Genomic DNA, 57,671 nt, shown 5'->3' with positions numbered 1-57,671 from the left:
GGCATCTACAGTGGAAGCCAGCGCAATCGGCCGCGGCGCAATGGCGGTCTGCAACAGAAACTGCAAATCCTGCCCCGACACCTCAGCCGGGTAGATAGTCTTCGTCATGGCTCAGGCTTTTGCCGGTAAAACTTTTCCGGTTACTTCCCCGAAGCCGACGCGCACGCCATCTTTCTCCGCATAGCCGCGCATAATCACCGTGTCCATATCATGGATGAATTTTCGCTCGCTGCCATCTTCCAGTTTCAGCGGGTCGGTGCCGCGCCAGGTGAGCTCCAGCATGGAACCAAAAGATTCTTTGTCCGGACCGGAAATAGTTCCGGAGGCGTACAGATCGCCTACTTCCACATTGCAGCCGTTCACTGTATGGTGCGCCAGCTGCTGCGCCATGTTCCAGTACATGTACTTATAATTGCTTTCGCAAATAAGGGTTTCCCGGCCGCCTTCCGGCTGCAGGAGCACCTGCAAATTAATATCGATGTTGCGCTTGCCATCGGTTTTTAAATAATCCAATACCTCAGGTTCCTGCCTTGGAGTTTCTGTGCGGAAAGGCGCCAGCGCTTCCAGCGTGACAATCCATGGTGAAATGGAGGAACAGAAGTTTTTCCCTAAGAAGGGTCCAAGCGGAACATATTCCCAACTCTGGATATCACGCGCTGACCAGTCATTAAATAAAACCAGACCGAAGATCGCACCCTCTGCCTCTTTCGCGCTGATGGAATCGCCCATTTCTGTATTCTGGTTTACTACAAATGCCATCTCCAGTTCGAAATCCAATTGTTTACACGGCCCGAACACCGGTTTATCAGCGTCGGCAGGTTTCATCTGTCCTTTCGGGCGGTGGAATTCCATCCCGGAAACCACGATAGAGGAAGCACGGCCGTGATAGCCCACCGGTAAATGTTTCCAATTTGGCAGGAGCGCGTTTTCTTCGCCACGAAACATTTTGCCGACGTTCGTGGCATGCTCGATGCTGCTGTAAAAGTCGGTGTAGTTCGGCACGTGGAGCGGCATAATCATCTGAACGCTGTCGGCCGGATGCAGGCATTCCTGCAAATGTTCTTCATTTTTCGCTAAGTCGGATCCCGCGGCGAAGAGCTGCTGCAGACGTTCGCGTACAGGAACGGTTACCCCTTTTCCTAAGCCGATAAATTCATTGAGCGTATAGGCTTCAAAGATATTTTCCTCCAGACCTGTGATTCCGTCGAGGTATCCCAGTTCATATACCGCTGCCAAATCAGCAACCTGGTCACCGATGCGCGTGCAGCAGGCAATATATTCATTATTAAAAACACCCACACCAAACGGGATATTGTGGATGGAAAAATCAGAGTTTTCAGAATAGTCAATAAATGATTTCATAATAGTATTTAAAAGAAAGTACCGCCCGCACCGGGCGATACTTTGTAGTGCCATTAATTTAATTTAGCTTTTGCTCAGCGCTTTCTCGTCAATCCAGCGCTCGCGGGTATTAACATCGATGAGATATAAAATTTTCTTTTGTTTGTTTAGAAGCAGTGTACGCGTGATGGGCATGGCAATCTTCCGGCCTTCCAGTTTGTCCGCTCTCAGGGAAATTATCTGCTGCGGTGTGCGCACATAATCGCCGCTGAAAACATTGGAGGTGCTTTGTCCGGTTGCCTTGTCATCAAATACTTCCACGTAGGTAGCAGCATTTCCTTTTAATACGATGAAGTGCCGTTCCGTGTGGTCATCAAATTCTTTAATTAAGACAAATCTGCGGTCATCTAAATTCTCACCGGCGAGATTCTTCGCAAAGCCGCGCCTTTCTTCCAGTTTAGTGAGGATATCATTGATCGCGCCGTATTGCGCCTGCGCCATAAATCCTGCCAGAAGCAGCAGGGTCGCCAGCAATTGTTTTTTCATCATTGTTTATAAATTTCCGCGGCGGGCCTGTTCTCTTTCCAGTGCTTCAAAAAGTGCCTTAAAGTTTCCGGCGCCAAAACTCTGGGCTCCGTGGCGTTCAATGATTTCATAAAACAGGGTAGGGCGGTCTTCCACCGGTTTGGTAAAGATTTGCAGCAGGTATCCTTCTTCATCATGGTCAATCAAAATGCCAAGTTCCTGCAGTTTTTTAATGTCTTCATCAATATTGCCAACGCGCTCAGGAACCATTTCATAATACGCTTCGGGTGGTGGCGACAGGAATTCCACGCCGCGCGCTTTCAGTTCAGTCACCGTACGGATGATATCTTTGGTGGCCACCGCGATGTGCTGTACGCCTTCGCCTTCATAAAAGTCCAGGTATTCTTCCACCTGAGATTTTTTCTTTCCTTCGGCGGGTTCATTAATAGGAAATTTGGCGTATCCGTTTCCATTGCTCATTACCTTCGACATCAGGGCCGAATATTCGGTGTTAATCTGTTTGTCATCAAAGCTCAGAATATTCACAAAGCCCATCACTTCCTCGTACCAGCGCACGACCGGAATCATGCGGTCCCAGCCTACATTCCCCACACAGTGATCCACGTAAAGCAAACCTACATCCGATGGATTGTAATCACTTTCCCATTTCTCATAGCCCGGCATAAAGGCGCCGGAGTAGTTTTTTCTTTCGATAAACATATGAACCGTTTCACCATAGGTATAGATGCCCGACATGCGTACTTCGCCGTGCTCATCTGTCAAAGTCATCGGTTCCAGATACGGTTTACCGCCTCTTTTGGTTGTTTCCTCAAATGCAGCATACGCATCTTCCACCCATAATGCCAGAACTTTCACACCATCGCCGTGGGTTCTTTGATGTTCACAAATCGGTGAATCTGATTTCAAGCCAGACGTTAAAACCAGTCTGATTTTTCCCTGTTGCAGAACGTAGGAAGCGCGATCGCGCACGCCCGTTTCCGGTCCTGCATACGCCACGGACTGGAAGCCGAAGGCTGTTTTATAATAGTGTGCTGCCTGCTTGGCATTGCCCACATAGAACTCGATGTAATCTGTTCCGTTGATTGGCAGAAAATTTTCGGCCTGCGCAATCTTTTCAGCAAATGTGAGTGTTGACATGTGTTTTTCTTTTTATATCCTGCAAATTACAAAAATTTGAATTTGTGAAAAGTCACCATTAAAAACGAAAAAAGCCTGCACAAAAGAGGCAGGCTTTAGCAACTTGAAACATCATCATTACCGAACGGCCGTCTGGAATCGGTTGAACGCTGCTTCTTCCAGCATTTCACGGTCATCCGGGTGCGAGATTTCAATCAATGCTTTCGCGCGCTGGCGAAGATTTTTGCCATAGAGATAGGCAACACCATATTCCGTTACAACATAATGCATGTGGCCGCGTGTGGTCACCACGCCGGCGCCCTGTTTCAGGAAAGGCGTAATGCGCGGCACTCCTTTCTTCGTGCGTGAGGAAATGGCAATAATGGGTTTTCCGCCCTCGGATAAAGCAGCTCCACGCATAAAGTCCATCTGACCTCCGATACCGCTGAACTGATACGTGCCGATAGAATCCGCGCAAACCTGTCCCGTAAGGTCGATTTCAATTGCGGAGTTAATGGCGACCATCTTCTTATTTTTCATAATATTAATCGGATAGTTCACATGCTCCACATCCATAAATGCGAAAGACGGATTGTCATCAATGTAATCATACAAACGGCGGGTCCCAAAGGCAAAACTGGTAATGGTGCGGTTGGAGTGGGTGCCTTTGAATTTATTGGTAATCACATCATTGGCTACCAGATCCACAATGCCATCGCTGATCATTTCGGTATGAATACCGAGATCTTTGTGGTTGTTAAGGCATTTCAGCACAGCATCCGGAATGGTCCCGATACCCATTTGCAGCGTTGAGCGGTCGTCAATCAGCTCGGCAACATTCTTCCCGATAAGCATTTCTTCTTCACCGACTTTCGCGCCATAATCAATGGTGAGCAATTCTTCTTCGTGCCAGACCATTTTACTGATGCGGCTGTAGTGAATCATACCGTCGCCATGCGTTCTGGGCATGCGCGGATTAACCTGTGCAATAATGATTTTTGCATTGTCCACTGCGCTTCGGGAGATATCAACCGAAGTTCCCAGGGTACAATATCCATGGGCATCCGGCGGAGAAACTGTGACCATTGCCACATCGATCGGCATTACATTATTTTTAAAAAGCGTTGGAATTTCACTTAAAAATACGGGCACGAAATCACCGCGCTCGGAGTTCACGGCTTCACGCACCGGTGTAGAGACAAAAAGAGAGTTGATATAAAAACTGTTCTGATATTCCGGTTTTGCAATTTCCACCCGCCCCTGCTGGGTAATGGAAACAAATTCCACATCGCGCAGCCGGTCGGCTTGCTTTGCCAGCGCATCGATCAGCAGATTGGGAGTACAGGCACTGCCATGGGAAAAAATTCGGTCGCCACTTTTCACTACGCTTACAGCTTCGTCAGCACTGACAAATGAAATCATATCGGTTGTTATTTACGTGTTTTTATTGTTAATCAAAAATAAGGTTAATGCTGCTCAGTACAGGTGAGCAAAGTCAGGTTTCGGGCAAATAAAAAGATGATATTTATTACTCCTGCAGCCGGTCTTTTTGGCCATGATTATTTTCTTCCAGCCACGAAGTGAGATAAGAAGGATCTTCTATCTTCATGGCTTCCTCCGTAATCTGAAACGGACGGAAGGGATCTACCATGACGGCGTATTCCTCGGTGAATTTTTTACCAATACTGCGTTCCATGGCACCGGGATGTGGACCATGCACGACACCACCGGGATGAAGCGTAAAATCCATTAAGTCAATATGATTGCGACTCATGAAATCTCCTTCGGTATAAAAAAGCACTTCATCTGAATCGATATTGGAATGATTGTACGGCGCGGGAATCGCCTGCGGATGGTAATCATACATACGCGCCACAAAAGAGCAGACTACAAAATTGTGCGCTTCGAAATTCTGGTGAATCGGTGGCGGCAGGTGGATCCGGCCGGTAATCGGCTCAAAATTTTTAATGCTGAATTTGTATGGATAGAAATAACCGTCCCAGCCCACAACATCAAACGGATGCGTGGCATAAATAAAATCCCAGATTTGATTTTGTTTTTTGACCCGGATCAGGAAATCGCCTTTTTCATCAACCGGTTCCTGAAATACAGGTGCTACCATGTCGCGTTCACAGAAAGGCGAATGTTCCAGAAGTTGCCCGAATTCGTTGCGGTAGCGCTTCGGTGTGTAAATAGGCGAATGACTTTCAATAAACATGAGCACATTCTCTTCGCCTTTAAGCTCAATAGTATATATGGTGCCGCGCGGAATGATTAAATAATCACCCGGCACAAACGGTAAATCGCCCAGAAAGGTGTGCAGAATGCCTTTGCCCTGATGAACGAACAAAAGCTCATCACACTCCGCATTTTTATAGAAATAATCAGTGGAGCGGCGTGGTTTGGCAAGGCCCAGTTTCAGGTCATTATTAATCAGCAACACCTTGCGGCTGTCCAGGAAATCGTCTTCCGCGGAAACATTCATTCCCTTGAACATGCGCGGTGTCACATTGCGGCTGACGGCGATCCGGGGCGTCACATCCTTTGGTTCACCAATGCTGCGAATCTGCGTGGGACGATGGATATGGTATAACAAGGACGAAATACCGTGAAATCCTTCGGTCCCGAAAAGCTGTTCATAATAAAAGCGATCGTCGGGTGATTTAAAAACGGTGTGTCTTTTTGGTGGAATAGTGCCGACCTGCTGATATCTCATGGGTTACAATTTAAGCGTAGTAAATTTAACCATTTTAGAAATAACAGAAGAAAGGCTGCCGGAATCTTACGAACAGGATGACTGAATGCTTACTGAATTTCTGTCAGTGATTCGTAAAACGGTTCTTCCATAATGCCGAACTGCTGCGCCAGCAATTGCAGTCCTATTATATTTTCTAGTGCGGCGGTGGGAAACGAGACCGGCACGGGACCAATCGGGCTTTCCATCATATCTGATGAGATTAAAATGCGCGCCTCATAAGTTAGTTTGCGAAAAAAAGTGGAGGTTTCCCAGTTGCAATCAGCGAAGGGCGTCGGGAATATCAGTACGCCACCATCCGAAATAAAAGGTACAGCCGCGGAAAGCATATCATCCGTACAGCTGCTGCCTGCAAACAGGATATTAGGTTTTGCAGTTGAAACTGCCTCAGCATTTGCGGTATATTGAACCAGAAAGTCACCAGTTTCTGCCGCCTTCGCAGAAGTTGCAGTCTGGATGCCATGAAAATCCAAAATCCGCAAAAGTAAGTCTGCTGATTCACTGTTGGTATCCAGCAGCAGAACACGGGTTTTCTTTTTTTTCATCTGAATTACCGGGCAGGTGCGGGCTGCACTTTTTCTTCGATTATTTTCTGAAAGACAGCGGCTACGTTATTCCAGCGTTCACGGTCCGGATCCATAATATCGGACGCATTGCTTTTGCTACCGGAGTTCGGCCCTTTCTTCACGTTGATGGCTATGGCAATATTGTCGTACTGCTTTTTGTAATCCTCCTGAATAGTTCGGAAATTATTGGTAGTTAAAACGGTTTCAATGACCTTCAGATCGTGTGTGCTTAGCCTGAAATTCTTTTTGATCTTCTGCATGCGTCCCTCAAAGGAATAATGCGCCTGGTGGCCTTTGATCCATAAGTTTTCATAAATCGGATCAAAACCGCCGCTGCGGGCATAGCTGTAATCAAAATTGGTATAGGGCTTCTTGGTGGCACAAGAGGCCAGCAGTATAACAGAAAATAAAAAAATAAGTTTCTTCATGCGATCAGTTGCTTTTTGGGTTGGCAGCTTTCTGAGCTTTCAGTTCTTCATCATATTCGTGGAGCACATTGAAATCCTCGGTCTGTTCGATAGCGACCATAATTTTATTCAGAATTGTTTGTGCATTATCTTCATCATAATCAATGTCGATGGGTGGTTTAAATTCCATCGTCGGTTTCACACCGGTCACCTTAACTTTTAATCCTTTTTTATCGAAAGCGCGACGGAAACCGTTAATTTTAATCGGAACTACAATCGGTTTCTGGTTCTTCACCAGTTTTGCGGTTCCCTTTCGGCCCTGCGCAAAAGCGGAAGTAGTGCCTTGCGGAAAGGTAATTACCCAGCCGTTATCCAGCGCTTTCATAATGTTTTCAACCTCGGTTAAATCCACCATTCGGTTCACATTCTGACCTTCGGCACGCCAGGTTCGCTTCACCGTAACAGCGCCGGCCAGCTTAAATATTTTAGTCATTAAACCCTTATTCATGGTTTCTTCTGCCGCGACATAATAGAAATCCACTTTGGGATTAAGAAGGTATACCGGATTTTTAATGGAGTTTAAGTACCCATTGTTCACCGCACAAAAGGCGTGATACATGGCGGCCACATCCGCGAAATAGGTCTGGTGATTGGAGACGAACAGTACATTGGAATCCGGCAGGTCCACCAGATGTTCCGTGCCGCTGATTTTCAGTTTATTAAAGCCATTAAAGCGGCGGTAGGAAACGATTCCCAGTACGAAAATAATCAGTCGTTTCAGAAAATAAAGGTTTCCGAAAGCATCGGTAAATATGTTTTTTTTCGCCATTAGGGTAACTGCATAACAGGTGGCAAATTTACAAATTTTTAAGCAAGTGGCTGAATTCGCTCAGGATCATGGAAGTGGCACCCCAGATGATGTACCCGTTGAAATCTATAACCGGAACAGCAGCGCCGCGCGAGGACGGCAGCACGCGCATTTCCGGTTCCTGCGGCAGATCCAGCACGGCTGATACAGGAAATTCAATCAGTTCCGCGGCTTCGGTTTCCTGCAAAGCAAAAAGCGGGTTTTTACCGGTATAAGATACAAAAGCATTTACATAAAAGTTACTGGGTGGAATGTAAATCGGCGACAACTGGCGGATCATGCGTATGTAATACGGATCAATTCCCACTTCCTCGGACGTTTCTCTTTTCGCTGTTGCAGCAAAGTCGATATCGTAGGTTTCTTTTTTTCCGCCGGGTAGGGAGATTTGCCCGCTGTGCCGGTCGCGTTCATTTTTGCTGCGCACAATCAGTGGCAGGAACCATTCATCATTTTTCCAATACAGTAAAATATTTACTGCCGCAAATTTAGGATTGCGCTGCAGGATTTCCTCATACGTAAACAAAGGGCGGTAGGGCGGTGAATATATTTTATGCGCATTTTCACCCTGCAGGTCCGCTTCCCGGATTTTCGCCAACAAATTTCTGCCAAAATTTTTCATCTCTCAAATATACATAATTGCGCAGGCCAGGGCAGGTTAACAATTGTTAAAATAAAACAACCATTTAATTTTTCGTCGTGCGAATGAGAAGTTTATGTTACTGATAAACTTTAGAAAACAAAAATGAACCTGCGCGTGATTGTCCGGCTACTTGCGAATTCCTTTTAAATTTAGTTACTTTTGCAGTGTTTAAAGAGAAAAGGTGCCAACGAAAGAAATGATTTTTAATCCCGCTGATATTGCTGAAAGACTGAGTGAGCTTCCGGCAGATGAGCGGCTGATTGCATTTCTGAAAGTTCCCAAGCAGTACAAGGCTGATGTGTTTTCGCACCTGGATCCTGATTTCCAGGAAGATACCATTCGGGGTATTGGCAGTGAGCAGGTTTCGGAGATTCTGAATGCCATGTCGCCGGATGACCGTACCGCGCTTTTCGAAGATTTTCCGGATGAGCTGATCAAGTATTCCATTAATCACCTGAATCCGCAGGAAAGAAGGGTGGCGCTGAAACTGCTCGGTTATGATTCCGATTCTATTGCACGTCTGATGACGCCGTATTACATCCAGATCCGCAAGGAATGGACGGTGAAAAGATGTTTTGAACAGATAAAAAAAGTCGGCCGCAAGGTGGAAACCATGAACCACCTGTACGTGGTGGATGAAGCGAACCGGCTGATTGATGATATTGCCATCGGGTCTTTACTGCTGGCAGAAGAAGATACGTTGATTTCGGATATTACCGATAATCATTTCGTGGCTATTACCACGACCACATCCAAAGAAGATGCGGTTCCTTATTTTGAAAAATATGACCGTTCGGCTTTGCCTATTGTAACAGAGAATGGTGTGTTGGTGGGAATCGTAACCATCGACGATATCCTGGACCAGATTGCCCAGCAGAATACCGAAGATATTCAGAAATTCGGGGGTCTGGAAGCGCTGGATTTGCCCTATACCCAAACCAGCTGGACAGAAATGATTAAGAAGCGCGCCACCTGGCTCGTAATTCTTTTCTTTTCAGAAATGCTGACAGCCTCGGCGATGGGTTATTTTGAGCATGAAATTGAAAAGGCCGTGGTGCTGGCTTTATTTGTTCCGCTAATCATTTCCAGTGGCGGAAACTCCGGCTCGCAGGCGGCTACGCTGATAATCCGGGCGATGGCACTGCAGGAAATCACGCTTCGGGACTGGTGGTATGTGATGCGCAAGGAAATTATCTCGGGTTTATGTTTAGGCGGAATTCTGGGCTTCATCGGTTTCATCCGGATTATGATGTGGCAGAAAGCCGGCCTGTTTGACTACGGTGAATATTGGGTTTTTATTGCTTTGAGTATCTCTGTTTCGCTGGTTTTGATTGTTCTTTGGGGCACGCTTTCCGGCTCGATGATTCCGTTCGTGCTCAAAAAACTGAAGCTGGATCCTGCCACTTCTTCTGCGCCGTTCGTAGCTACCCTTGTAGACGTAACGGGACTGATTATCTATTTCAGTGTTGCCGGAATGTTCCTGGCAGGCAAACTTCTTTAAAAGAAATATCTGATGCGTATTGTTTCCCTGGTTCCCAGCATTACGGAAACCCTGTTTGATTTTGGACTGACGTCTGCTGAAGTCGTGGGACGCACTAAGTTCTGTATTCATCCGGCTGGGGAAGTGCAGCAGGTTGCCATAGTTGGTGGTACGAAAAACATTCATATTGATAAAATTGCAGCCTTACAACCGGACCTTATTATGGCCAATAAAGAGGAAAATGAACGCAGCCAGATAGAGGAACTTATGAAAACACACCGCGTGTGGGTAACAGATGTTTCGACCATTGCAGAAAATAAAATCTTTCTTTCTGACTTGGGAACGCTGCTGAATCAGCCGGATAAAGCGAAAGAATTTAGTAACAGCATTAATACAGCGCTGAGCGGTTATGCCTTAAAAAAACCGAAGACCGCCTATCTGATCTGGCAAAACCCAATGATGACCGTTGGGAATGACACTTTTATCCACGATATTTTGCGCACGCTCGGCTTCGAAAATATCTTCAGAAACCGCACGCGCTATCCGCAGATTGAAGAGGAAGACCTGACCGAAGCAGAACTTATTTTGCTGTCATCAGAACCGTATCCTTTCAAAGAAAAACATATCGGGGAAATGAAACAAAAATTTCCGCATGCACAGATTGAGCTGGTGGATGGCGAAGCTTTTTCCTGGTTTGGGAGCCATTTGGCAAGTGCCGGTCAGTACTTTGAGGAATTGCGCAGCAGACTTTTGAAATAGTTTAAAAACAAAAAAAGAGACTCAACGAATCTCTTTTTTTTAGTTTATGCTGGCCTTACGTGCAGCATTTCCTGTTTTATTCTTTTCTGCAATGATTCGCTGGCCTGAACCAACGGCAGGCGCACATAATTTTGAATAATGCCCATTTCAGCGAGCACAGTTTTAATGCCGGCCGGGTTTCCTTCGGCAAAAATCAGGCGTGTGATCTCAACCAGACGGTTATGAATTTTGTATGCTTCTGCAATATTTCCTTCAAATGCATGTTTCAGCATGTTTGTAAATTCCCGCGGATACGCCTGACCAATCACCGAGATGACGCCGTTTCCGCCTGCCAGCGTTACCGGCAAAGTAAACTCATCATCACCAGAAACCAAATTGAAAGATGAGGGTTTCAGGCGCAGGATATCAAAATATTGAAGAATATTGGGGGCAGCTTCTTTGATCATCACAAGATTCGGGAACTCTTCAGCCAACCGCAATGTGGTGGAAGCCTCGATGTTTTGACCGGTGCGGGAAGGGACATTATAGATGATAATGTTTTTCCCTGTTTGCGCCAGCATTTTATAGTGCTGATACAAACCTTCCTGATTTGGCCTGTTATAATAAGGTGAAACTGACAGAACTGCTGTGAAATCTGAAAGGTCCGTTTCTTCAATCTGCTTTTTAACTTCGAGCGTATTATTTCCCCCGATGCCGAGGACAAGCGGCAGCCGTTTATTATTCACTTTAATAATATGATCGATCACCTGTTGCTTCTCCTCTGCGGAGAGGGTTGCAGCTTCTGCCGTGGTTCCCAGCACCACCAGATAGTTCGTGCCGTTGCTGATGTTGTACTCGATTAACCGGGTGAGCGCATCGAAATCGATGGACCAATCCTGCTGAAAGGGCGTTACCAATGCCACGCCGAGGCCTTTGAGTTGATTCATTCCAAAGGTTTTTAAAGTCGTAAATGTACAAAATTTAAGCGGCGATTTTCCGTTGCTTTATTTTAGTTTATATTCATATCTTTATATTTGCAGGATGAGGAAAATATATTTAAAACACTCACTTTATGCGGCAGCAGCGCTGATGCTTGCAACTTCCTGCAAGGCACCGCTGGCGGTATCGGGGGTGCAGCCGGAACAAAATATATCCATTGCGGATGGCTTGCCGGAAGACCCGGAATTCAATAAAACCATTGCGCCATACAAAGCCGAGCTGGAAGGCATTATGAATACGGTGATTTCCTATACACCGGTAGACCTTACCAAAGCAGGAGATAACAGCAATCTCGGGAATCTGCTGGCAGATTACACTTTGGAAGGTGCAGAAACCTGGGCAAAAGCCAACGGTATTGCGCATATTGATGCGGCGGTGATTAACATCGGCGGAATCCGGACCACAATTGCGGCCGGCGATATTCACACCCGTCAGATTTATGAAGTAATGCCTTTTGAAAACGAGGTGATGATTATGAAGATGAAAGGTTCCGATCTGCAGGGACTTTTTGATTATTATCTTAAAACACAAGTAAATAATCCGGTCGCCCGCCTGCAGATCGAAACAGACGGAGACCAGATAACAAAGCAACTGATCGACGGCAAACCGCTGGACCCGCAGAAGACTTATTACATCGCGACTTCAGATTATCTGGCATACGGCGGCGACTACATGGACTTTTTTAAAAAAGGAGAAATGATCGGTACCGGCCTGAAACTCCGTGACCTCTTTCTGGAAAAATTTCAGGCAAATCCAAAAGTAACAGTGCCGGATGATGTGCGCCTGCTCTTTAAAAATAAAATTAAAAAATGAACAGAAAACAATTTCTGAAAACCATAGGCGGCGGAACATTGGCTGCCACGCTTGCACCCAATCTGATGTTTGGCGAAACCAGTTCTTTGCTGGAGGCTCCATCCTCGCGCAAGCTCACCGTACTTCATACAAATGATCAGCACAGCCGCATTGAACCCTTTGATGCCAGTTATACCAAAAATCCAAATCAGGGCGGATTTGCCCGGCGGGCTGCACTGGTGCAAAAGATTCGCAAAGAAGAAAAGAATGTACTGTTGCTGGATTCAGGAGATACCTTTCAGGGAACGCCTTATTTTAATTTCTTTGGTGGTGAACTGGAATTCAAACTGATGTCCATGATGGGATATGACGCTTCCACCATGGGGAATCACGATTTTGATAATGGCCTGGAAGGATTCAAAAAAGTATTGCCTAATGCAAAGTTTCCCTTCCTGTGCGCCAATTACGATTTTAAAAACACCATGCTGGAAGGACTCACGCAACCGTATAAAGTGTTCGATAAAAACGGGATCCGCGTCGGCATTTTTGGTGTCGGGATTCAACTGGCGGGCCTGGTAGGCAAAAAGCAATACGGCGAAACTGAATATCTCGATCCGGTGGAAATTTCCCAGCATTATGCAGATTTGCTTCGTAAAGAAAAGAAGTGTGATCTGGTGATCTGCCTGTCGCACCTTGGCTACGATTATGATAAGGAACCGAATAAAATTTCGGATAAACATCTGGCCGCGCAAACCGAGGGAATTGATGTCATCTTAGGCGGTCACACCCACACGTTCCTGCCCGAACCGCAAGTATTTCAAAACAAAGCTGGGAAAAATATGCTGGTGAATCAGGTGGGCTGGGCCGGGCTGCTGCTGGGTAAAATTGATTTTTATTTTGATAAGCACCGCCAGGTTCACAATATTTCCTGGCACAATCAGGTTATAGATGATCGCATCCTTGCTTAAATTATGAAAAAACTCTTCCCGGTTCTGTTTCTGTTATTTTGCCTGCATTCCGCAGCGCAGCAAATATCTTCCAAGCGCTGGACAGATTTGTTTTCGTACAATAACGTGCTCGCGATCCGCGATGACGGTAACAGGCTGGTAGCTGCAACAGAAAACGGATTGTTTTTTTATACGCCGCAAACAGGGGAGATCTCTAAGCTTTCTAAAACCAATGGTTTACATGAGGTTAAAATCTCTGCTTTTGATTTCAACGGCGAAATCGGGTATGGATTGATTGGCTATAAGTCCGGGGCCTTGGATGTCATTACGCCGGAAGGAATTACGTATGTGGTTGATATTCCGCTGGCCACCGGTTATATGGGCGATAAAAAGATCAATCATATATTCATCAGCGGCAAAACTGCGGTAATCTCCTCAGGATATGGCGTTTCTTTATTTAATCTTGAAAATAAGGAATTTGGTGAGTCCACTTTTTTCACTAATGGAGCCGGCTTTGATGAGGCTAAGAAAGCAGTGATTTTTAATGAAAATATATACGTCATCACTACCGGTGGTATCAAATCGAAAAGTCTGGCTGCAAATGATTTCCCTGTCTACAGCACCTGGAATCCTTTTAAAAGTGGTGTTTATACAAATATAACGGCAACGAACGTAAGTTTATACTATACTACCGGGAATGCCGTATATACGGAAGCCGGAACTACAGTAGGCGCCGGATTTGGTGAGATACAAGATCTGTCGGTTTCGGGTGCGAATGTTATTGTCGCAGATGCAAATCAAATATCTGTTTTCAATGAAAGCGGGCAGCAATTAGAATCTTTATCAGGTCAAAGTTTTACCACCGGATTTTATTTTAACAATCAACTGTACGGCGGTACTAAAACTTCCGGGATTACCGATCAGGCTAATGAGATGATTAAACCGGATGGGCCGTATAGCAATGTTTCGTATAAAATTACGATGTTGGGAGACAAATTTTTTGTTTCTACCGGTAAACGGAAAGACCGTCTGAATAATGCGAATGCGGATCCGAACAATCTGGGATTTTATTATTTTAATGGCACAAAATGGTATTATTCTTCATTCTTTCTGAACAATCCGCCTCGTTTAAATGTACTCGATGTAGCAGCCAATCCATCTGATCCCGCAGAAGTTTTTTTTGCAAACTATAGTCAGACCACCGGGCAGGGGATTTATAAATTTAGATTTAATGAGACGATTGAAGATTTCGAACCTCAGAAATACTATAACTTCAATCAGACCGTAGGAGCAAGTTATAACCGACCGGCCGGGCTGGTGTTTGATGAAAACAGTTTGCTTTTAGGAACCCTGGCTTTTTATAATGGAACTACTGAATCCGCTTATTTTACCTATGACCGTGCTGCCGATACTTTTAAATTTAAAAGCATCAATGTAAGCGAAGGTGCGCAAAAACCTTTAATCGCTGAGGGATATATCTGGTACCCGGTGCCGCGCTCTACACACTTATCCGTTATTGATTATAAAAAAACAGCGACTTTTTCCGATGATCAGTTTTTTGCAGTGGTAAAAAATAATGGCTTGCCCTCCAATGCAGAAGGAGTTATTTCCGTGGTGCTGGATAAAACGGACGACGCCTGGATAGGAACAGATCGTGGATTGCGCATTTTGCGATCAGCGCCTTCTGCTGTAAAGAACAATCCGCAGGCAGAACCCATCATCATCGAAGAAAACGGCGTCGGGGAAGAACTTTTTCGCGATACCGAAATTTTGCAAATCGCCGTGGATAACGGAAATCAAAAGTGGGTATCTACCGAAGGCGGTGGTGTCTTCTATCTGAGCGCGGACGGAACTCAAACCAAACTGCATTTCACCAAAGAAAACTCACCGCTGCCGACCAACAGTGCAACTGATATTAAAATAGATCCAAAAACCGGCAAAGTATATTTCGCTACCCTCGACGGCATTGTCGTTTACCAGGGTGATGTGCTGGAAGTAACCGAAAATTTTGGTGATGTCCTGGTATATCCAAATCCTGTGGTGCATGCTCAGTTTAAAGGCAATGTGAAAATCCGGGGGCTGGCCGCCAAAACCAATATCCGGATTACAGACGCCGCCGGAAATCTGGTCCATCAGGCGATAGCCCGCGGCGGCTCTTATGAATGGAACTTACTGAATGGTCGCGGGACTCGCGTTGCCAGCGGCGTGTATTTTGTTCTGATGACCAACGAAGACGGAACCGATACAGCTACAGCCAAAATTGCCGTCGTGAACTGATGGAAACCTACAACTCTTATTTACTTTCTTATTTAAAATACGGCGATCACGATGCCATCCTGCATTGTTTCACAGAAGATCACGGTTACCTGAGTTTTTTTGCCAGAGGAATCTACGCGGCGAAGAATAAAAAGAAACCTTATCTCTTTCCCTTAAATCAGCTATTCATTACCGTGTCGCGCCGTGGTTCCCAAGATACCATGTTGCGGATGAGCAAAATAGAAAGTACCGGCAGTTTTTACGGTGACCAAAATATTGCGGTAAGCACGGTGCTCTTCTTCGTTGCAGACTTTCTCAATCAGGTGCTGCGCGATGAAGGTGCCAATGGCCGTTTATTTCTTGAAATAGAAGCCGTACGTGAAGCTATTTCTTCCAAGAAGTCTGATGCTTATCTGGCCTTTATTATCCGGTATTTGCAAATCTCAGGTGTTGCGCCGCTTTCTGGTTCCAAACCTTTTCTTAATCCGGAAAGTGGCGTTTTTGAAGATGAAATTTCCCACACTTTTTTTGATGAACAGATCTCAGCCATCTGGCAGCAGTTTTTAAAAGCCGACCCTATTTATAATGTCACATTAAAACGCCGGCAACGCAGCGCTTTCCTGGATTCGCTGATGTTGTACTGTCAATACCACATTACCGGTTTTCATATCCCGCAGTCGCTGGCTGTGGTTCGTGAAATCTTTGATTAAAAAAACGCTCCTGCGGTCAGCAGAAGCGTCTAGATTTTTATAAAAGATTCCTTACGGTCTTGTCATTGATTTATATACCTGGAAATTAAAAACAAAACTTCGGTTGCGCAGGGAAATATTATTGTAATTAAAATGAGCATCGCGCGCAAAAGCAGCCCGGGAAGGCACTATGATCACGCCCTGCAAATTATAATCAGCATCTTCCGGCAGATCGAACGCTTTAAACTTCTGTAAAGCTTCGCGGAACCCCTCGATTTCGTAATAGCTGCGCTCCTTGGCAACACCGGCAGAGGCGGCGTCCAGCACACTTTGTTTTACGTAATAATAAGCAGGGTCTTCCTGTGGAACGCCCGTTTGCGTCAAGGTATTAATAAAAGGGTAGGGGGAATTAAATCCTACTTTACCTTCCGTTTCGGTAGCGACATAGGTCATGATGCTACCCATTAAATGAATGATATCCGTGCTGCCAATTGGAGTTCCCGGCTCAGGCTGTGCGCCAGGACGCACGATATATACCACACCTGAAGGCAAAGTTACCGGTTCCATATCGATCAGCTTCACATTTACCGTGTCTCCTTCCGCAAAATCTTTCACATTGCCTTTGCTGTCCAGATAATGCGTCTGCAGGTATTTCTGGACCGCCTGGTCATCATAGGAATTCTGTGTTGTCATTTCCACCTCAGGAACAATGGTATCTTCATCTTTACGGCAGGAAACCGTAGCCAGGGCAAACATCACGAGGCAGAGGATTGCTTTTTTCATAAGTATATTATCAGTAAATTGCTGCAATTAAAAGTCCAGCAAAAGTATAAATAAAATATGAGAATCGATAAGTTTTTATGGTGTGTGCGTTTTTATAAAACAAGAAGCCTGGCTGCTGATGAAATCAAGAAAAACCGTGTGTCGATCGGCGGGCAAACCGTAAAATCATCCCGGGAGGTGAAAGAGGGCGACCTGATCACCATCCGAAAGAACCAGATCGATTACCAGCTGAAAGTCCTGCAGTTCCCGAAAAGCCGCGTAGGCGCGAAACTGGTCGCAGATTATATTGCCGACCGCACCGCACCGGATCAGTACGAACTGCTGCAGATGCGCCGCCTCAGCCAGGAGCACTACCGCAATAAGGGCGAGGGCCGGCCTACCAAAAAGGACCGTCGTGACATTGATGATTTTGTGGAAACCAGTCCCGGTGAAGTGGAAGACTGGGATGCCTTCTTTCGCGACGATGAGGACTAAACCAGTGCTGCAATCTCCGCTGCGATTTCTTCAGGCGTTTTATTGTCCGTAATAACGGTGTATTCCGCCTGGGTATAGAATGTCTGCCGCTCGAAAAGGTGCTTGGCAATATACTCGGGCAGTTCCTCATCCGACAGGCGCGCGATCATGGGGCGTCGTTCTTTATGTTTCGATAATCTGCTCACTAAGGTAGCAATGGATGCCCGCAGGTACACCGTCGTTGTCTTGTCCTTTAATAAAGCCATATTGTCATAATAGGCCGGTGTACCGCCACCCAGGCTCATGATACAGTTTTCACGCGTCTCAAGAATCTCTTCCAGCATCAGTCTTTCCTGTCGCCGGAAGAACAATTCACCGCGCTGGGCAAAAATTTCGGCTATCGAAAGTTTGTGACGCTGAGAAATTTCTTTATCCAGATCAATGCAGGAATAATTGGTTTTTTGACTCAATATTTTGGAAATGTGGGACTTGCCGCTCCCCATATATCCCAGCAGGGAAATGATCATATTTTTATTTTGTACAAATTACCAAAAAAATTTTGAGAGTTTAAAAAAAGAAGTATCTTTGCACCACTTTAAAACAGGGAAGAAATTCCGGTTTATGAGGTGGCCGACCTGGTAGCTCAGCTGGTAGAGCAATACACTTTTAATGTATGGGTCCTGGGTTCGAATCCCAGCCAGGTCACTCAAAGGAAAGCTTCCTTATTATTGGCAGCGGACTTTTTTGCCTGCGTGGTGAAATTGGTAGACACGCCATCTTGAGGGGGTGGTTTCCTACGGATGTGCTGGTTCGAGTCCAGTCGCAGGCACAACTAAAAATATTTTTTGTTAAGGAATTTCAAATCAGTTCCGAGGCAGAAAGACCTGGTAGCTCAGCTGGTAGAGCAATACACTTTTAATGTATGGGTCCTGGGTTCGAATCCCAGCCAGGTCACAAGTTTACTTTATCAAAGTGAATTTTTTTCATATTAATATTTTGTGATTTGGTGTTCAAAAGTCTTCCTTCCGGAAGACTTTTGATTTTTCGGTCCGTTCCTAATCCAGGTGCATATTGTCAATCAGGCGCACATCATTCACAAAAACTACAATGAAAGCACGATAGGAGTGGTCTTTATAGAAAAAATCCGTCTGCTTTAAAGTGTTTTCGTCGGCAATTTCAAAATATTCCAGTTGCATGCCGCGCTGATCATCAAAGATGTCTTTCACTCTTTTGTTGATTTCTTCAACGCTGATCACACGGAACCAATCGTTTACTTTTTGCAGTGTTTCATAAATAACCGCCGCAGCCGCGCGCTGGGTTTCGGAGAGGCGCATATTGCGTGAGCTCATCGCCAGGCCCGACTTTTCGCGAAAGGTAGCCACACCATGAATTTTCACAGGAAGTTCCAGTTGTTTCACTAGCTCCCGGATGATGGCCAGTTGCTGAAAGTCTTTCTCACCGAAATAAGCATGATCCGGCTGCACTTGTCGCAGCAATTCTTCCACCACGGTACCTACACCATCAAAATGTCCCGGCCGGAATTTTCCTTCCATTTCGTTTTCCATACCACCGAAGTTATAGTTCTTGCTTTTGAGTCCGTCCGGATACAGATCGGTTTCAGAAGGTACATACACAGCATCCACCTGACCGGTTTCCCGAAGGAGTTTAAGGTCTCGTTCCACATCGCGCGGATATTTTTCCAGGTCGGCCGCGTTGTTAAACTGTGTCGGATTCACAAATATGGAAGAAATAACCAGATCATTTTCACGGGCTGCTTTGTCATATAATGATAAATGGCCTTCATGCAGTGCGCCCATAGTTGGTGCAAAACCAATGCGCAATCCCATTTCTTTGTGTCTTTCAATGTACGCTCTGAACGTATTTCGATCCCTGAAAACTTCCATATAAAAATTCTTTTCCGGCGTAAATGTAAGATAAAATCCACATCGTTTCCTACTGCCAATGCTGATATTTTAGGTACCTGATTTCCATTAATTATAATATTGATTAATAATATCTATCGTAAAATTTATTAGTTTAAAATTTCGTATTTTTGCGCCGTAGAATATTCTGCCTTAACACTAAGAAGAAAGAGAGAATTTATGCAAAACCAAAAGATTTTGTACGTTACCACCGAGATGTTTCCGTATCAGGAAGACAGTAATATGGCGACGATGGTAAGTAAGATGGCCCTGAAGATGCACCAGGAGGGAAATGATGTCCGAGTATTTATGCCGCGTTTTGGCCAGATTAGTGAGCGCAAATTCCAGTTGCATGAAGTAATCCGCCTTTCGGGGATGAATATTATTATTAATGATCTGGACCAGCCGCTGATTATCAAAGTGGCCTCTTTGCCCGGTGAGCGTTTGCAGGTTTATTTTATTGATAATGAGGAGTATTTCAAGCGCAAGCATTTTTATACTGATGCCGACGGAAAAGCTTTTGATGACAATGATGAGCGTGCCATTTTCTTTGCGCGCGGTGTTATCGAAACCATTAAAAAGCTCAACTGGGTGCCGGATGTGATTCACCTGAATGGCTGGATGGCGTCCTTTATTCCGGTGTATCTGAAAACTTTCTATAAAAACGATTCATACTTTAATGATTCCAAACTGGTGCTTTCTGTGTACAACGAAGAGAACCTGCCGCTGGATGCTTCCGTGGAAGAAAAAATGAATTTTGATAATATTTCGGATCTTTCCGCGTTTAAGCAACCGAACTTTCACAACTTTGTGGTCGAAAGTATGGGGCTGGTCGATAAAGTAGTTAAAGGCGATGAGTTTCTGCAGGATGACCTGAAAGAAGCTTTCGAGAAAACCACTACACCCAAGTCTGAATACCTGGACCCGGAGTCCATCATGAACATCTACTAATACAAGACTTACTTTGATGATAAGATTTATTAAGAACAGCTTCCGGACTGCAGCAGCGCTGGCAATCGGGAGCTTTGTGCTGCTTGCCTGTGAACCTGAAACCGACGGGCTGGGATCCCAGTTTTTTGGTGACGGCGCCGAGGGGATTATTAAAACTTTTGGATTAACTGCATATAATGTAAGCAACGGTCAAAAGATCCGCTCGGATGATGACCGGCTGCAAAGTGCCACACTGGGCGCCTTTAATGAGCCGCAGTTCGGGATGCAGAAGTCTTCGTACGTAACCCAATTGCGTTTGTCTTCCTACAGTCCTGATTTCGGAACCAATCCGGTTTTGGATTCGGCGGTGCTGGTGATTAAGCCGTATTATGCCGCAGATTCTGTAACTACAACGACCAATGAGGATTACATCTGGCCACAGGATTCTGTTGCTGCCAAAAAAGTGGTAAATACCTATCCGATTGCGAAATACGGTAAAGCGAAACTGAACGGCAAAACGATTTTTAACATAAAAGTACAGGAAGTAACTGATTTCCTGTATTCGCCTGATGAAGAATTTAATTCTGATAAAACGGTTAATACAGGAGCAGAACTTGGCACGAAGGTTTTTGATGGCAACGTTTCTTCCATTAAAATTACCAAAAAGACAGATGACACCAATCTGCTGTTTGAGCGCGCCGCAGGAATCCGTATTCCGCTAGACAGTGCCTTCTTCCAGAATAAAATCATTACCAAAGGAAACGCGCCACAGCTGACCGATGCTGCTTCTTTTATCCGTTACTTCAAAGGAATCAGAGTTTCCGTTCAGGAAAATGACGGTTATATTTTCAGTTTCGATCCAAATTCTGTTGAGCTTAAATTATATTATAAAAACGATAAAACAGAAGGCACTACGACCACACGCATAAACAAAGTTTTTGATTTGAATGCCGGTGCGGCCAACACGCACTTCAGCCAAATCGAATTTAGTGCAGGTTCCAATGCACAAACTGCTGCCGCCTCTGCAAATTCAGAGACAGGTGATGCCAGATTATATGCGCAGGGAATGGGAGGACCCGGTTTTGCTTTGAAGATCCCGGCACAAACGATAGCTGATATTAAAGAAATGTATAAAAATCAGCAGATCGGCATCATTTCCGCGAAGATGCGCCTGTATGTTGCTGAAGATGTGTGGAACAATACATACAGAAAGCCGCAGGAATTCACGGTCCAGCAGGAAGGCGACGGACTTGATACGTTCCTCGAAGATCTGAAAACCCTCTACGGCACCGGACTTTATCAATTGATTCGTGGCGTTGATCTGGAGAAAAGCAATGCGTATTATGACATCAGCATTACGCAAACCTTTAAAAATATTATTGAAAAAGAAGCTACGGCTGCACCTTTCATTGTGAATGTAGGCGCCTATCTGCAGGACGGCAATGGTTCGCTGCTGGGTATGCAGTATCCCACAAAAGCACAGCAATACAATACCAGAAGTTTTACGCCGAACCGCGTGGTACTTGTTGGTACAGACCCGGGCAATGCCAAAAGCGCAAGCCTGATTTTAACTTACGGCAAAAAATAAAAAAACTTAAACAGAGACAATAATTATGTGTGGAATTGTAGGGTACACCGGCTTTCAGGATGCTTATGAAGTGGTGATCAATGGATTGCGCAGATTGGAATACAGAGGATATGACAGTGCAGGAATTGTGCTGGATGACAAAGGAGAAACTTTTCAGGTAGCAAAAACCAAAGGAAAAGTGGATGACCTGGTAGCGATTTCTGAAAACCTGGCCGGGACCAGTAGAGTAGGGATGGGCCACACCCGATGGGCTACCCACGGCGTACCGAGCGATCAGAATTCGCATCCGCACCTATCCAATAATGGGAAGATAGCGCTGGTGCATAATGGTATTATCGAAAACTACGATACCATTAAAACCATGCTGACCGAGAAAGGATATGTTTTCCATTCAGAAACGGATACAGAAGTGCTGGTGAACCTGATCGAGTATATTATGGTTTCCAATCCGGAACTCGATTTCCCAACTGCCGTTCGCTATGCCTTGAACGAAGTCTTCGGTGCCTACGCCATCACCGTAATGCACGATGATTATCCGGGCTTGCTGGTCGTTGCGAGACTCGGTTCGCCGCTTGCTATTGGTCTGGGTGAAAATGAATATTTCATCGCTTCTGATGCGTCTCCATTTGTAGAATTTACCAAACAGGCTGTTTATCTGGAAGAAGGACACATGGCGACCATCTCTCTGGAAGGTGGCGTGGATATCCGCAATATTAAAGACAACGTAAAGATTACGCCACAGGTTCAGGAGTTAAAAATGAGTCTGGAGCAAATAGAAAAGGGAGGTTACGAACATTTCATGTTGAAGGAAATTTTCGAGCAGCCTAAATCAATTCAGGATACCCTTCGCGGACGACTGTTGGTAGAAGAGGGAATTATCAAAATGGCCGGGATCTGGGATCACCTGGAGAGAATTAACCGTGCGGAAAGGATCATCATTATTGCCTGCGGAACTTCTTGGCATGCCGGTTTGATTGGGGAATATCTGATTGAAGAGTTTGCCCGTATCCCGGTGGAAGTAGAATATGCTTCCGAATTCCGCTACCGAAATCCAATCATCAGCGAGAAAGACGTAGTGATCGCCATTTCCCAATCCGGGGAAACTGCTGACACCATGGCAGCTATCAAACTGGCGAAAGAAAAAGGTGCTTTTATTTATGGTATTTGCAACGTAGTAGATTCCTCCATTGCGCGTGTTACCGATGCCGGTTCTTACACGCACGCCGGTCCTGAAATTGGCGTAGCTTCTACTAAGGCCTTTACTGCGCAGCTGACTATTTTGTCCCTGATTGCACTTAAATTAGGTAAACACAACGGTAACCTGGGTCATCAGGAATTTATGGAACTCATTGCCGAGCTAGATGCTATTCCACAACGCGTGCAGGAAGTGCTGGAATCCACGCAAGAAACGGTGAAAGAAATTTCCCGCAATTTCGTGGATGCACAAAACTTCTTATACTTAGGCCGTGGCTATAACTTCCCGGCTGCGCTGGAAGGAGCCTTAAAACTGAAAGAAATTTCCTATATCCACGCGGAAGGATATCCGGCTGCCGAAATGAAGCACGGACCGATCGCCCTGATCGATGAAAATATGCCGATCGTGATTATTGCACCAAAGCAAGGGCATTACGACAAAATCGTGAGCAATGTTCAGGAAATCAAAGCCAGAAAAGGACAGGTGATCGCAGTGGTAAACAAAGGAGATACGCAGGTAGCGTCTGTCGCGGATTATGTGATTGAATTCCCGGAAACATCTGAATGTTTCTCTCCGATTATAGCATCCGTTCCGTTGCAGTTACTGTCGTATTATGTAGCAGTGTACCGCGGCGCAAATGTGGACCAGCCGCGTAACCTGGCAAAATCTGTAACGGTAGAATAAAATATTCTTCATGTAAAATAATATTACAGATATTGCGTTTCGTAGAAAGATTGTATATTAAATAAAATATTTAAATTGAATCTTCAATTGGAATTCTAATGAGAAAAATTTTTCTACTCGCTTTATCTGTGATTTTTATGTCCTGCGGAAAACGTGGCAGCACCTCAGCCGGTAAGCCTGGTGTTAAAGGTGAATTAATCGCGCGCACAAAAACCAAATCTTTTGTTTCAGAAAGACCATACGGGATGGTAGCTATTCCGGCAGGCTCATTTGTAATGGGATTGGCTGATCAGGATTTTACAAACATGCCCGAAAAAGCCCCGTTAAAAACTGTTACTGTTTCTTCGTTTTTCATGGATGAAACGGAAGTCACCAACGCAGAGTACCGCGTCTTTATTAATTATGTGAGAGATTCGATTGTTCGTACTCTTTTAGCGGAAGCAGCTGGAGACGGCGGATCTTCCGGCAACGGAACTTCAATTAATGATTATGCTTATGCTTCGAGAAAAAATGGTAATGCTACTGCTTACCAAGAATACTTGGAGTCCAAGGGCGGTCGTGATGGGTACGACGAATCAAAAAAGTTAGACTGGTCAGTACCACTGCATTGGAGAACAAGCGATTATCCTGATGCAGAATATGCTGAAATTCTGGAATCTATTTATTTGCCACCCGCGGAACGTATAAATAACGAACGTATAATTGACACGCGAAAGTTAATGTACTCGTACGCTTGGGAAGATATTGAATCTGCTGTAAGAGACAAAGCTCGCGGTGATAAATACCTCAAGAGAGAAAGTATCGCAGTTTATCCGGATACCACCGTATGGCTAAGAGACTTTAACTATGCGTACAACGAACCATTGTATGACGGTTATTTTTGGCACAGTGCTTACAAGAATTATCCTGTTGTGGGCGTAACCTGGGATCAGGCCCGCGCGTTCTGTAATTTCAAATCGAAATTAAAGTCAGATTATAATGAATCTTTAAAAAAGAAAAAGCAAAAACCGATGGCTTTTAGGCTTCCGACCGAAGCTGAGTGGGAATATGCAGCACGCGGAGGAAAGGAAAATGCAACCTATCCTTGGGGTGGCCCATATCTGCAAGATGACAGAGGATGCTATCTTGCGAACTTTAAACCGAAACGCGGAAATTACATCGAGGATGAAAAGGTAGGTTATACATATACGGCGCCGGTGAAAACCTATCAAAAAAATGGATTCGGTCTTTATGATATGGCTGGAAACGTAGCTGAATGGACGGAGTCGCCTTACAACAATGCAACCTATCAATTTGCATCAACACTAAATCCACACTTATCTAATCAGGCGTACCGGGAACCTCGCAAATCAGTTCGTGGTGGTTCATGGAAAGATATCGGTTATCTGCTGATGACGGGTTATCGCGACTACGAAAGAAAAGATTCAGCGCGCAGTTACATCGGTTTCCGAACCATACAGGACATACCGGAAGGAACTGCTAAATTCAAAAAACGCACAAAATAAACTATAACCTAATTTTTATTATATGTTCACAAGATCCTATATAACCAACTTTGTTTACTCCTTTTTTGCTGCAATCGTTTTATTGGGTGCATTATTTAAAATGACGCACTGGAGCATCGGCCCCCTGGGTGGTAACCTGATGCTCGGAATTGGGCTCGGTGCGGAAGTGCTGGTGTTTCTTTTTATGGCATTTTTTCCTGATTCTACAGAAAGCAAATATGCGTGGGAAAATGTATATCCTGAACTCCTGGAAGCAGATGGCGTACCGGTGAAAAGAACAAACGCTGTAATGCAGCCCGAAAATGTGAAAGAGCTTGAAGTTTCTTTATCTGACAAACTGGATGAGATGCTGAAAGATGCCAAACTTGATGTGACTCTTTTCGAAAGACTGCGTACCGGAATCGAGAAATTTTCGACCTCCGTTGACCAGATTAACCAAACCGTAGACGTTACCGGTTCTACCCAAAAATACAACGATCAGCTGATGCTGGCGGCCAGCCACCTGGAAAGCATGAATGCACTGTACGCACTGCAGCTGGAGCATGGTAAAACACAAACCGAATACAGCAAAAAGTACGTGGAAGATATGCAGAAATCAGCAGCGCAGTCTGAGCGCTTCAACCAGGAACTTTCCGGCCTTACTGACAACCTGAACAGCCTGAACCGCGTGTACGGTGGCATGCTGACGGCAATGAAATCATAAACTGTTTACCCTTTTAAATATCAACTTATTATCAACTTTTATTAAATAAGAATGGCACAGGGAAAACAGACACCTCGTCAGAAGATGATCAACCTGATGTACCTGGTTTTCATTGCAATGCTTGCAATGCAGATCGATCAGGAAATCATCCGCTCCTATAAAGATACCACGTACTCACTGGAAGAAACACGAGGACTTACCGAAAATAACAACGGCATTTTCGAAACTGTCCTTGAAGAAAAGGCGAAAAACACGCCAGAAAGTTTTGAACAACCTTTAAATAATTATAAAGGACTCGCTACCAAAGCAAATGAACTCGTAAAAGTGATCGAAGGTCTGAAAACTGATCTGTCGAAAGAAGCGGAATACAACCGCGAAGCTGAAATCGAGGAAAGTTACGCCGCACTGGGAAATACAGAACCGGCAACCTCTATTTTCTTTGAGAAAGGAGATGAAAACATTCCTTCGAAACGCGCCGCTGATCTCAAGGCAAAAATCGAAGATTTTAAAACGTATGTAAACCAGACATTCGGTGGCAATAAAATGATGAAGGAAGTGGTGAACCGCACCAATCAGCAGATGATCACTGAATTCAAGGAGAAAAGAAACAATAAAAACTGGCTGCAGTATAAATTTTACAATCAGCCACTGATCGCCGCACTTTCCAACCTGGAAATTATTCAGTCTTCAGTGCGTGCAATTCAGGGTGACGCCTTATCAGTAATGCTGCAGGAAAAAATTGATGCGGACATTAAATTTGATGCATATCAGGCAATCGTTTCTGCACCGACGGTTATTATCCAGGGGGAACCGGCTCAGGCTAAAGTTACGATCGGAAACTATTCGAGCAACGTGCCGGGCTTATCCATGCCGGGTCTTAGTGTCCAAAACGGACAAGGAATTGCCAGCCTGAACAGTTCAGCATTAGGTGACCACACCTTTGCGGGGACCATCAGTTTCCATGATGTAAACGGAAAATCAATTCCATTGCCATACAGCCACACGTATAGAGTAGTGGCCGGTGCTCAGGAACTGAAAGCGCAGAAAGGCGCCATCGTAACTGCGGACAAAATGAATGTACTGTACCGCGGATTACCAAACCCGATCTCCGGCTCCATCCTTGGTGCCGACATGTCAGGAATTTCACTGACGGCTTCGGGCGCTAGTGTAAGCGGCGGCGGTGGAAAATGGACGGTAACTCCGGGCACGGGTAGTACAGCCACGCTGACAATTTCCGGACGTGATCCGAAAGGCGGCGTTATTTCGCAGGCATTCCCGTTCCGAATCAAAAACGTACCGCCACCGGTAGGTATGATTCAGGGTAAAACGGTCGTGTCATTGCCTACAAGTTCTATCCCGAATCAGCAGGTGACGGTAGATATGCCTGATTTCGATTTCCCGGTAAGCTTCACGGTGAACAGTTTCATGTTTAAAGTTCCGGGCAAAGCTGCAATGCAGGTGAACGGAAGTTCCATGAGATCGGTTGAAAACCTCGTGAAGAACCTGAGAAACGGCGATATTGCGTATGTTTTCAACATCCAGGCATCAGCCTCAGGATTAGGCGGGCAAACATTAAAACAGATTCCGCCTGTGGTAATAAACGTACAATAATTGCGTTATTGCAAAAGGACAACTTTATTGTATAAATAAAATAGAATGAAAAAAATCATATTCGTATTGGCTGCTTTTAGTTGTTTGACAATGGGCGCACAGACGAAGAAAAAAGCGAAACGCAGCAGCAAACCAAAAGCTGCTGCGGTTCAGCAACCAGCACCTGAGCCGGAACCGGTGGCAGAAGTCCCGCAGGAGACCGCAGGTGGAAATGTGCATGATACCCCGCCGGCTTCGATGTCGATTCTGAACGCGAAATCTCCGGAAGCATTCCGCAAGTATCGCGAACTGAACATGATTCAGAAAGGTGATTCTATTGTTTCGACAAAAGTAACGCCACTGGATTATGGATTCATCGAAGACAAGGACATTCTGAAAAGTATGGTCGTTTGGGAAATCATTGATATGAATGATAAGATCAACCAGCCTTTCTATCATAACGGTGACGGTCTTGTAACGCAGAACCGTTCGCTGTATCAGCTGCTTTTCGATGCGATCAATGATGGCCGTATTACGGAAGTGTATGATGATGAACTCTTCGAAACCCGCTTAAGCCCGGAAGCAATTCAGGCGCGTATTAAAAATTCAATTCTGAGTGACGCAGGGGTTGATGTGATCAATGAACAAGGCTATCTGACCGAAGATCAGAAACTGCAGTACACCAACGTCTATGAGACCAAAACGGAAAACGTGAAGGTTCTTAAGATTAAAGGCATGTGGTACATCGACCGTCGCGATGGTGAAATGAAATACCGTCTGCTGGGCATCGCCGCTATGGGCCAGGATCCTTCAACCATGGGACAGTTCGGGCCAGACGGGCAGCCGCTCGCTTCCAAAGATGAACTGATCGATCTCTTCTGGGTGTTCTATCCTGATGCACGTGAAGTGTTGGCGAACGCTGTTGTTTTTAATAATAAAAACCTGAGTTCTGATATTACCTTTGATGACCTTCTGAATGCACGCCGTTTCAGTACCGTGATTTACAAGTCCGATAACGGCTTGGGCAACGGTGTGATTAAGGATTACATTCCTAATGATGCAGATGCACAGCTGGAAGAAAGTGAGCGTATTAAAGCGCAAATCCTGCAGATGGAAAGCGATATGTGGAATTACTAAAAATTTCATTCTTCTATACTAAAACCTGAGTATCTTTGCTCAGGTTTTTTTGTATGAAAAAGGTAGATTATATTATTGTTGGCGGCGGGTATGCCGGATTGTTTTTTGCACATCAGCTCATTAGAAATAATAAGTCGTTTATCCTGTTTAGCAAGCATCAGGAAAGTGCCTCCCAAGTTTCAGCCGGCATTATTAATCCTGCGATTCTTAAGAAATTTACCACCTTTTGGAAAGCTGCTGAGCAGATTGAATACCTGAGCACTGTTGCCGAAGAGATCGCGGCCTTTACGGGGCATAATTATATCATCCGAGAAAATATTCGCCGTATCTTCCATGATGAAAATGAAAAAGCCTTATGGCTGAAAAAAGCGGAGACAGAAGAACTGCAACCGTTCTTATCCAAAGAGACCGGGCGTTTAGATGTAGTTAAAAATCCTTCCGGTTCCGGTCGGGTGATGCAAAGTGCCCGCTGGGACGTGCAGCGCTTTTTTACAGATTTTTATGAATATCTTGATACAAATGGAAATCTGTGTCACGAAGCTTTCAACCATGATCAGCTAAAAGATCATACTTACGGCAAACTGGAATACCAGCACATTGTTTTTTGTGAGGGAACAGCAGTACATGATAATCCATATTTCTCATCGCTGCCTGTCTATCCGAACAAAGGGCATCATCTGATTGTTAGGTTAAGCAAGCCGCTACCATTTGCTTATACTGTTAAAAAGAAGCATTTCCTCTTTCCTTTAGGAAACGGCACTCATTATTACGGCGGTACTTATGACCGTGAAGGTTCCGGCGCGGAGGTCGATGAAACGGCCGTCGCACAATTAACCAATGGACTGGCAGAATTTTATCCGTATCCTTTTACGGTAGAAGAAGTGCATCTTGGCTATCGGCCTACCGTAAAAGACAGACGGCCGATTCTCGGCCGCCATCACAGTATTGCAAATATGTATGTGTTTAATGGGCTGGGAGCGCGCGGTATTTTGAACGGCAGCTGGTTCTCCCGGGAATTATTTGATTTTATCGAAACCGGAAAACCGGTGCCTCCTGAAGTAGACCTGCAACGATTCAATAATCATTGATCAGCTCCACGGATCCAAGACCACCTTAACGCAGTTATCTTCCTTCTTATCAAATATTTCATAGCCTTTCGCTACCTCATCGAGTGACATCCGGTGCGTGATAATATCATCTAAGATAATATCGCCGTTCTGTACGTATTGCATCAGTTCGTCAATAACTGCCTGCACCGGCGCCTGTCCGGCCTGGATTCGAAGGCCTTTGTCAAATATCTGCCCCAGCTTAAATTTATCGTAATTATAAGGGTAAACCCCTAAAATAGAGACCCGGCCACCGCGTCGCACCGCACTAAAGCAGGCTTCTACTACTTTGATGGAGCCTTTCTCAAAATTGATGACGGCCTTGGCGCGGTCTATTAAATTTCGGTCAGGTTCAAAACCAACGGCATCGATACAAACGTCGGCACCGCGGCCGTGGGTCATGCTGCGAATTTGCTCCACCACATCATCTGCATTCTTCCACAGAATGGTTTCGCAACCGGTAAGCGTCTTAATCTGATCCAGGCGGTATTGCACCGTATCAATGACGATAACCTGACCGGCTTTTTTCAGAATCGCACTTTTAGCCGCCATACTGCCTACAGGGCCGGCACCGAAAACCGCAACGGTTTCGCCTCCTTTTAGATCGGCCCACATGACACCGGTGTATCCCGTCGGGAAAATATCAGTAAGAAAAAGTGCCTGCTCATCGGTCAGATGATCCGGTACCACACGCGGTCCGAAGTCAGCATACGGCACGCGGACATATTGCGCCTGTCCACCATCGTAGCCGCCGTATAAGTCGGTGTAGCCAAACAGTCCTCCGCCTTTTTCGGTTACCAGGCCGCCTTCGGGTCCGTAATTTTCTTCATTGCTGTGTTCGCACGCCGAGGGAAGATCGTGCTGGCAAAAATAACATGCACCACACGCCACCGGAAACGGCACAACAACCCGGTCACCGCCGCGCAGGTTTTTTACTTCACTGCCTACTTCTTCGACAATACCCATAAACTCATGGCCCATCACCATCGGGCGGGGTTGTGGAATCGCACCGGAGTACATGTGCAGGTCGCTTCCGCAAATGGCGGTGGCTGTTACTTTCAGTATAACGTCTGTTGGTTCTTTGATGGTAGGATCATCTACCGTGTCACAGGTAATTTTACCGGGACCGTGGATAACTGCTGCTTTCATAATTTGTAATTTAGATAAAAGTTGCAACAAACGCTCCGCCAAAGGCTTACCGGTTTGAAAGAATTAACAAATATTGGGATTTCTCGAATTTAAATTAGAAATCCACATGATGAATAATTGCGCTTACGGAATCGCTCACCGCACTTCTGGTAATCATTCGTTGTTTTCCATACGGCTTCTCAAGAAAAAAACCCTTAAAACATGCGTTTTAAAGGGTTCTCGTGTACTTTGTTTCGATAAAAGCAGAGAGGAAGGGATTCGAACCCTCGATACAGTTGCCCGTATACCAACTTTCCAGGCTGGCTCCTTCGACCACTCGGACACCTCTCTAAATGGTGAGTGCAAAAGTAACGTATTTTCCTGAAACTAAAAAATGCAAAGCTGAAAATAAATGCACTTACTCCGAAATTTCCCCGCACAGGCTGCGGCTGAAATTCTTGGCAAAGGTGCCGGTGTAATTCGGATTGTCCAGCAGGTGCATCGCCTTAGTCAGTGCACTTTCCGCCGTCAGGTCGCCGCCACTGATCGCTCCGATTTCGCGGAAGATATTGGAATTGCTGTACTTCCCGAAACTGATGCCGCCCGAAATACACTGCGATATCACCACAATTTCGGTCCCGTTCTCGCGCAGCGCGCGCAACACTTTTCCCGTCTCTGCGGTATTGAAAATCGTACCGGACCCAAATACCTGCAGCACCAGCACTTTCACCTGCGGCAGTTCTGCAAAATGATTCAAGTGCATCCCCGGAAAAATGCGCCAGAATAAAACATCTTGGGATAAATGCGTATCCAGTCGAAACTTTGAGCCAGCCGGCGGCCTCCACAGAAAATCTTTCTCAGTGTTCAGATGCACACCCGACTGTCCCAGCACCGGATAATTAGGCGACATATACGCATCAAAATACTCGGCCGAATATTTCAGCGTACGGTTGCCGCGCAGCAGTTTGTACTCAAAATAAACCGCCACTTCCTGAATCACCGCCTCGTCATTCTCATACAGGCTCGCGTAGTACAGGCTCGTCAGCAAATTTTCACGGGCATCGGTGCGCAGGTCACCAATCGGCAGTTGCGAACCCGTCAGGATGACCGGCTTGCGCAGATGCTGCAGCATAAAACTCAGTGCCGAAGCGGTGTAGGACATGGTGTCGGTACCGTGCAGAATCAGAAAGCCGTCGTAGGCGTCGTAGTTTTTGGCAATATACCGTGCGATCAGGCGCCATTGCTGCGGGCCCATATCCGACGAATCGAGTGGTTTCCGGAACGGATATACCGAAACCGCGCACTCCAGCAACTGCATTTCCGGCAGCCGGTCGAAAATACGGTGAAAGTCAAACGGATGCAGGCTTCCCGTTTCGTAATCCTTTTCCATCCCGATGGTGCCGCCCGTATAAATCAGCAGTACTTTTCTTTTCATATGCCCAAAAATACGGTAATTAATCGCACTGGGAAAGCCAATTTTCCGGGCGATTCTCGTCACAGGTTTCACAACCTGCGACGAGACCGGGCTTTTCGTTCCAAATCCTCCCGTCCGCCTGGCGTCGGCCGGTCCGGGATTTCCACTGCAATCCCTATCGCAGCGTACGCCTCAGTCGAAGCTCGCGCTCTTTCATCCAAACTACAAATCCCTTTACCGACGAATTCTAAATTGTAAATTTTAGATTTTAAATGTACAACCAACATAATCACTTTCAAGAAAAGCACATAACCAGCTGGTTGCTGTCGCCTCTGCACCGTATTGATCTATCTATCATTAAAAAGTCGATCATCTCCCCGTCTATCATCTTCTGTCTAATTTAAAATTTAAAACCAAAACGGTCTTGCCTCCTTCCTCTTTCTAAAATCTAAAATCTAAAATCCAAACCCGTCTGTTATCTAAAGGTCTATTATCTAAAAGTCTATACTCTATTAGTCTAAATCCCTATTTTTGCCTCCATGAATCACCAGCAAACCTTCCACTATCTTCAGCAATTCCTTACCGAAGAACGGCTGCAGAAAATCAATCACTTTGCCGCAGCCAGTTCTGATTTTGTGCTGCCGGTGATCGAGGATGTATATCAGTTCCGGAATGCCGCAGCCATTGTGCGCTCCGTGGAAGCGTGCGGATTTCATAAGATCGTTGCGATGGAGAGCGAGAATGTGTTCAATCCGAATCTTCGGGTAACGAAAGGCGCTGAAACCTGGGTAGAAGTGCAACGGCTGCCGCACACGTTGGAAACACTGCAAAACATTCGCAACCAGGGATATAAAATCACGGCCGTTTCACCGGAGATAAACGCCACACCGTTGCCGGACTTTGAGATCACCGGACCGGTAGCATTGGTTTTTGGAACTGAGAAGGAAGGGGTTACCCCAGAAATGCTCGACTTTGCTGATGAAACGGTAGCCATCCCGATGTATGGGTTCACGAGAAGCTTCAATGTTTCTGTAGCTGCCGCCATTTGTATTTATGATCTGAAACAAAAGCTGATAAATTCGGGGATTCAATATAAACTTTCAGACGATAAACTGTGGGAAATAAAAGTGCGGTGGGCCGCTAATTCAATACCAAGCGGGCGACAGATCCTGGAAAAGTATCTGTGGGACAGGCAAGCTGGTTTTTCATCATTTTAAAATACAATATGCAGAAATATACTAAACTGTTGTTTTTCGTTTCCATCCTGCTTGCATTATCATCAATGGTGCTTATTGAGCGAGGGGGATACGAAATTTATCCTTTTTTCAGCTGGAAACTTTTTACAAACCCGAGTGGCAACAGCAAAGTTACAGAACAGTATCGGATGTATCGTATACAGAAGAATGATACCATGCGGCTTTCGCATCGTGCTACACCGTTATATGACGAGAATGAACTGGCGAAAATTACAGATTTCTATGGAGCTAAAATCGAGCACGGTGATCAAGCTGAAGCAAATAAAGCTAAGTTTCGCCTTTTCTTACAAAGCACCGGACTTTCAGGCGATGGTCTGGTCCTGTACCGGGAGTCGTTCGACACGCGCCTGCTCGGACGGCCTTCTTATCAAATTCGTAAAACTAGGGTAACAAGTTATGATGGGCTATAAAGAACTTACCGTTTTCAACTATAAAGTGGCTTATTATATGATCCGTCTCTTTGGTTTGTATTGGCTTTTCAGGCAGTATCAGGAAGTTCAGCGTATCAGCCAGTGGCCAGCGGAGATTTACGAGCCGGTCCTGAGTGTTCAGCGTCTGGTTTTCCCTGCTTATCCGGATGTCTTTTTCTACGGAGGTCTGTCAATTTTATGTGCAGGTCTGCTTATCTGTACCATTTTTAAACAGAGTTATATTCTGAACGTGATGATCTTTATCGTCGTAGCTGTTCTTAATTTTCCTGTTGCAATGAACTTTAGCATAGGCCATCACAATCATTTGGTGATTATTGGTTTCTTCATGTCAATTTTTCTTCTGCCAAAGAATCTTACGAGCAAAGAAGATTATAAATGGGTACAGTACTTTTATCTTGGTTTGTTATCAACGTATAGTTTGGCCGGTTTCTCCAAGTTTCTGGGAATTGCAAAAAATATTATCACACGAAGCGGTAAAATGACTTGGTTGGATAAAAATGCTGCACAGCTCAATACGTTGGATAGCTATCGTATAGCTGATCTTCCCATACCCGATTGGATAATTCAGCTGTATGCTTACGAAAACGCATGGGTTCTGATTACAATTTTGGGAATTTTCACGCAGGCTTTTTGTTTCCTGGGTGCTTTCAATCGGCGAATGCTGACAGTCATCATGCTTTTCCTTTACGCTTTTCACTTGTACACGGAATACTTCATTTTGGCAGACTTTCGTGATGCAAAGAACTTTGTCGCAGTAGCCTTATTTCCCTACCATCTCTTTTATCCTTTTTGGAGGCGGGTCAGGCTACTTAAAACATCATATAATTCCACGCTGCAATAAACACACCCGCTGTTTCCGTGCGCAGACGTTGTGTGCCAAGAGAAACGGCCAAAATCCGCTGTTCAGCTAACAGCCCGATTTCCTTCTCCGAAAAGTCGCCTTCCGGGCCGATTAAAAAGGTAATATTCTCCGCCACCAGAATGTTATTCAGGGCTGTTCGTTCCAGATCTTCATGGCAGTGCGCCACAAAAGTTTCTTTAGGATCCGTGATTTTTATGAACTCGGAAAACCTTGTTAGGTCGTTCACTATGGGGAAATGCGTGCGCAGACTCTGCTTCGAGGCAGCAATGACCTGTTTGCGAAGCTTTTCAATGTTTACGTTCTTGCGTTCCGTTTTCTCAGTCTGCAAAAGCGTGATTTCCATCACGCCCATTTCGGTAGCTTTTTCTACGAAAAACTCGATGCGATCAATGTTTTTCGTGGGTGCAATGGCAATATGCAACCTTCGTGAAAAAGGGGGCAGCTCACGCTGAATCTCCTTCGTGTCAAGCAAAACTTTTTTGCCTTCCAGCCGGATGTCGCCACGGGCAAGTGTGCCCTCACCATCCGTCACATAGATTTCATCACCACTGCGCATTCTCAGTACTTTCGAGATGTGCTGCTGTTCTTCGTCGGCAATCTTTACTTCGCCATCGGTAATTTTTCCAAAGAATAGTTTCATTGCTCCGGCGCAGTTGTCGTGTTATTGAAATCCTGCTCCAGATCATAGCGGGCCGTCGCCGCAATGCTGAGATCAGCAAACTGTCCGCGCTCTCTTTTTAACGCTGCCGTCATGGCAATCATAGCGGCATTATCCGTTGTATATTCGAATTTGGGAATATAGGTTTTCCAGCCACGGGCTTCTTCCTGCTGTTTCATGGCTGCGCGCAAACCTGAATTGGCTGAAACACCACCGGCAATGGCCACTTCCTGGATTCCGAAATCTTCGGCAGCTTTCACCAGCTTTTGCATCAGGATATCGATAATCGATTGCTGGACGGAGGCACAGAGGTCGTTTAGGTTTTCTTTAATAAAATCAGGATTCTTCTGTACTTCTTTTTGTGTAAAATAAAGCACCGAGGTTTTAATACCGCTGAAAGAATAGTCGTAGCCATCGACCTTGGGCTTCCCGAATGAAAACTTCCCGGGGTTTCCTGATTTAGCCAGTTTATCGATAATCGGTCCGGCCGGATAATCCAGTCCGAAAATTTTACCGATTTTGTCAAATGCTTCTCCGGCCGCATCATCGATGGTCTTGCCCACAATCTGCATGTCGAAATAATCACGAACCACCACAATCATCGTATGGCCACCCGAAACAGTCAGGCAAAGGAAAGGAAACTTCGGCGGCTGCGGATTGGCATCTGCAATAAAATGCGCCAAAATATGCGCCTGCAAATGGTTCACCTCAATCAGCGGAACCTCCAGGCTCATGGCCAAGGATTTAGCGAAAGAAGTACCTACCAGCAGCGAGCCCAGCAGGCCCGGACCGCGGGTAAAGCCCACCGCAGAAATGTCTTTTTGTTGTATATTTGCTTGCCGCAGCGCCTGAGCAACCACGGGAATAATGTTTTGCTGGTGCGCGCGCGAAGCCAGTTCCGGTACTACACCTCCGTACAGGCGGTGAATTTCCTGGCTGGCCGCCACGTTAGAAAGGATGGTATTTCCGCGGATTACCGCTGCCGAGGTATCGTCGCAGGATGATTCTATCCCTAAAATTATTGAGTCACTCATCACATGGCAAATTTAGAGAATAATAACGATAAGGAAGATAAAAAATCGCGCGCCGGACAGCTCGGTGACTCGCTGCAGAAAGGCGTGGAAAGCGTAGGCGAGACCGTGAAGGAAACCGTGAAGGACGCGGCTAATCTTGCCTCTGATGCCATTACGCATCCGGTGGAAACTGCCGGCGAATTTGTGCAGCAGGCCGCCCGTGATGTCACGAGTTATACCTGGTGGGCTAAGCTCTTGTTGGTACTGTTCTGGTCCGCTCTGTTCATCGTTGTCTCTTTTATTATTGTGGTTAATTTACCGGCCACTAAAAACTGGGTAGCCCAAAAGGTGATTACCAAACTCAATAAAGACCTGAAATCCCAGATGTCCTTCGAAAGTGTGGAGGTGAGTTATTTTGGTGATATCCACATTCATAACGTAGCGGTAAGAGATCATAAAGACTATAAATTCCTGCGCGCTGAAGAGTTATATGCAGATTCCGACTGGTTTTCCATTATCAGCGATTCGCGCAACCTGCAGTTTCAGTCTTTGTCTTTAAAAAAACTGGACCTGAAAGTCATTACCTATAAGAATGACAGTATTTCCAATTTTATCCGGTTCATCGATTTATTTGATTCAGATACGCCCACGGAGCCCGGCCGCGAACCATTTCAGCTTAAATCCCGCGTTTTTGTTTCCGATTCCAAGGTTTCTATCATTAATCAGAATTCGGCAGGAGAGGACGGCAAATGGCTCCAGGCCAATAATGTAAACCTGATTGTGCCCGAACTTCGTGTAAATGGTGCAAACATTCATGCAAAAATCAACAATTTCCGTTTTGAGACAGAACGCTGGGGCAAGAAACATTTCGTGGACACATTCTCCGCAGAGTTTGCGCTTACCAAACAGTTTCTTTCATTAAAGGATTTAACTTTAAATACCGATCACAGTCTGCTGCAGGGAGATTTAAAATTTAATCTTCCGAATGGTTCCTTTGCTGATTTTACTGACAAAGTACGCTGGGATATGGTGCTGAAACCGGGCAGCCAGATCAGTGGTTATGACATTAGTTATTTTGTAACGGATTGGGATAATTATAAACCGATCAATGTTTCCGGGACGATGACCGGTCCGCTGAATATGTTTTATCTGGACGATTTCCGGATCAGCAATCCGCAGGTAAACATCCGGACCAGCACGATGAAGGTGGCGCGTATTCTCAAAAGTGATTTCCAGATTGAAACCAACAGCCTGAACACGGACTTTGCCTATAAGAACCTGAAGGCGATGATGCCAACTTTCATTGCTGAAAAAATGAAAAACTTTGCCGATGATTTCGGGCGTATCCGCTACAGCGGCGCAGCGAGGGTAAATCCGCGGCAGGTGTATGTGCCGTCGGCCAACATTATGACCGGCATCGGACAGGCGCAGGTTCGGAATTTCTATCTCGAAGATTACAGTACTGATGTACCAAAATATCGCGGTAATGCCATCCTGAAAGATTTTAATAGTACAGTCATCAGCAAAAGTCCTGAAGTGGGCCTCATCAGCGGTAACTTTACCTTGCAGGGACAAAGTTTCGACGTGCCGACTATGAAAATCCGCACCCGTTCGGATATTTCCAGTATTCAGATTTTAGGTAAAACATTAAGAAATATAAAATTGGACGGCGAACTGGACCATATGAAATATAATGGTCTGGTAGCGATTAATGACGCACCAGCGCGCGGCGTTGTACGCGGTCTTATCAACTTTAGCCAGCCACGTCTGCTGGCCGATATTAAAGCCGATATTGATTACTTAAACATCAATTATTTCACAGGAGCCAAAGGCAGTCAGATTGTTTCGGGTTACGTGGACGGAAAACTGGCGATGAAAGACCTGAACGATTTAACGCTGGATGCCAATCTTCGGCACGTGAGTTTTAATGACGGGAAACACAAATTCAATATTCCGGACGGCAGCGTAAAAGCTTTCTTCGAAGACGGAAACCGCGTGCTGGCCGTGAATGCGCCCAATGTAGTGAATGGCCGGATCTCGGGACGCTTCAATTTGGCTGATTTACCGGGTATGATAGAAAATGGCTTGGATAAAATTCTGGTCGGGCCCGCACCTAAAAAATTGTACCGTGGCCAGCACTTCACCATGGCTTTCGACGTGAAGCAGGATTTAATCGCTTATTTCGTGCCGGATTTATATCTGCCTGCCGGTGCCACGATGGACGGCGCGTACGATGGCAGCAGCAATAATTTAATTCTGAATCTGGACGCGCAGCAGTTAAAATATGTACTGACCAGCAAAAAAGAAATCACCGATGCAGATCGTGCTTTGGTAATAGCAAATCCTGCTTACCGCCTCACGGAAAGACAGCAGGTAACACGGGACAGTGCGATGGCCGAACAACTTCAGGTGCGGATTAACACCTCGAAAGCCGAAGAGCAAATTGCCGCCTCTGTTTACAGACTGGCGTACAATAACAATATTTTCAAGGATATTACCCTCAGCGGACGCAATGAAAATCAGCAGTTGCTCCACGTTGCGGCCAGCTTTAAACACGGCACGCCTGAGGAGGAAGTAAAGCAAAACCTCAAAGAATACGCCGTCAACTTTAACCAGTCTGTAGACGGTGCTGGAGATTTGGTGTTCAGGTTTGAGCCGACCACGGTCCGGTTTAATGATGTTGCCTGGAGTGTGGATACGGACCCTTCGCTTGAGCACAGCATTACGTATCAGAAAAAGACGGGCAACTTTCTGATTCATAATCTTAAAATTATTTCTGATGACAGTGCTTTGCTCGTGGAAGATGCTGTATTTAAATCGGGCAGTGATTTCTTTGCGGAAGGCAGAATAGATAATCTCGATATCGGGAAAGTTTTCGCGCTGGCGCAAACCAATAATGATATGGAACTTACGGGGAAAGCCAACGGAACCTTTAATATCATGATGGATAAAAGCAACCTGGAGCCATTGCTGGATTTGCAGGTGACCGGCATTTCCATGAACGGCCGCGAAATGGGCCGCATTGAAGTACAAACCCAAAAAAGCAGTCGCCGCAATGTTTTTGATGTGGATGCCAAAGTAATTTCAACCGGAATAATGGGCGCTAATGATTTGCACCTGACCGGCACCATTGACAATAACACCGCCTCGCCGGAACTGGATCTCACCGCTGAGATGAAAGGGTTTGACTTAGGTTTTGCCCAGCAGTTCCTCACCGGAGTATTTTCTAATCTAAGAGGAAAGGCCACCGGCGATCTGCAGATCAGTGGTCCGCTGAACGATATCGATTACAGTGGTGATATTGCACTCACGGAATTTGGGCTGAAGCTGGATTTCACCGGCGTGGATTACTCATTTGATGATACCGTGGTTTCACTTTCGCGTGGACTGGCGATTCTCAATGACATTGGAGTGCGTGACGGACGTACCGGTTCCCGCGGCTCAATCTCCGGGGCGATTCAGTTTGAAACCTTATCTTCCATGGGCGTCAACCTCGTGATGCGTGCTGATAACCTCATGCTGCTGAACACAACCCAGAAAGACTACGACCTTTTCTGGGGCCGAGTGTATGGAACCGGAACCGTGTATGTGGACGGCCCGGTGAGCGGCTTGAGCATCTCCACCCCGGAAATGCGGGCGCTGAGCAATTCGGTTTTTACCTTTAATTCCAATTCCACGTCCAATGTGGAAGAATTTAAGATGCTGCGCTTCCTGCAACGTGACGAAGGCGGTACAGTAACCGTGGAAAAACCGGTGAAATCCGGTGCCAACATGAATGTGGATTTCAACCTGGCGGTGGACCGCGGAACAACGGTAAATGTTTTGGTGGGTGATGATATCGGCGATATCTCGGTACGTGGTAATTCCGAGCGGCTCCGGTTTGTTTTGGCCAGAAATGGGTCCATCAGCATGAACGGAAATTACTTCGTGGACAGCGGAACCTTTGTTTCCAAAGCGATTCTGAACCGCACCTTCCAGATTGCCAAGGGAAGTTCCATCCGCTGGGACGGTGATGCGCTGGCACCGCAGTTGGATATTAATGCAACGTATCTTCGAACGGTCAGCAATGCCGGGCAATACCTCAATGTGGGAAGCCTGCAGCCGATTAATGTGCTGTTGAGTACCAGAATTACGCAGACGCTCAATAATCCTAAAATCGAGCTGGGCGTGGAAGCACAGGATGTGTCCTCTAACCTGAAAGAAACGCTGGCTGAGAAAATGAGCAATGAGGACGAGAAAATTGTCCAGTTCGGTTCTATCCTGGTGCTGAATAGTTTCAATGTCGGCAACTCCGCCTTTGATATTAATTTAGGAAACACCCTGGAAACTTCCGGTTATAATCTACTCTTTAAGCAGCTGGGCTCTGTCCTGAATACCATTAGCAATGAATTCCAGGTGGATTTGAATTATCTGAAAGGGGATCCCAACTCCAATACCGGTGACCGTGCCAATGCCAGCGTGAGTTTCGCCTTGTCTCCGCGAGTGACGGTGAAAACAGGCCTCGGCATTCCTATTTCCAAATCAGAGAACACCGCTTATGATTATCTGTCCGGCGAAGGCATCATCGAATATGACTGGTCACGGAAAAATGACGGCTCCCGATTGCTGCGCGCCTACAGTAAGCCAACCAACATTGGCCTGAACGGTGCAGCTGCTGCCAATGCAGGTGCAAACCAAAGCTATGGCGTGGGTGTGGTGTACAGCAAGAGTTTTAATACCATCTTCAGACGGCGTAAGAAAGCAGCGACTTCGCAGAAGCCAAAAGATTCCATCAAAAATGATTCTGTGAAAAATATCAATAATCACTGATAAAAATCATGTTGATGTGTAATAAATAGTTAAAATGTATTAATGTTTGAGATAATTTTCTCTTTATAATATTTTTATGTATTTTTGCAAAAAATTTAGAAGACTACATTTAATATTATTAATACAGAAAAATGAACTATCAATTAGACGAAATAGACAAGAAGATTCTTGATTTCCTGGTAGAAAATACACGAATGCCTTTTACAGAAATCGCAAAACAAATGGACGTTTCCGCAGGAACAATCCACGTGCGTGTGAAAAAGATGGAGGATGCAGGTATTATCCTGGGTTCATCTCTTAATATCGACTACGGCAAACTGGATTATCATTTTACCGCTTTTATCGGGATTTTGCTGACCAAGTCTAACCGTACGCAGGAAGTCCTGAAAGAACTGGCTACCATTCCAAATGTAACCGAAGCAAGCGTGATCTCCGGCAAATACAACATTTTCTGCAAGGTTCGCGCAAAGAATACAGAAGATGCCAAACGCATTATTTATCAGATTGATGACATCCAGGACGTGATGCGCACAGAAAGTATGATTTCCATGGAAGAATATATTTCTGACAAAAACCGTCTGATTGATGCAGTCCTGATTTAAGACTGATATTTCTCAACTTTTATGGAAACTTTCGATCTGCTGTCGAAAGTTTCTTTATTTTTACATTTATGAATAACGATTTTTCAGATGAAACGCCGCGTAAAGGATTAGGCTTCAGTCTGGCGCTGGCAGCTTTGTTCCTCTTTACCTTTATGGGAATTGGGATTGATGCGGATGAATTTATACAACACCCAGACCTCAATATTCCGACGTCCTATTTTTACTTCATATTCTTTATTGATGCGGTGATGGTCGCTTCGCTGCTCTTCATTTTCTTTTACCGGAAGTTTGCCGTGTATTTGTTCCCGGCGGCACTGATTATTCATTTTCTGGCGCACAACTATTATCTGTCCACGTTTCTGTACACCGACGTGACTAATATGTTCTTGTATTGTACCTTGGGATTGTTCGTAATTATTCCCAAATGGCGATTTTATAAATAATATTCCTTGATGTTCTCCAAAGCCTGTGAGTACGCGCTGAAGACTGCGATCTATATTGCCCAGCAAACCGGGCAGGGCCGCCGTGTGAATGTAAAGGAAGCTGCCACGGCCGTAGATGCGCCCGAAGCATTTACCGCCAAATTACTGCAGCAGCTTTGCCGCGAAAATATTCTTACTTCCACACGAGGAAAGCAGGGCGGTTTCCTCTTTGATATTGAAAAACAGAAAAGCATCACAATCTACGAGGTAGTGGTCCTCATTGATGGTCCGGGGATTTTCACGAAGTGCGGCCTCGGTCTGCACAGATGTTCTTCTGAAAACCCTTGTCCGGTTCACAACGAATTTAAAGTCATCCGCGAAGGACTGACGCAGCTTGTAAAAGAGCACACTTTCTACGATTTAGCACAAAAAACCGAAAGCGGACTCGCTTGGCTTAAATAGCAAAAAAAGAAGGCTCAAAAACGAAACATGTTTTTTATCATTTTAAATAAGATAAATTTGTCCGAATTAAAAATTTGCGTACATTTGTATCATCAAAATTAAAAACGACACCCACATGTTAGTACAAGAAAAAACAATCGGCCAGATGGTAGCAGAAGATTTCCGCGCCGCTGCTGTATTCAGAAAATATAAAATCGATTTCTGCTGCAAAGGCAACAGAACCATCGAAGAAGCCTGCGATAATAAAAAAGTGACCCCCGAAGAAATTTATAAAGACCTGGATGCACTGAACCAGGCAAAGGCAGGCGATATTGATTTTAACTCCTGGCCACTGGATTTACTGGCAGATTATGTAGAGAAAACGCACCACCGCTATGTGGAAGAAAATTCTACCGTGCTGCTGCAGTATCTGAATAAGCTGTGCAAGGTACACGGCGACCGCCATCCGGAACTGTTTGAAATCAACAAACTGTTTACCGAAAGCGCGCAAGAACTGGCAGCACACATGAAGAAGGAAGAATTAATTCTTTTCCCTTTCATTAAAAGAATGGTAGCTGCGAAACAAAACGGTGAAGAACTGCCAAAACCGCATTTCGGAACCGTGGAGAATCCTGTGGCGATGATGAAGCACGAGCATACTACAGAAGGTGAGCGCTTCCAGAAAATTGCCGAACTCACGAACAATTATCAGTTTCCGGAAGATGCGTGCGGAACGTATCAGGTAACTTTCCGGATGCTGGAAGATTTTGAGCAGGATCTGCACAAACACATTCACTTGGAAAATAACATCCTGTTCCCGAAAGCCATCGAACTGGAGAAAACTTTTTAATAAACTAAACTATCTGTTTTTTGAGGGGCCTGTTGCGGAGTAATTCTGCGGCAGGCTTTTTATTTGACAGACTTTACTTCTTCGTCAGAGCATCCGGTGTATACACGGCGGTCTCGCCAGTTTCATCGCTTTCTACTTCGTATTGCGGATCTTCCTTCGAGCAGCACCGCTGTTTTCCTTTAAAGGTGAAATCTTTGGTGTGTACTTTTATTACTTTTCCCTTAACGGTGTTACCGGCATAATTCCAGGAAACTTGGTCACCGGCCTTAAATTCTTTGCTCATTTTATTTTATTTTTCAGTATAATATACTTCCCCGCCCACTACTCGTGCCGGCGACGTGTATGGATGTTCCGTTGCCTTACCAATCCCCATAATGTGCTGAACATCCCATTTTTTTGCTTTAAAATAATCAGCGACCATACTGCGGTGGCAGCGCCACCAGACAGCTTCGGAACACATCATGGCAGTCGCGTTTTTTTGTGCCGTGGCGGCCAGTTCATCGGCGCCTTCTTTAAATTCCCCGGTACGCATATAACCTGCGTAGGCAGCAAATGACTTGTTTCTCCACAAAGTATCAGTGGGTGCATCTTTCTGACGGCGCCGGCCACCCAGTTTATCAAAATATATATACTGAATATCATGTTCCGCCAACGTTGCGGCAAGAGTTTCCTGATCATATTGCGGAAACTTTCGGGAACCCGGCATGCTGCGCACATCTGCTAAAACCTTGATGTCAAAAGAAATCAGCATTTCCAAAAACGTTTCGATGGGATGGGTAGAGTGTCCGATTGTGTAAAGAGGTAATTCCGTAATCATGACTGCAAACTCAACATAAAAAGTGCCGTACTTCATTTCAACAAAAAATCCGCGGGCAAAAACCAGCGGATTGATCGTATTGTGATAAAAAGTTTATCGGGCGAGGGCACGCTTCACGGCCTCTTTCACGGCCTCAGCATCAATTTTATATTTCTTCATGAGCTCGGCCGGTGTTGCAGATTCACCAAAAGTGTCATTCACGGCAACGTACTCCTGTGGTGTCGGACGTTTCCGCGATAACATTCCTGCTACGGATTCACCTAAGCCACCCAGATAGTTATGCTCCTCAGCAGTAACGATACGGCCGGTTTTTTCCACGGATTTTAAAATAATTTCCTCATCCAGTGGTTTAATGGTGTGGATGTTAATTACCTCACAGGAAATACCTTCTTTTTCCAGCTCCTCGGCAGCCTGCAGAGATTCCCAAACGAGATGGCCTGTTGCCACAATAGTTACATCAGTGCCTTCTTGGAGCATAATTCCTTTTCCGATCTCAAACGGCATATCTTCGGGCATGAATACCGGAACGACCGGGCGGCCGAAACGCAAATAAACGGGTCCTTCGTATTCAGCAATTGCCAAAGTAGCTGCTTTGGTTTGGTTGTAATCGCACGGATTGATGACCACCATTCCGGGAAGCATTTTCATCATTCCGATATCTTCCAGTACCTGGTGCGTGGCGCCATCTTCGCCCAATGTCAGCCCCGCGTGCGAAGCGCAAATTTTCACGTTTTTATTTGAGTAGGCAATGGACTGACGAATCTGGTCGTACACGCGCGAGGTGGAAAAGTTGGCAAAAGTGCCCGTGAAGGGTATTTTACCATTAATGGTAAGTCCTGCCGCGATGCCCATCATGTTGGCTTCAGCGATTCCTACCTGGAAAAAGCGTTCCGGTGCTTTCTCAATGAATTTCTCCATTTTGAGCGAACCGATCAGGTCCGCGCAAAGAGCAACTACATTCGGGTTTTTCTCAGCCAGTTCGGCCAGGCCGGCGCCGAATCCGCTGCGTGTATCTTTTTGTTCTGTATATGTAAATTTCATTTTCTTTTATTTTAAATAACCAATGGGTATGTAGAGGATTAACAGCTGTTATAACTTTTTAATAATCAGCCGGTGCTTCCAGATATAATTGTTTGAAAGCGGTTTCCAGTTGTTCATCATTCGGCGCTTTTCCATGCCAGGCGTGTGTTCCGGTCATGAAATCTACACCAAAGCCCATCTCTGTATTTAAAATAATAACGACCGGTTTTCCGTTTCCGGTTTCTGCTTTTGCTTTTTCCAGAATAGCAATTACTGCTTCCAGGTCGTTGCCGTTCTTTTCATTTAATACCAGCCAGCCGAAAGCTTCGAGTTTAGCGTGTAGGTCGCCGAGGCTCAGTACATCGTCAGTGTCACCATCAATCTGCCGTCCGTTATAGTCAATGGTTGCAATTATATTATCCACCTTTTTAGCGGCCGCAAACATCAGTGCTTCCCAGATTTGGCCTTCCTGTAATTCACCATCACCGTGAAGGGTGTAGATTAAACCTTCGTCACCATCCAGTTTTTTGCCTAAGGCAGCACCGATTCCCACGGATAATCCCTGTCCCAACGAGCCGGAAGCTACGCGGATGCCCGGCAGGCCTTCGTGTGTGGTAGGGTGGCCCTGCAGGCGGGAATCCAGCTTTCTGAAAGTAGCCAGTTCGGAAACAGGGAAGAAGCCAAAGCGCGCCAGCGTGGAATAAAAGACCGGCGAAATATGACCGTTGGACAAAAAGAACAGGTCTTCGTTTTTGCCTTCCATGCTAAAGGGCAGAGAATAATTCATCACTTTGCCATACAGCGCCGTAAAATATTCAGTACACCCTAAACTGCCGCCCGGATGCCCAGAGTTCACGGCATGAACCATGCGCAGAATATCGCGTCGGATCTGGGTAGTCAGCGATTTCAGCTCTTCAATTGATTTACTCATTTTATTGGATTTATTCAGCAGCGAATTTACGAATTTTCGAGGGATTTGTGATGCTGCATGGATAGGATCAGACTCGTGCTAGACTTACCAAAAGAGAATATCTCAAAACTCAATACAGCAGGTTATTGTTTGACTGCACAACATTTTATTAAATAATTACCAGACAAGGAAAATAAATAGTAGTAGTGCTAAGAATCCTAGTTCCTCCGAATCAACCACAATCCCACAAAGGTCAGCAAGCCATTAATAATCAAAAGTTCCAACCCAATCTTAAAGTCACCGAAAATGTTTTCCTGGTATTTATCGATGAGATACGATACCACTGGCGCTGCCACACAAACATAGGGAACCAGGCGGTCCTGTACTTTAAACTTAGTGAAAATCCCGAAAGCGAATAAGCCGAGCAAAGGTCCATACGTAAAGCCGGCCATTTTCAGGATCAGACCGATCATCGAGTTGTCATTAATCAGTTTAAAGATAATCACCATCACCAGGAAGGCTACTGCAACAATCAGGTGAACGCGCTTCCGGAATTTTTCTTTATCGGTTGCGGCCATGTGTTTGTCTTTCAAACCGAAAATATCAATACAGAGTGAAGAGGTGAGTGCGGTCATCGCGCCGTCCGCACTCGGGAACAGCGCAGAAATAAGGGCGATAATAAAGATAATGGAAATCACCGGAGGCATGTGGTTCAGCGCAATATCCGGGAACAGCTGATCTCCCGAGGAAACCACATGTTCTGTATTTCCGTACAAGTGAAGTAACCCGCCCATAAACAAGAACAAAGCGATTACACCCACCAGAATAAAACCTAATGTCACCATGTTCTTTTGCGAATCCTTCAGTTTGGTTACCGATAGCGATTTCTGCATCATTTCCTGATCAATACCCGTCATCGTAATGGTAATAAAAGCGCCCGCCAGCACCTGCTTGAAGAAAAAAGCCTTGCTGTTCACATCCGTATTAAATACTTCCGTGTAACCCAGGCGGTTCATTTCCGAAATACTCTCCATGAAATCCAGGCCCAGGTGATTCATCATATACACAGAGCAGATAATCAGTCCCAGCAGCATACAGGTGGTCTGCAGCGTATCCGTCCAGACAATGGTTTTCACACCGCCCTCGTAAGTGTACAAAATAATCATCGCCAGAATCACCAGTGTGGTCACAATAAACGGAACACCCAGGCTGTCCAGAATCGCCACCTGCAGAATATTCACCACCAGATACAAGCGGGCAGTAGCTCCCACCAGGCGCGAAACAATGAAAATCCAGGCACCCGATTTATAGGACAAATGGCCCATCCGGTGTTGCAGGTAGCCGTAGATAGAAGTAAGCTGCAGCCGGTAGTAGAGCGGCAAAAGCACATAGGCAATAACCACATAGCCAATGAGATAGCCGATGGTAATTTGCAGGTAATGAAACTGATCTGCACCCACTGCGCCGGGCACTGAGACAAAGGTAACACCCGATAAGGAAGTGCCAATCATCCCAAAAGCCACCAGCATCCAGTTGCTCTTGCGGTTCCCGATGAAAAAACTGTCATTGTTGCTGTCCTTTCCCGTTTTATACGCGACCCAAAATAAAAGTCCGAAATAAGCGAGGATAATCAGGAGCAGAACAAGTGGATTCATTTGGAAAAAATTTCCACAAATATAGTTTTTTTAGCCTGATATGGGCGCCTTCATCCGTCCTCCGCTCCCGCTTTTTTCGCGCCGCTGCGCTCTGCAAAAAAGAGCTCCGCTTAGGCCGGGGCGCAGGGAACGCTCTCCCCGGAGTGTACGCGGAAATAGGTAGAAACCGTTGGATTTTATAAGCAAAATCCCGCAGCAAGGTGTTGCGGGAAGTAGGTCATTCCTTTATTGCAGCAGATGTTCGTATTCAGGCATCCTTTGCAAGGTCTTTTTCGCATACGGGCACGATGCCTGCAGTTTGTGCGAGTTTTTATCCGCGAACTGCGCAACGGCTTCCACCAGTTGTTTGCCTAAGCCTTGTCCGCTGTATTCGCTGTCCACCTCTGTGTGGATAATGTCGATTTTGTCGTCGCCCAGCCAGTTGAATTCAATGGTTCCGGCTTCTTTCCCATCCACCGACACAATGAAACGGTCGCCTGATTTAGTAACTTCTGCCATGATATTTTATATTTATTTTAAATCTGTGCTTTACAGGTCGCCAAACTTTCCGCTTTGGAAATCTGCGAATGCCTGCATAATTTCTTTTCTTGTGTTCATTACAAAAGGGCCATGGGCGGCAATCGGTTCACGAAGCGGTTGCCCGCTCAGGATAAGCACTACGCTTTCTTCCTTCGCCGTAATACTGAATTTTTCGCCCCCATTTTCGAAAACGACCAGATGGTCTGCTGCTGCGGTCTCACTCTCATTCACCGTAATGCTGCCTTCAATAACCAAAGCGGCCGTATTCCAGTCGGCCGGAAATGCAAAGTCCGCCTTTCCGCCGGCTTTCAATTTGGCGTTCATCATCTGCACCGGGCTGTAGGTTTTAGCCGGCCCTGCTGTTCCTTTATAATCGCCTGCAATCACTTCGATATACCCGTTTTCACCTAAATCCGCTTTTCCCATCATCTGATTTTCAATCGCCTGATAGCGCGGGGTGCCCATTTTGTCTTTGCTGGGAAGATTCACCCATAATTGTACCATCTGGAAAATTCCGCCGGCTTTTGCCCATTCCGTTTCGTGGAATTCTTTATGCAATACACCGCTGGCTGCCGTCATCCATTGCACATCACCCTGACCGATGATGCCGCCGCCACCTGCGGAATCATGATGTTCCACTTTCCCTTGGTACGCAATCGTCACTGTTTCGAAACCGCGGTGCGGGTGGACATCCACTCCGCGCGGTACCTGCGTCGGCCCGAAATGGAACTTTGAGTTGTAATCCAGCAGGATAAAGGGATCCATTCGCTCCATGCTCAGGCGGCTGTCGCCCGGTATAAAATTATGAACGCGGAAGCCGTCGCCAACAAAATGTGCCGGACGGGGCGCTGCAATAAATGCTGTTTTTTTAATTGTTTCCATCTTGTAAACTTTATTCAAAGATATTGCGAACCAGTGTTTTAAACCATTGATCTATGGTAAATAGTAACCTGCATTTACGCCTGGGATTTCATATTCTCACCATCGCGCGAATGCAATTTCCGAAAGACAAATCCTGATAGCATGGTCAGAACGCCCACAAAATAAAAGGTGTACCGGAAGGCCAGATGCACCGGCGCGCCCATCGCAGTAATTCTGTTTTCGAAGAGTTTCAGCGCAATTAATCCGCAGGCAATACCGAAACCAACGGCGAGTTGCTGATTAACGGCGAGTAAAGAGTTGCCACTGCTGGTATGCGATGCCCGCAGATCTGCAATAGCAATCGTGTTCATGCTCGTAAACTGAATCGAATTAAAAAAGCCGAGAATCGCAATAATCGGAATAAACCAGTAAATCGAAGTATGAATGCCCGGAATACCCAGTGCTGCAATCAGCAATCCGATGATAATGGTGTTCGTCATTAGCGTTCTGCGGTACCCGAAATAATCCAGAATCTGTATTACTTTTGATTTACCGAACATCGCGGTGAGTGCCATCGGTGCCACAATCCACCCGGAAACCACGGCGGTCTCGCCATACGCAATCTGAATCATCAGCGGCAACAGCAGCGGAATGGAACTAATTCCCAGTCGGGTAGCCAGGTTCCCCACAATTCCCACCCGGAAGGTCCGTACCTGAAATAAGTTCAGGGGAAATAAAGGATTCTGTACTTTCTTCGCATGACGATAATAGTAATAAATCAGTAAAAACCCAAGAATAAACACTAATAAAATAAGTGTGGTATGCGTTGTATTCCCAAACATTTCCAGCGCTACCGATAAAAAAAGCGATGCACCGGCAAAAATTAAGAAGCCCTTCAAATCAAAGTGGGTATCCCTTGCATTGTATTCCGGCATGTATTTTAAACTTAGAATAATACCGAGCAGGCCGATCGGTACATTAATCAAAAATATCCAGTGCCAGGACAGGTAATCTACCATGTAACCACCCACCAGCGGACCAAGCACGGGTCCAATCAGCGCGGGTACAATGGCATAATTCATTGCCTGTACGAGTTCATTCTTATGAAATGTTTTGATCAGCGCCAGCCGGCCGACCGGTGTCATCAAACTGCCGCCGAGGCCCTGCACAACTCTCGCCAGCACCAGTTGGTTCAGGCTTTGCGACATCGCGCAGAAAATGGAACCCAGCACGAAAATAATCAGCGCAGCCATAAAAACACGGCGTGTTCCAAACTTGTCCGCCAAAAAACCGCTGACCGGCATAAAAACCGCCAGCGTCAGCACGTAACTGATAATGGCATTTTGCATATCCAGCGGCGATTCCTGTAAATCAGCCGCAATAGACGGAAGACTGGTGTTCAGGATGGTAGAGTCGAGCATCTGCATGAAAATAGAAGTTGCCAGAATTAGTGGCAGGAATTTTTTCACAGAGGCAGATGCAGTTTCATTCATTCGGAATATTTTTACGCACAAACACAGCAAAGGCATTGCCATTGCTGTGTTTTAGTTCATCGTTTTTATGGATGAATATAAATAGTATTTTAATATGAGTCCGCGTGAACTGACAGTACCGCGCGGCCGCTGGGGTCGTTCATTGCTTTAAAGGCTGCATCCCATTCCAAAGCAATCGGTGTGGAACAGGCCACAGACGGAACCGAGGGAACTGTTTTCGCGGCACTGTCACCAGGGAAAAACTCTTCGAATATGGCACGGTAGCGATACTCCTCTTTATTCTGTGGCGTATGCACCGGAAACCGGAAATGCGCGGTCGCCATCATGGTATCAGTCACTTCTTCTTCCGCTTTATCTTTAAGCGAATCAATCCAGGAGTACCCGACGCCATCTGAAAATTGTTCTTTTTGCCGCCAGGCAATATCTTCCGGCAGCATATCGCTGAAGGCTTCACGCAGCACCCATTTTTCAATTCTCGGCTCGTGCGCGCTCACCATTTTGTCCGCCGGGTTCAGCCGCATCGCCACATCCATAAATTCTTTATCCAGGAAAGGTACGCGTCCTTCAATTCCCCAACTCATCAGTGCTTTATTGGCGCGTAGGCAATCGTAGAGATGGAGTTTGCCCAGTTTGCGGACGTTTTCTTCGTGAAATTCCTGTGCGTTCGGTGCTTTGTGGAAATAAAGGTAACCTCCGAATAGCTCATCACTGCCTTCACCGGACAACACCATTTTGATTCCCATTGATTTAATGACCCTTGCCAGCAAATACATCGGCGTGGAGGCACGAACGGTCGTTACATCGTAGGTTTCCAGATGATAGATTACATCGCGAATGGCATCCAGACCTTCCTGTACGGTAAAGTGAACCTCGTGGTGAATAGAGCCGATGTGGTCTGCTGCTTTTCTCGCGGCGGCTAAATCCGGACTGCCCTCGAGTCCGACCGCGAAACTGTGCAAACGCGGATACCACGCTTCCTGACTGTCTTCGGTTTCAATGCGGCGAGGTGCATATTTTGCCGTAACGGCAGAAATGATGGAAGAATCCAGGCCGCCGGACAACAACACGCCGTACGGTACATCACTCATAAGCTGGCGTTTTACGGCCTCTTCCAGCGCAGTACGTAATTCTTGAATATCAGTGGCGTTATCTTTTACGTTTTCATACATTTCCCAATCACGCTGATACCACTGTTTCGCTTCCTGGCTTTCCGCACTGAACAAATAATGCCCCGGTGGAAAGGTATCTACCGTTTTGCAAACGTCTTGCAGGGCTTTCAGTTCAGACGCAATATAATATGTGCCGGCAGCGTCACGTCCCTGATAGAGCGGGCAAATCCCCATGTGATCGCGGGCAATCAGATACACTTCATTTTCCAGATCGTAAAGTGCAAAGGCGAAAATCCCGTTCAGTTTATCGATGAAATCGGCGCCGTATTTCTGGTACAAAGGAATAATAACTTCGCAGTCAGAAGCGGTTTGGAAGGCATAATCCGGAAACTCTCCACGCAGGTCCCGATGGTTATAAATTTCACCATTAATAGCCAAAACGATTTTTTTATCAGCTGATAAAAGGGGTTGCTTGCCGGAAGCCGGGTCGACAATCGCCAGCCGTTCGTGCGCAAACAATGCGTTTTGGTGCTGAAAGATTCCGCTCCAATCCGGACCACGGTGGCGGATCTTTTTAGACATTGTTAAAATCTGCTGGCGCAGCAAATCGGCGGGCTGCTGAAGGTCAAAAGCGCATACAATTCCACACATAACTTTTCTTTTTAGATTGGTAATTAGTTTTGTTTATGCTACAAACGTATTTAATGTGTGAATATATTACAATGTTTATTTTAATTTGGTTAAAAAATAGTGTAAAAAAAATAAATATGGTTTTATAATATAAACTTATAGATATAAAGCACGATGTTATAACGTAAATTTTAAACTACATTAATTTATTTACAGGTGAAGCAACACGTTATCTTCATTAATACGTTTACATTTTACCTGTTTTAAGGTTATTTAGCGGAAATCATCTCGCCTGTTATCTTGAAATCCTGTTTAATGATTTGTTCCATACAGTATTCAGCCAGCGCGGTAATGGTCACAAAAGGATTAACCCCAATGCTGGCCGGAATCAGCGAACCGTCGATAACATATAAGTTTTCATGCGCATTCAGTTTTCCGAATTCATTGGTCGCTTTCCCAAGCACAACACCGCCCAGCGGATGATAGCAGATATCGGCACCGTAACCGTTGTGAAACAGCAAATGTGAGCGTGTGCCGCCATTGGCTTTATTCATTTTGCGTATAAAATATTGGGCATTGTTCCGCATGTGCGCCGTATGCGAAGTGTTCCAGGTGAGTTCCAGTTTCTGCCGCTGCGGGTCGTAGGAAACCTTGCCGGGCTTGGGAACTTTATTCACCATCAGGTAGAGTGAGGTGGCCACATTCATTCCCATCGGCAGTGGCGCGATTTCCACAAAGAAGGGATGCTTTTTATCTTCCCAGTGGTCAATGCCGCCCACCGGAATCGTCGACTGCCGGAAACCGGTACCGCCCGAGAAAGCGCGCACCCAGTTGCGGCCCGTCATAAAGTTACCATTATTACCCCAATCTTTTCCAACGTGCTCATCCGTTGTGAGGCGGTTCTGCGCTTTAGATTTCAGCAGCAGCTCCAGCGTTCCCATGGTACCGGCCGCCAGGAACAGCTTTGCAGCGTGCATTATTTTGTGCTGTACCTGCTCGCCGCTGGTGTTGATCACGGAAACGTCCAAGGTATAGGAATGATCCGGCTGATGCGTAATGTGATTCACTTTGTGCAAATCCAGAATTTCCAGCAGACCGGTGGCCAGCGCTTTTTTCAGGTAGGTTTTGTCCAGTGAGTTTTTGCCGTGGTTATTGCCATAAATCACTTCACCGGCCAGCGCGGAGCGGGGAACTTCATTTCGGTATTCGCGCTCCATATAATCGAAATCGTACACGTTGGGAACACGCACTGTTTTAAACCCGGCTTTATGTGCTTCGGCTTCACCTACTTTATTGAATTTATAAAACTCGCACTCATTTAAAAATTTCTCATCGATGACATTTGTTTTCAGTTCACGGTTGGCCAGCGGGAAATAATGGTTATAAAAAGCATCCGCGTCCAGGTCCGGAAATATTTCCGAGAAATAGGCGCGCTTGGGCGTTACCGCCATGCCGCCATTGACCAGTGAACCGCCACCCACGCCGCGTCCCAGCCAGATTTTAATATGTTCGAAATCTAGCCGGTCCAGTGCACCCGTAAATTTTTCCAAATGAAAGACATTAAAGAACGGCGCAATGGTTCGGCTTCGGAACCAAGCTGCTGAATGACCGGGTTTAATCATGGTGGAGAACTTTTCGCCGGACTTTTCCCAGTTCAGTCCCATTTCCAGCATAGTTACCGGAATGCCGGCTTCGCATAACCTAAGGGCAGCAACGGCACCGCCGTAGCCACTGCCAATGATGATCACCCGTTTGTCGGAATCAATTAGGGTGGGTTCGCTCTGAACGGTGGGCTGAATGCCGGCAAAGGCGCGGGTCCCCAAAAAGAAAAAAGCAGCCATACTCAGGCCGCTCAGTTGTAAAAAATCTTTGCGGTTCATGCCGCAACCCTTGCAAAAAGCGTACAGGACGCTGCTGCGAAAATAAATTTGCTGTGAAATGCATTGTAGTTTTAAGGTTAATCTCCTGCAGGAACAAAACATTGCTGCCACCATAGCCCGGATGGAAGTGGCATCCTCCCGGCGGCGCGCCAGCCCCGCCGGGAGATACAGCGGACAGCCGGACGGCTCTTCAAAAAAAGCGTAACCGTCCTGCTCCAAAAAATAAATCAGGAATTGCGGCTCATCAGCGCCATATAGAATCCATCAAAGCCTTCGCTCGGCATGATGTGCTCCTCCTTGATCAGTGCGTAGCCCGGATTGTTTTCCAGAAAAGTGCGCACCTGGGCGCTGTTTTCACTCGGCAAGATCGAGCAGGTAGCATAGATCATTTTGCCGCCCTTTTTCAGAATCTTTGCATAATCCTGCAGGATCTGCTGCTGCTCGCCACGGATCCGGTCAATGAAGTCCTGGTCGATTTTCCACTTGGAATCCGGGTTGCGCTTCAGTACACCGAGCCCCGAGCAGGGCGCGTCGATCAGCAGCCGGTCTGCTTTTTCGTGGAGTCTTTTGATTACTTTATTATCATCGATCACGCGCGCTTCAATATTGTGTGCACCAGCCCTCTTGGCGCGGCGTTTCAGTTCCGCGAGTTTCCACTCATAGATATCCAGCGCGATAATCTGGCCTTTGTTCTTCATCAGCGCGGCCAGGTGCAGCGTTTTTCCGCCGGCGCCGGCGCAGGCATCTACCACGCGCATCCCTTCCTGCACATCCAGCAGTTCACCAATGCGTTGTGAGGAAGCGTCCTGCACTTCGAAGAGGCCATCCTTGAACGCAGAGGTCAGGAATACATTTTTCTTTTCTTCAAGCTGAACGGCGGCAGGGTAGTGCGGCACCTGGAAGCTGTCCACATTTTCGTGTTTCAGGTCTTCCACCAGTTCGCGCGCGGTCGTTTTCAGTGTGTTGGCACGCAGGATGGTAGGCGCCTGCTCGTTCAGGGCTGTCATTTCTCTTTCCCAGTTGTCGCCGAGTTCCTTTTCCAATGTTTCCGCCAGCCACTCCGGCACAGAGTGCTGAATGGCTTTCGTAGGTACGGTGTTTTTCTTCAGTTTGGTCAGGATATCCGCGGTTTTAATGCCATCGAATTCCACAAACTTTTTATAGTGCGTCTGGCTCCAGAGGCAGTATGCCAGAATCATTTTATAAATATTGCCCGGCTTGGCGCCTTCGCCCATGTAATATTCCAGCCTTTTCTTCCAGCGGATGATATTGTAAAAGATTTCGGATACCACTTTGCGGTCTTCGCTGCCCCATTTTTTGTGGGCTTTCAGCAGTCTTTCCAGGACTTTATCTGCGTATTTCCGGTCGCCAAAAAAGGTTTCCTGCAAAGCGTCGTGTATTCCGATAAGTAAGTTTCTGTGTATAAGTTCCATCGCCGGTTTCTGAATTTGGTGCAAAAATACGGTTTTTTTCAGGGGTGTGCTTTCTTTTTATTTGGGCGCCTGGATCCGTCTTCCGCTCCCGCTTCCCGCGCCTTCGCAGGCGCGGGAGAGCTCCGCTCAAGCCGGGGCGCAACAACCGCCGCGCCCGGCAGGCAGATTGTGAGAGGCAGGGGCCTGCCACGTTTGCAGGCCGCTATCTTGCAACCGGGTTTTAATAATGGTACCTTTGCGCGAAATCTAAAATTATGAGTGATACAGTACTTTGTCCGAAATGCCAGTCGGAGTTCACGTATGAGCAGGATAACCAGATGGTGTGCTCGCAGTGCTTCCACGAATGGGTGCCTGGTGAAACCGCCGAAGAAGATAAGATTCTGGATGCCAACGGTAATGAGCTGAAAGATGGTGATTCCGTAACGGTCATCAAAGACCTGCCCGTAAAAGGAGCGCCGAAACCGGTGAAAGCCGGAACTAAAGTGAAGAATATCCGCCTGCGCCCGGACAGCGACCATAATATCGACTGTAAAATAGAAGGTTTCGGGTCAATGGCACTGAAATCAGAATTTGTGAAAAAAGCATAAAAAAAGGAAAAAATTGGACAGGGTTCCGTTTCGAAGACTAGTTGTGCCGGATGGTACTAATTTCGTCTCAGGGCAGAAAGAGAATTAACCAAAGATTTCCTTAAGCGATACAAATACAAAGCTACAGAATATTTCCGGAATAAAACAACAGGACTGCTGTATTTTGGTCCGGATTTTTATTTAAACCGCACGTGTATTGTACCGTGCAGTTTCTCAGCGGTATAGCTGATCAGCTTGGTATTCCCGAGCGAAAGCAGTGTTCGAAAATGGCTGCCGGCAAAGCGACTTTCCAGTACTTCCATTTGCAGGCCTTCGGAATCTGGCACGATCTCATGCGCATAATAAAGATTTTTCGGGAGTTGCCACTGAATTCTCGCTTCTTCTGTCAGTTCATTAACTTCACCAAACAGTCGCGCCACGTATGCATTATACGGTTGGTGAAAAGTTTCTGCCGGCGTATCGTTCTGAATCAGACGGCCGTCCTGCAAGACCACAATCCGGTCCAGCCAGGGAAGAACTTCCTGCAGGTCGTGCGTGGAAATAATCAATCCGATTTCCTTTTCCTTTACGTAGCGGAACAGATTTTCCCGCAGTTTACTCGTCCGCGCAAAATCCAGGTTGCTGAAGGGTTCATCGAGCAGCAACAATTTAGGCATGACGGCGAGTGCGCGCGCTAGGGCAACACGCTGCTGCTGGCCGCCACTCAGGTATTTCGGCAAAGTATCGCGAAAGATTGTTAATTCAATAAGGTCCAGCAGTTCGTTAACCTGTGCTTTTTTATCCGCCAGATTGATATTGGTAATATATTTACCGATATTCTCTGCCACGGTTGCATACGGCATCAGGTCATAATTTTGCGCCACCATTTTCATTTGCGGCTCGCCGGGTACCAGATTGTTTTTTGGTCCCAGGATGGGCTTCCCTTCAAACAGGATTTCTCCTTCTTTGAAGTCCAGCAGCCCATACAGTAAACTCAGTAGCGTTGATTTTCCGCAACCACTTTCGCCGGCAATCGCCACCGTCTGGCCGGCTGCAATTTCCAGCGTAAAATTCCGGAAGAGCGGCCGCTCGGGCAAGTATGAAAAATTAAGCTGGCGAATCGTAACAAGCATAAGACAAAAGTAAGATATTTCGC

Annotated in this window: 54 protein-coding genes and 4 tRNA genes (1 of these 58 running past the window's edge); 27 read left to right on the top strand and 31 right to left on the bottom strand. The window is 46.0% G+C overall.

What is annotated here, in order from left to right; genetic code table 11:
• From MVI27_RS02380 to MVI27_RS02335, 10 genes are all read right to left on the bottom strand, one after another.
• A protein-coding gene (locus MVI27_RS02380) for a flavin reductase family protein (RefSeq protein WP_246959083.1) crosses the window boundary here: on the bottom strand, positions 1-108 show its start. It extends 717 nt beyond the left edge of the window; the window shows 108 of its 825 coding nt (coding positions 1-108); it begins with the start codon at positions 106-108; the stop codon falls past the left edge of the window.
• 3 nt (positions 109-111) lie between these two features.
• Complete coding sequence (gene fahA / locus MVI27_RS02375) at positions 112-1,362, bottom strand: fumarylacetoacetase (protein ID WP_246959082.1); 1,251 nt, start codon at positions 1,360-1,362, stop codon at positions 112-114.
• A gap of 63 nt (positions 1,363-1,425) precedes the next feature.
• Complete coding sequence (locus MVI27_RS02370; protein ID WP_246959081.1) at positions 1,426-1,890, bottom strand: hypothetical protein; 465 nt, start codon at positions 1,888-1,890, stop codon at positions 1,426-1,428.
• Between the two features lie 3 nt (positions 1,891-1,893).
• Entirely contained in the window at positions 1,894-3,024 is a 1,131-nt protein-coding gene (hppD, locus tag MVI27_RS02365) for a 4-hydroxyphenylpyruvate dioxygenase (RefSeq protein WP_246959080.1), read from the bottom strand.
• 117 nt (positions 3,025-3,141) lie between these two features.
• Positions 3,142-4,425 (bottom strand): acetyl-CoA hydrolase/transferase family protein, encoded by a 1,284-nt coding sequence (locus MVI27_RS02360; protein ID WP_246959079.1) that lies wholly within the window; start codon positions 4,423-4,425, stop codon positions 3,142-3,144.
• Between the two features lie 106 nt (positions 4,426-4,531).
• Positions 4,532-5,719 carry a homogentisate 1,2-dioxygenase gene (locus MVI27_RS02355; protein ID WP_246959078.1) on the bottom strand — a complete coding sequence of 396 codons (1,188 nt, stop codon included), beginning with the start codon at positions 5,717-5,719 and terminating at the stop codon, positions 4,532-4,534.
• A gap of 89 nt (positions 5,720-5,808) precedes the next feature.
• Complete coding sequence (locus MVI27_RS02350; protein WP_246959077.1) at positions 5,809-6,303, bottom strand: hypothetical protein; 495 nt, start codon at positions 6,301-6,303, stop codon at positions 5,809-5,811.
• A 5-nt stretch (positions 6,304-6,308) separates the two neighbouring features.
• Positions 6,309-6,752 carry a hypothetical protein gene (locus MVI27_RS02345; protein WP_246959076.1) on the bottom strand — a complete coding sequence of 148 codons (444 nt, stop codon included), beginning with the start codon at positions 6,750-6,752 and terminating at the stop codon, positions 6,309-6,311.
• 4 nt (positions 6,753-6,756) lie between these two features.
• Entirely contained in the window at positions 6,757-7,560 is an 804-nt protein-coding gene (locus MVI27_RS02340) for a lysophospholipid acyltransferase family protein (RefSeq protein WP_246959075.1), read from the bottom strand.
• A 28-nt stretch (positions 7,561-7,588) separates the two neighbouring features.
• A complete protein-coding gene (locus tag MVI27_RS02335) occupies positions 7,589-8,218 on the bottom strand; it encodes an NUDIX hydrolase (protein ID WP_246959074.1) in 630 nt (209 codons plus the stop codon).
• Between the two features lie 217 nt (positions 8,219-8,435).
• Here MVI27_RS02335 and mgtE point away from each other — a divergent pair, with 217 nt between their 5' ends.
• Both mgtE and MVI27_RS02325 read left to right on the top strand, forming a co-directional pair.
• Positions 8,436-9,740, top strand: a complete 1,305-nt coding sequence (mgtE, locus tag MVI27_RS02330; protein WP_246959073.1) for a magnesium transporter — start codon at positions 8,436-8,438, stop codon at positions 9,738-9,740.
• Between the two features lie 12 nt (positions 9,741-9,752).
• The gene (locus tag MVI27_RS02325; protein ID WP_246959072.1) at positions 9,753-10,478 is read left to right on the top strand and encodes a helical backbone metal receptor; all 726 of its coding nucleotides are present in this window, start codon (positions 9,753-9,755) and stop codon (positions 10,476-10,478) included.
• Positions 10,479-10,522: 44 nt separating this feature from the next.
• Here MVI27_RS02325 and dapA read toward each other — a convergent pair whose 3' ends face one another.
• Entirely contained in the window at positions 10,523-11,404 is an 882-nt protein-coding gene (gene dapA / locus MVI27_RS02320) for a 4-hydroxy-tetrahydrodipicolinate synthase (RefSeq protein WP_246959071.1), read from the bottom strand.
• Positions 11,405-11,498: 94 nt separating this feature from the next.
• Here dapA and MVI27_RS02315 point away from each other — a divergent pair, with 94 nt between their 5' ends.
• The 4 genes from MVI27_RS02315 to recO are packed head-to-tail and all read left to right on the top strand — an operon-like array spanning position 11,499 to position 16,161.
• Entirely contained in the window at positions 11,499-12,269 is a 771-nt protein-coding gene (locus tag MVI27_RS02315) for a 5'-nucleotidase C-terminal domain-containing protein (protein ID WP_246959070.1), read from the top strand.
• Positions 12,266-13,216, top strand: a complete 951-nt coding sequence (locus MVI27_RS02310) for a bifunctional metallophosphatase/5'-nucleotidase (protein WP_246959069.1) — start codon at positions 12,266-12,268, stop codon at positions 13,214-13,216. Before MVI27_RS02315 ends, MVI27_RS02310 begins: the two co-directional genes overlap by 4 nt.
• A gap of 3 nt (positions 13,217-13,219) precedes the next feature.
• Positions 13,220-15,472 carry a type IX secretion system anionic LPS delivery protein PorZ gene (gene porZ / locus MVI27_RS02305; protein WP_246959068.1) on the top strand — a complete coding sequence of 751 codons (2,253 nt, stop codon included), beginning with the start codon at positions 13,220-13,222 and terminating at the stop codon, positions 15,470-15,472.
• Positions 15,472-16,161, top strand: a complete 690-nt coding sequence (gene recO / locus MVI27_RS02300) for a DNA repair protein RecO (protein WP_246959067.1) — start codon at positions 15,472-15,474, stop codon at positions 16,159-16,161. Before porZ ends, recO begins: the two co-directional genes overlap by 1 nt.
• Positions 16,162-16,212: 51 nt before the next feature.
• On the opposite strand, the gene MVI27_RS02295 is transcribed toward recO, so the two are convergent.
• Positions 16,213-16,923 (bottom strand): hypothetical protein, encoded by a 711-nt coding sequence (locus tag MVI27_RS02295; protein WP_246959066.1) that lies wholly within the window; start codon positions 16,921-16,923, stop codon positions 16,213-16,215.
• A 57-nt stretch (positions 16,924-16,980) separates the two neighbouring features.
• Between MVI27_RS02295 and MVI27_RS02290 the strand changes: the two genes are divergently transcribed.
• A complete protein-coding gene (locus tag MVI27_RS02290; protein ID WP_246959065.1) occupies positions 16,981-17,397 on the top strand; it encodes an RNA-binding S4 domain-containing protein in 417 nt (138 codons plus the stop codon).
• On the opposite strand, the gene MVI27_RS02285 is transcribed toward MVI27_RS02290, so the two are convergent.
• Entirely contained in the window at positions 17,394-17,903 is a 510-nt protein-coding gene (locus MVI27_RS02285) for a shikimate kinase (protein WP_246959064.1), read from the bottom strand. The two genes, MVI27_RS02290 and MVI27_RS02285, sit on opposite strands and share 4 nt — an antisense overlap.
• A gap of 105 nt (positions 17,904-18,008) precedes the next feature.
• On the opposite strand from MVI27_RS02285, the gene MVI27_RS02280 reads away from it, so the two are divergent.
• The 3 genes from MVI27_RS02280 to MVI27_RS02270 all read left to right on the top strand — a co-directional run bounded on the left by MVI27_RS02280 (position 18,009) and on the right by MVI27_RS02270 (position 18,330).
• Positions 18,009-18,081: transfer RNA gene (locus MVI27_RS02280), tRNA-Lys, on the top strand.
• 41 nt (positions 18,082-18,122) lie between these two features.
• A tRNA-Leu gene (locus MVI27_RS02275) sits at positions 18,123-18,205 on the top strand.
• Between the two features lie 52 nt (positions 18,206-18,257).
• Positions 18,258-18,330, top strand: a tRNA-Lys gene (locus MVI27_RS02270).
• Positions 18,331-18,431: 101 nt separating this feature from the next.
• Here the strand turns inward: MVI27_RS02270 and panC are convergent.
• Complete coding sequence (gene panC, locus MVI27_RS02265) at positions 18,432-19,280, bottom strand: pantoate--beta-alanine ligase (protein WP_246959063.1); 849 nt, start codon at positions 19,278-19,280, stop codon at positions 18,432-18,434.
• Positions 19,281-19,478: 198 nt separating this feature from the next.
• Between panC and MVI27_RS02260 the strand changes: the two genes are divergently transcribed.
• The 8 genes from MVI27_RS02260 to MVI27_RS02225 all read left to right on the top strand — a co-directional run bounded on the left by MVI27_RS02260 (position 19,479) and on the right by MVI27_RS02225 (position 29,718).
• Positions 19,479-20,249 carry a glycogen/starch synthase gene (locus MVI27_RS02260; protein WP_246959062.1) on the top strand — a complete coding sequence of 257 codons (771 nt, stop codon included), beginning with the start codon at positions 19,479-19,481 and terminating at the stop codon, positions 20,247-20,249.
• 16 nt (positions 20,250-20,265) lie between these two features.
• Positions 20,266-21,816 (top strand): DUF4270 family protein, encoded by a 1,551-nt coding sequence (locus MVI27_RS02255; protein ID WP_246959061.1) that lies wholly within the window; start codon positions 20,266-20,268, stop codon positions 21,814-21,816.
• A gap of 25 nt (positions 21,817-21,841) precedes the next feature.
• Positions 21,842-23,695 (top strand): glutamine--fructose-6-phosphate transaminase (isomerizing), encoded by a 1,854-nt coding sequence (gene glmS / locus MVI27_RS02250; RefSeq protein ID WP_246959060.1) that lies wholly within the window; start codon positions 21,842-21,844, stop codon positions 23,693-23,695.
• Between the two features lie 98 nt (positions 23,696-23,793).
• Positions 23,794-25,200, top strand: coding sequence for a T9SS ring complex lipoprotein PorK/GldK (gene porK, locus MVI27_RS02245; RefSeq protein WP_246959059.1), 1,407 nt, complete (start codon positions 23,794-23,796; stop codon positions 25,198-25,200).
• 22 nt (positions 25,201-25,222) lie between these two features.
• Positions 25,223-25,903, top strand: a complete 681-nt coding sequence (porL, locus tag MVI27_RS02240) for a type IX secretion system motor protein PorL/GldL (RefSeq protein ID WP_246959058.1) — start codon at positions 25,223-25,225, stop codon at positions 25,901-25,903.
• 51 nt (positions 25,904-25,954) lie between these two features.
• The gene (gene porM, locus MVI27_RS02235) at positions 25,955-27,514 is read left to right on the top strand and encodes a type IX secretion system motor protein PorM/GldM (protein ID WP_246959057.1); all 1,560 of its coding nucleotides are present in this window, start codon (positions 25,955-25,957) and stop codon (positions 27,512-27,514) included.
• Between the two features lie 237 nt (positions 27,515-27,751).
• Positions 27,752-28,630, top strand: a complete 879-nt coding sequence (gene porN / locus MVI27_RS02230) for a type IX secretion system ring subunit PorN/GldN (RefSeq protein WP_246959162.1) — start codon at positions 27,752-27,754, stop codon at positions 28,628-28,630.
• A 53-nt stretch (positions 28,631-28,683) separates the two neighbouring features.
• A complete protein-coding gene (locus tag MVI27_RS02225) occupies positions 28,684-29,718 on the top strand; it encodes an NAD(P)/FAD-dependent oxidoreductase (protein WP_246959056.1) in 1,035 nt (344 codons plus the stop codon).
• On the opposite strand, the gene MVI27_RS02220 is transcribed toward MVI27_RS02225, so the two are convergent.
• The 3 genes from MVI27_RS02220 to MVI27_RS02210 all read right to left on the bottom strand — a co-directional run bounded on the left by MVI27_RS02220 (position 29,719) and on the right by MVI27_RS02210 (position 32,299).
• The gene (locus MVI27_RS02220; protein WP_246959055.1) at positions 29,719-30,885 is read right to left on the bottom strand and encodes a zinc-dependent alcohol dehydrogenase; all 1,167 of its coding nucleotides are present in this window, start codon (positions 30,883-30,885) and stop codon (positions 29,719-29,721) included.
• A 243-nt stretch (positions 30,886-31,128) separates the two neighbouring features.
• Positions 31,129-31,215, bottom strand: a tRNA-Ser gene (locus MVI27_RS02215).
• A 67-nt stretch (positions 31,216-31,282) separates the two neighbouring features.
• A complete protein-coding gene (locus MVI27_RS02210) occupies positions 31,283-32,299 on the bottom strand; it encodes an asparaginase (RefSeq protein ID WP_246959054.1) in 1,017 nt (338 codons plus the stop codon).
• 518 nt (positions 32,300-32,817) lie between these two features.
• On the opposite strand from MVI27_RS02210, the gene MVI27_RS02205 reads away from it, so the two are divergent.
• From MVI27_RS02205 to MVI27_RS02195, 3 genes are read left to right on the top strand one after another with little or no spacing between them, the layout of a single operon-like run.
• Positions 32,818-33,495 carry a TrmH family RNA methyltransferase gene (locus MVI27_RS02205; RefSeq protein WP_246959053.1) on the top strand — a complete coding sequence of 226 codons (678 nt, stop codon included), beginning with the start codon at positions 32,818-32,820 and terminating at the stop codon, positions 33,493-33,495.
• Between the two features lie 8 nt (positions 33,496-33,503).
• On the top strand, positions 33,504-33,944 hold the full coding sequence (locus MVI27_RS02200) for a hypothetical protein (protein ID WP_246959052.1): 441 nt from the start codon (positions 33,504-33,506) through the stop codon (positions 33,942-33,944).
• Positions 33,931-34,806, top strand: a complete 876-nt coding sequence (locus tag MVI27_RS02195; RefSeq protein ID WP_246959051.1) for a hypothetical protein — start codon at positions 33,931-33,933, stop codon at positions 34,804-34,806. The genes MVI27_RS02200 and MVI27_RS02195 overlap by 14 nt, the downstream gene beginning before the upstream one ends.
• Here the strand turns inward: MVI27_RS02195 and MVI27_RS02190 are convergent.
• Both MVI27_RS02190 and tsaD read right to left on the bottom strand, forming a co-directional pair.
• Complete coding sequence (locus MVI27_RS02190) at positions 34,775-35,467, bottom strand: RsmE family RNA methyltransferase (protein WP_246959050.1); 693 nt, start codon at positions 35,465-35,467, stop codon at positions 34,775-34,777. The two genes, MVI27_RS02195 and MVI27_RS02190, sit on opposite strands and share 32 nt — an antisense overlap.
• On the bottom strand, positions 35,464-36,519 hold the full coding sequence (tsaD, locus tag MVI27_RS02185) for a tRNA (adenosine(37)-N6)-threonylcarbamoyltransferase complex transferase subunit TsaD (RefSeq protein ID WP_246959049.1): 1,056 nt from the start codon (positions 36,517-36,519) through the stop codon (positions 35,464-35,466). Before tsaD ends, MVI27_RS02190 begins: the two co-directional genes overlap by 4 nt.
• A 3-nt stretch (positions 36,520-36,522) precedes the next feature.
• Between tsaD and MVI27_RS02180 the strand changes: the two genes are divergently transcribed.
• The 5 genes from MVI27_RS02180 to ric all read left to right on the top strand — a co-directional run bounded on the left by MVI27_RS02180 (position 36,523) and on the right by ric (position 43,622).
• A complete protein-coding gene (locus tag MVI27_RS02180; protein WP_246959048.1) occupies positions 36,523-41,307 on the top strand; it encodes a translocation/assembly module TamB domain-containing protein in 4,785 nt (1,594 codons plus the stop codon).
• 131 nt (positions 41,308-41,438) lie between these two features.
• Positions 41,439-41,909, top strand: a complete 471-nt coding sequence (locus MVI27_RS02175) for an Lrp/AsnC family transcriptional regulator (RefSeq protein ID WP_246959047.1) — start codon at positions 41,439-41,441, stop codon at positions 41,907-41,909.
• 68 nt (positions 41,910-41,977) lie between these two features.
• Complete coding sequence (locus tag MVI27_RS02170; protein ID WP_246959046.1) at positions 41,978-42,352, top strand: hypothetical protein; 375 nt, start codon at positions 41,978-41,980, stop codon at positions 42,350-42,352.
• Between the two features lie 9 nt (positions 42,353-42,361).
• Positions 42,362-42,793: an RrF2 family transcriptional regulator gene (locus MVI27_RS02165; protein ID WP_246959045.1), complete on the top strand. Its 432-nt coding sequence runs from the start codon at positions 42,362-42,364 to the stop codon at positions 42,791-42,793.
• A gap of 115 nt (positions 42,794-42,908) precedes the next feature.
• Positions 42,909-43,622: an iron-sulfur cluster repair di-iron protein gene (gene ric, locus MVI27_RS02160; protein ID WP_246959044.1), complete on the top strand. Its 714-nt coding sequence runs from the start codon at positions 42,909-42,911 to the stop codon at positions 43,620-43,622.
• A 73-nt stretch (positions 43,623-43,695) separates the two neighbouring features.
• On the opposite strand, the gene MVI27_RS02155 is transcribed toward ric, so the two are convergent.
• The 11 genes from MVI27_RS02155 to MVI27_RS02105 form a co-directional block, all read right to left on the bottom strand.
• Positions 43,696-43,905: a hypervirulence associated TUDOR domain-containing protein gene (locus MVI27_RS02155; RefSeq protein WP_246959043.1), complete on the bottom strand. Its 210-nt coding sequence runs from the start codon at positions 43,903-43,905 to the stop codon at positions 43,696-43,698.
• 6 nt (positions 43,906-43,911) lie between these two features.
• Entirely contained in the window at positions 43,912-44,475 is a 564-nt protein-coding gene (locus MVI27_RS02150) for a DUF488 domain-containing protein (protein ID WP_246959042.1), read from the bottom strand.
• A gap of 57 nt (positions 44,476-44,532) precedes the next feature.
• Positions 44,533-45,480, bottom strand: coding sequence for a transketolase family protein (locus MVI27_RS02145; RefSeq protein ID WP_246959041.1), 948 nt, complete (start codon positions 45,478-45,480; stop codon positions 44,533-44,535).
• A 58-nt stretch (positions 45,481-45,538) separates the two neighbouring features.
• Positions 45,539-46,390 (bottom strand): transketolase, encoded by an 852-nt coding sequence (locus MVI27_RS02140; protein WP_246959040.1) that lies wholly within the window; start codon positions 46,388-46,390, stop codon positions 45,539-45,541.
• A gap of 197 nt (positions 46,391-46,587) precedes the next feature.
• Complete coding sequence (locus tag MVI27_RS02135; RefSeq protein WP_246959039.1) at positions 46,588-48,024, bottom strand: sodium:solute symporter; 1,437 nt, start codon at positions 48,022-48,024, stop codon at positions 46,588-46,590.
• A 225-nt stretch (positions 48,025-48,249) separates the two neighbouring features.
• Complete coding sequence (locus tag MVI27_RS02130) at positions 48,250-48,522, bottom strand: GNAT family N-acetyltransferase (RefSeq protein WP_246959038.1); 273 nt, start codon at positions 48,520-48,522, stop codon at positions 48,250-48,252.
• Between the two features lie 30 nt (positions 48,523-48,552).
• Entirely contained in the window at positions 48,553-49,425 is an 873-nt protein-coding gene (locus tag MVI27_RS02125) for a pirin family protein (RefSeq protein ID WP_246959037.1), read from the bottom strand.
• A gap of 74 nt (positions 49,426-49,499) precedes the next feature.
• Positions 49,500-50,897 carry an MFS transporter gene (locus MVI27_RS02120; protein WP_246959036.1) on the bottom strand — a complete coding sequence of 466 codons (1,398 nt, stop codon included), beginning with the start codon at positions 50,895-50,897 and terminating at the stop codon, positions 49,500-49,502.
• 89 nt (positions 50,898-50,986) lie between these two features.
• Positions 50,987-52,657: an asparagine synthase B gene (gene asnB, locus MVI27_RS02115; RefSeq protein ID WP_246959035.1), complete on the bottom strand. Its 1,671-nt coding sequence runs from the start codon at positions 52,655-52,657 to the stop codon at positions 50,987-50,989.
• Positions 52,658-52,905: 248 nt separating this feature from the next.
• A complete protein-coding gene (locus MVI27_RS02110) occupies positions 52,906-54,735 on the bottom strand; it encodes a GMC oxidoreductase (RefSeq protein ID WP_246959034.1) in 1,830 nt (609 codons plus the stop codon).
• Between the two features lie 8 nt (positions 54,736-54,743).
• The gene (locus MVI27_RS02105; protein ID WP_246959033.1) at positions 54,744-55,949 is read right to left on the bottom strand and encodes a methyltransferase domain-containing protein; all 1,206 of its coding nucleotides are present in this window, start codon (positions 55,947-55,949) and stop codon (positions 54,744-54,746) included.
• Positions 55,950-56,203: 254 nt separating this feature from the next.
• On the opposite strand from MVI27_RS02105, the gene MVI27_RS02100 reads away from it, so the two are divergent.
• The gene (locus MVI27_RS02100) at positions 56,204-56,536 is read left to right on the top strand and encodes a zinc ribbon domain-containing protein YjdM (protein WP_246959032.1); all 333 of its coding nucleotides are present in this window, start codon (positions 56,204-56,206) and stop codon (positions 56,534-56,536) included.
• 176 nt (positions 56,537-56,712) lie between these two features.
• Here the strand turns inward: MVI27_RS02100 and MVI27_RS02095 are convergent, their stop codons facing one another.
• On the bottom strand, positions 56,713-57,648 hold the full coding sequence (locus MVI27_RS02095; RefSeq protein WP_246959031.1) for a sulfate/molybdate ABC transporter ATP-binding protein: 936 nt from the start codon (positions 57,646-57,648) through the stop codon (positions 56,713-56,715).
• Positions 57,649-57,671 lie beyond the last annotated feature (23 nt).

Source organism: Chryseobacterium salipaludis, assembly GCF_022968825.1.
GTDB classification, from domain to species: Bacteria; Bacteroidota; Bacteroidia; order Flavobacteriales; family Weeksellaceae; genus Kaistella; species Kaistella salipaludis.
Note: the sequence above shows the minus strand (reverse complement) of the source record. Positions and strands in the feature narration are given on the sequence as shown.

Bases quoted from the DNA above. Each gene is read 5' to 3' on its own strand.
- MVI27_RS02190 (WP_246959050.1), bottom strand. From the start codon at position 35,467: ATGAAACTATTCTTTGGAAAAATTACCGATGGCGAAGTAAAGATTGCC.
- MVI27_RS02370 (WP_246959081.1), bottom strand. From the start codon at position 1,890: ATGATGAAAAAACAATTGCTGGCGACCCTGCTGCTTCTGGCAGGATTT.
- MVI27_RS02165 (WP_246959045.1), top strand. From the start codon at position 42,362: ATGTTCTCCAAAGCCTGTGAGTACGCGCTGAAGACTGCGATCTATATT.
- MVI27_RS02130 (WP_246959038.1), bottom strand. From the start codon at position 48,522: ATGGCAGAAGTTACTAAATCAGGCGACCGTTTCATTGTGTCGGTGGAT.
- MVI27_RS02255 (WP_246959061.1), top strand. From the start codon at position 20,266: ATGATAAGATTTATTAAGAACAGCTTCCGGACTGCAGCAGCGCTGGCA.
- MVI27_RS02105 (WP_246959033.1), bottom strand. From the start codon at position 55,949: ATGGAACTTATACACAGAAACTTACTTATCGGAATACACGACGCTTTG.
- MVI27_RS02260 (WP_246959062.1), top strand. From the start codon at position 19,479: ATGCAAAACCAAAAGATTTTGTACGTTACCACCGAGATGTTTCCGTAT.
- MVI27_RS02205 (WP_246959053.1), top strand. From the start codon at position 32,818: ATGAATCACCAGCAAACCTTCCACTATCTTCAGCAATTCCTTACCGAA.
- MVI27_RS02095 (WP_246959031.1), bottom strand. From the start codon at position 57,648: ATGCTTGTTACGATTCGCCAGCTTAATTTTTCATACTTGCCCGAGCGG.
- MVI27_RS02220 (WP_246959055.1), bottom strand. From the start codon at position 30,885: ATGAAAGCAGCAGTTATCCACGGTCCCGGTAAAATTACCTGTGACACG.
- asnB (WP_246959035.1), bottom strand. From the start codon at position 52,657: ATGTGTGGAATTGTATGCGCTTTTGACCTTCAGCAGCCCGCCGATTTG.
- porK (WP_246959059.1), top strand. From the start codon at position 23,794: ATGAGAAAAATTTTTCTACTCGCTTTATCTGTGATTTTTATGTCCTGC.
- MVI27_RS02225 (WP_246959056.1), top strand. From the start codon at position 28,684: ATGAAAAAGGTAGATTATATTATTGTTGGCGGCGGGTATGCCGGATTG.
- MVI27_RS02325 (WP_246959072.1), top strand. From the start codon at position 9,753: ATGCGTATTGTTTCCCTGGTTCCCAGCATTACGGAAACCCTGTTTGAT.
- MVI27_RS02145 (WP_246959041.1), bottom strand. From the start codon at position 45,480: ATGAAATTTACATATACAGAACAAAAAGATACACGCAGCGGATTCGGC.
- MVI27_RS02290 (WP_246959065.1), top strand. From the start codon at position 16,981: ATGAGAATCGATAAGTTTTTATGGTGTGTGCGTTTTTATAAAACAAGA.
- dapA (WP_246959071.1), bottom strand. From the start codon at position 11,404: ATGAATCAACTCAAAGGCCTCGGCGTGGCATTGGTAACGCCCTTTCAG.
- MVI27_RS02315 (WP_246959070.1), top strand. From the start codon at position 11,499: ATGAGGAAAATATATTTAAAACACTCACTTTATGCGGCAGCAGCGCTG.
- hppD (WP_246959080.1), bottom strand. From the start codon at position 3,024: ATGTCAACACTCACATTTGCTGAAAAGATTGCGCAGGCCGAAAATTTT.
- MVI27_RS02360 (WP_246959079.1), bottom strand. From the start codon at position 4,425: ATGATTTCATTTGTCAGTGCTGACGAAGCTGTAAGCGTAGTGAAAAGT.
- porZ (WP_246959068.1), top strand. From the start codon at position 13,220: ATGAAAAAACTCTTCCCGGTTCTGTTTCTGTTATTTTGCCTGCATTCC.
- MVI27_RS02350 (WP_246959077.1), bottom strand. From the start codon at position 6,303: ATGAAAAAAAAGAAAACCCGTGTTCTGCTGCTGGATACCAACAGTGAA.
- fahA (WP_246959082.1), bottom strand. From the start codon at position 1,362: ATGAAATCATTTATTGACTATTCTGAAAACTCTGATTTTTCCATCCAC.
- MVI27_RS02135 (WP_246959039.1), bottom strand. From the start codon at position 48,024: ATGAATCCACTTGTTCTGCTCCTGATTATCCTCGCTTATTTCGGACTT.
- MVI27_RS02140 (WP_246959040.1), bottom strand. From the start codon at position 46,390: ATGAGTAAATCAATTGAAGAGCTGAAATCGCTGACTACCCAGATCCGA.
- recO (WP_246959067.1), top strand. From the start codon at position 15,472: ATGGAAACCTACAACTCTTATTTACTTTCTTATTTAAAATACGGCGAT.
- MVI27_RS02180 (WP_246959048.1), top strand. From the start codon at position 36,523: ATGGCAAATTTAGAGAATAATAACGATAAGGAAGATAAAAAATCGCGC.
- MVI27_RS02335 (WP_246959074.1), bottom strand. From the start codon at position 8,218: ATGAAAAATTTTGGCAGAAATTTGTTGGCGAAAATCCGGGAAGCGGAC.
- MVI27_RS02355 (WP_246959078.1), bottom strand. From the start codon at position 5,719: ATGAGATATCAGCAGGTCGGCACTATTCCACCAAAAAGACACACCGTT.
- MVI27_RS02125 (WP_246959037.1), bottom strand. From the start codon at position 49,425: ATGGAAACAATTAAAAAAACAGCATTTATTGCAGCGCCCCGTCCGGCA.
- MVI27_RS02120 (WP_246959036.1), bottom strand. From the start codon at position 50,897: ATGAATGAAACTGCATCTGCCTCTGTGAAAAAATTCCTGCCACTAATT.
- glmS (WP_246959060.1), top strand. From the start codon at position 21,842: ATGTGTGGAATTGTAGGGTACACCGGCTTTCAGGATGCTTATGAAGTG.
- panC (WP_246959063.1), bottom strand. From the start codon at position 19,280: ATGGAAGTTTTCAGGGATCGAAATACGTTCAGAGCGTACATTGAAAGA.
- MVI27_RS02340 (WP_246959075.1), bottom strand. From the start codon at position 7,560: ATGGCGAAAAAAAACATATTTACCGATGCTTTCGGAAACCTTTATTTT.
- MVI27_RS02345 (WP_246959076.1), bottom strand. From the start codon at position 6,752: ATGAAGAAACTTATTTTTTTATTTTCTGTTATACTGCTGGCCTCTTGT.
- MVI27_RS02170 (WP_246959046.1), top strand. From the start codon at position 41,978: ATGAATAACGATTTTTCAGATGAAACGCCGCGTAAAGGATTAGGCTTC.
- MVI27_RS02150 (WP_246959042.1), bottom strand. From the start codon at position 44,475: ATGAAGTACGGCACTTTTTATGTTGAGTTTGCAGTCATGATTACGGAA.
- mgtE (WP_246959073.1), top strand. From the start codon at position 8,436: ATGATTTTTAATCCCGCTGATATTGCTGAAAGACTGAGTGAGCTTCCG.
- MVI27_RS02285 (WP_246959064.1), bottom strand. From the start codon at position 17,903: ATGATCATTTCCCTGCTGGGATATATGGGGAGCGGCAAGTCCCACATT.
- tsaD (WP_246959049.1), bottom strand. From the start codon at position 36,519: ATGAGTGACTCAATAATTTTAGGGATAGAATCATCCTGCGACGATACC.
- MVI27_RS02310 (WP_246959069.1), top strand. From the start codon at position 12,266: ATGAACAGAAAACAATTTCTGAAAACCATAGGCGGCGGAACATTGGCT.
- porL (WP_246959058.1), top strand. From the start codon at position 25,223: ATGTTCACAAGATCCTATATAACCAACTTTGTTTACTCCTTTTTTGCT.
- ric (WP_246959044.1), top strand. From the start codon at position 42,909: ATGTTAGTACAAGAAAAAACAATCGGCCAGATGGTAGCAGAAGATTTC.
- porM (WP_246959057.1), top strand. From the start codon at position 25,955: ATGGCACAGGGAAAACAGACACCTCGTCAGAAGATGATCAACCTGATG.
- MVI27_RS02100 (WP_246959032.1), top strand. From the start codon at position 56,204: ATGAGTGATACAGTACTTTGTCCGAAATGCCAGTCGGAGTTCACGTAT.
- MVI27_RS02295 (WP_246959066.1), bottom strand. From the start codon at position 16,923: ATGAAAAAAGCAATCCTCTGCCTCGTGATGTTTGCCCTGGCTACGGTT.
- porN (WP_246959162.1), top strand. From the start codon at position 27,752: ATGTCGATTCTGAACGCGAAATCTCCGGAAGCATTCCGCAAGTATCGC.
- MVI27_RS02200 (WP_246959052.1), top strand. From the start codon at position 33,504: ATGCAGAAATATACTAAACTGTTGTTTTTCGTTTCCATCCTGCTTGCA.
- MVI27_RS02155 (WP_246959043.1), bottom strand. From the start codon at position 43,905: ATGAGCAAAGAATTTAAGGCCGGTGACCAAGTTTCCTGGAATTATGCC.
- MVI27_RS02195 (WP_246959051.1), top strand. From the start codon at position 33,931: ATGATGGGCTATAAAGAACTTACCGTTTTCAACTATAAAGTGGCTTAT.
- MVI27_RS02175 (WP_246959047.1), top strand. From the start codon at position 41,439: ATGAACTATCAATTAGACGAAATAGACAAGAAGATTCTTGATTTCCTG.
- MVI27_RS02210 (WP_246959054.1), bottom strand. From the start codon at position 32,299: ATGAAAAGAAAAGTACTGCTGATTTATACGGGCGGCACCATCGGGATG.